General features: G+C 69.0%; 53 protein-coding genes, 6 pseudogenes and 1 riboswitch (1 of these 60 cut by a window edge). Of the genes and pseudogenes, 36 read left to right on the forward strand and 23 right to left on the reverse strand.

What is annotated here, in order from left to right; all coding sequences use genetic code 11:
* Positions 1-190: 190 nt before the first annotated feature.
* The 10 genes from ACZ3IC_RS29590 (at position 191) to ACZ3IC_RS29635 (ending at position 10,146) form a co-directional block, all read left to right on the forward strand.
* Entirely contained in the window at positions 191-799 is a 609-nt protein-coding gene (locus ACZ3IC_RS29590) for a CDP-alcohol phosphatidyltransferase family protein (RefSeq protein WP_467421107.1), read from the forward strand.
* Positions 800-912: 113 nt separating this feature from the next.
* Positions 913-3,408, forward strand: coding sequence for a sugar phosphate nucleotidyltransferase (locus ACZ3IC_RS29595; protein ID WP_467421109.1), 2,496 nt, complete (start codon positions 913-915; stop codon positions 3,406-3,408).
* Between the two features lie 98 nt (positions 3,409-3,506).
* The gene (locus tag ACZ3IC_RS29600) at positions 3,507-4,430 is read left to right on the forward strand and encodes a DUF881 domain-containing protein (RefSeq protein WP_467421110.1); all 924 of its coding nucleotides are present in this window, start codon (positions 3,507-3,509) and stop codon (positions 4,428-4,430) included.
* Entirely contained in the window at positions 4,427-4,759 is a 333-nt protein-coding gene (locus tag ACZ3IC_RS29605; RefSeq protein ID WP_003970459.1) for a small basic family protein, read from the forward strand. Before ACZ3IC_RS29600 ends, ACZ3IC_RS29605 begins: the two co-directional genes overlap by 4 nt.
* 20 nt (positions 4,760-4,779) lie before the next feature.
* Positions 4,780-5,568, forward strand: coding sequence for a DUF881 domain-containing protein (locus tag ACZ3IC_RS29610; RefSeq protein WP_467421113.1), 789 nt, complete (start codon positions 4,780-4,782; stop codon positions 5,566-5,568).
* Between the two features lie 190 nt (positions 5,569-5,758).
* The gene (locus ACZ3IC_RS29615) at positions 5,759-6,547 is read left to right on the forward strand and encodes an FHA domain-containing protein (RefSeq protein ID WP_467421115.1); all 789 of its coding nucleotides are present in this window, start codon (positions 5,759-5,761) and stop codon (positions 6,545-6,547) included.
* 17 nt (positions 6,548-6,564) lie between these two features.
* Positions 6,565-7,308 (forward strand): transcriptional regulator FtsR, encoded by a 744-nt coding sequence (gene ftsR, locus ACZ3IC_RS29620; protein WP_467421117.1) that lies wholly within the window; start codon positions 6,565-6,567, stop codon positions 7,306-7,308.
* A 54-nt stretch (positions 7,309-7,362) separates the two neighbouring features.
* Complete coding sequence (locus ACZ3IC_RS29625) at positions 7,363-7,836, forward strand: bifunctional nuclease family protein (RefSeq protein ID WP_006123076.1); 474 nt, start codon at positions 7,363-7,365, stop codon at positions 7,834-7,836.
* A 168-nt stretch (positions 7,837-8,004) separates the two neighbouring features.
* The gene (locus ACZ3IC_RS29630) at positions 8,005-8,622 is read left to right on the forward strand and encodes a MerR family transcriptional regulator (protein WP_467421118.1); all 618 of its coding nucleotides are present in this window, start codon (positions 8,005-8,007) and stop codon (positions 8,620-8,622) included.
* Positions 8,623-8,679: 57 nt separating this feature from the next.
* Entirely contained in the window at positions 8,680-10,146 is a 1,467-nt protein-coding gene (locus ACZ3IC_RS29635; RefSeq protein ID WP_467421120.1) for a DNA polymerase IV, read from the forward strand.
* Here the strand turns inward: ACZ3IC_RS29635 and ACZ3IC_RS29640 are convergent.
* Positions 10,071-10,439: a PRC-barrel domain-containing protein gene (locus ACZ3IC_RS29640; protein ID WP_467421122.1), complete on the reverse strand. Its 369-nt coding sequence runs from the start codon at positions 10,437-10,439 to the stop codon at positions 10,071-10,073. The two genes, ACZ3IC_RS29635 and ACZ3IC_RS29640, sit on opposite strands and share 76 nt — an antisense overlap.
* Positions 10,440-10,546: 107 nt before the next feature.
* Positions 10,547-10,643, forward strand: a riboswitch (glycine riboswitch).
* A 194-nt stretch (positions 10,644-10,837) separates the two neighbouring features.
* On the opposite strand from ACZ3IC_RS29640, the gene gcvP reads away from it, so the two are divergent.
* Positions 10,838-13,723 (forward strand): aminomethyl-transferring glycine dehydrogenase, encoded by a 2,886-nt coding sequence (gene gcvP / locus ACZ3IC_RS29645; protein ID WP_467421123.1) that lies wholly within the window; start codon positions 10,838-10,840, stop codon positions 13,721-13,723.
* 88 nt (positions 13,724-13,811) lie between these two features.
* On the opposite strand, the gene ACZ3IC_RS29650 is transcribed toward gcvP, so the two are convergent.
* Positions 13,812-14,018 (reverse strand): DUF5999 family protein, encoded by a 207-nt coding sequence (locus ACZ3IC_RS29650; RefSeq protein ID WP_467421125.1) that lies wholly within the window; start codon positions 14,016-14,018, stop codon positions 13,812-13,814.
* A gap of 320 nt (positions 14,019-14,338) precedes the next feature.
* Complete coding sequence (locus ACZ3IC_RS29655; protein WP_467421127.1) at positions 14,339-14,932, reverse strand: hypothetical protein; 594 nt, start codon at positions 14,930-14,932, stop codon at positions 14,339-14,341.
* Positions 14,933-15,411: 479 nt separating this feature from the next.
* On the opposite strand from ACZ3IC_RS29655, the gene ACZ3IC_RS29660 reads away from it, so the two are divergent.
* Complete coding sequence (locus tag ACZ3IC_RS29660; RefSeq protein WP_467421129.1) at positions 15,412-16,917, forward strand: glutamate-cysteine ligase family protein; 1,506 nt, start codon at positions 15,412-15,414, stop codon at positions 16,915-16,917.
* 52 nt (positions 16,918-16,969) lie between these two features.
* On the opposite strand, the gene ACZ3IC_RS29665 is transcribed toward ACZ3IC_RS29660, so the two are convergent.
* Positions 16,970-18,760, reverse strand: coding sequence for a substrate-binding and VWA domain-containing protein (locus ACZ3IC_RS29665; protein ID WP_467421132.1), 1,791 nt, complete (start codon positions 18,758-18,760; stop codon positions 16,970-16,972).
* A 184-nt stretch (positions 18,761-18,944) separates the two neighbouring features.
* On the opposite strand from ACZ3IC_RS29665, the gene ACZ3IC_RS29670 reads away from it, so the two are divergent.
* Positions 18,945-19,724, forward strand: a complete 780-nt coding sequence (locus ACZ3IC_RS29670) for a CPBP family intramembrane glutamic endopeptidase (RefSeq protein WP_467421234.1) — start codon at positions 18,945-18,947, stop codon at positions 19,722-19,724.
* Between the two features lie 169 nt (positions 19,725-19,893).
* On the opposite strand, the gene ACZ3IC_RS29675 is transcribed toward ACZ3IC_RS29670, so the two are convergent.
* On the reverse strand, positions 19,894-20,715 hold the full coding sequence (locus tag ACZ3IC_RS29675) for a PhzF family phenazine biosynthesis protein (RefSeq protein WP_467421134.1): 822 nt from the start codon (positions 20,713-20,715) through the stop codon (positions 19,894-19,896).
* Positions 20,712-21,320 carry a class I SAM-dependent methyltransferase gene (locus ACZ3IC_RS29680; RefSeq protein WP_467421136.1) on the reverse strand — a complete coding sequence of 203 codons (609 nt, stop codon included), beginning with the start codon at positions 21,318-21,320 and terminating at the stop codon, positions 20,712-20,714. Before ACZ3IC_RS29680 ends, ACZ3IC_RS29675 begins: the two co-directional genes overlap by 4 nt.
* Between ACZ3IC_RS29680 and ACZ3IC_RS29685 the strand changes: the two are divergent.
* Positions 21,237-22,296, forward strand: a pseudogene (locus ACZ3IC_RS29685) (RNA polymerase sigma factor); the annotation flags it as partial. The gene ACZ3IC_RS29680 and the pseudogene ACZ3IC_RS29685 sit on opposite strands and share 84 nt — an antisense overlap.
* On the opposite strand, the gene ACZ3IC_RS29690 reads toward ACZ3IC_RS29685, so the two are convergent.
* A complete protein-coding gene (locus tag ACZ3IC_RS29690) occupies positions 22,277-22,666 on the reverse strand; it encodes a recombinase family protein (protein WP_467421236.1) in 390 nt (129 codons plus the stop codon). The pseudogene ACZ3IC_RS29685 and the gene ACZ3IC_RS29690 overlap by 20 nt on opposite strands.
* Positions 22,667-22,714: 48 nt before the next feature.
* Entirely contained in the window at positions 22,715-22,885 is a 171-nt protein-coding gene (locus tag ACZ3IC_RS29695; protein WP_467421238.1) for a zinc finger domain-containing protein, read from the reverse strand.
* A 406-nt stretch (positions 22,886-23,291) separates the two neighbouring features.
* On the opposite strand from ACZ3IC_RS29695, the gene ACZ3IC_RS29700 reads away from it, so the two are divergent.
* Positions 23,292-24,743, forward strand: a complete 1,452-nt coding sequence (locus ACZ3IC_RS29700) for an amidase (protein WP_467421139.1) — start codon at positions 23,292-23,294, stop codon at positions 24,741-24,743.
* 57 nt (positions 24,744-24,800) lie between these two features.
* On the opposite strand, the pseudogene ACZ3IC_RS29705 reads toward ACZ3IC_RS29700, so the two are convergent.
* Positions 24,801-27,527: pseudogene (locus tag ACZ3IC_RS29705) on the reverse strand (Tn3 family transposase); the annotation flags it as partial.
* Here ACZ3IC_RS29705 and ACZ3IC_RS29710 point away from each other — a divergent pair.
* Both ACZ3IC_RS29710 and ACZ3IC_RS29715 read left to right on the forward strand, forming a co-directional pair.
* Positions 27,522-27,677, forward strand: a pseudogene (locus tag ACZ3IC_RS29710) (DUF3291 domain-containing protein); the annotation flags it as partial. The pseudogenes ACZ3IC_RS29705 and ACZ3IC_RS29710 overlap by 6 nt on opposite strands.
* A 254-nt stretch (positions 27,678-27,931) precedes the next feature.
* Positions 27,932-28,540, forward strand: a complete 609-nt coding sequence (locus tag ACZ3IC_RS29715; RefSeq protein WP_467421140.1) for a PadR family transcriptional regulator — start codon at positions 27,932-27,934, stop codon at positions 28,538-28,540.
* Between the two features lie 68 nt (positions 28,541-28,608).
* Here the strand turns inward: ACZ3IC_RS29715 and ACZ3IC_RS29720 are convergent, their stop codons facing one another.
* Together ACZ3IC_RS29720 and ACZ3IC_RS29725 are read right to left on the reverse strand one after the other, a co-directional pair.
* Complete coding sequence (locus tag ACZ3IC_RS29720; protein WP_467421142.1) at positions 28,609-29,037, reverse strand: type II toxin-antitoxin system Rv0910 family toxin; 429 nt, start codon at positions 29,035-29,037, stop codon at positions 28,609-28,611.
* Between the two features lie 102 nt (positions 29,038-29,139).
* On the reverse strand, positions 29,140-29,331 hold the full coding sequence (locus ACZ3IC_RS29725; protein WP_467421144.1) for a hypothetical protein: 192 nt from the start codon (positions 29,329-29,331) through the stop codon (positions 29,140-29,142).
* Positions 29,332-29,582: 251 nt separating this feature from the next.
* Between ACZ3IC_RS29725 and ACZ3IC_RS29730 the strand changes: the two genes are divergently transcribed.
* Together ACZ3IC_RS29730 and ACZ3IC_RS29735 are read left to right on the forward strand one after the other, a co-directional pair.
* On the forward strand, positions 29,583-30,152 hold the full coding sequence (locus tag ACZ3IC_RS29730) for a peptidase (RefSeq protein ID WP_467421146.1): 570 nt from the start codon (positions 29,583-29,585) through the stop codon (positions 30,150-30,152).
* Between the two features lie 261 nt (positions 30,153-30,413).
* A complete protein-coding gene (locus ACZ3IC_RS29735; protein ID WP_467421148.1) occupies positions 30,414-31,466 on the forward strand; it encodes an EamA family transporter in 1,053 nt (350 codons plus the stop codon).
* A gap of 205 nt (positions 31,467-31,671) precedes the next feature.
* Here the strand turns inward: ACZ3IC_RS29735 and ACZ3IC_RS29740 are convergent, their stop codons facing one another.
* Complete coding sequence (locus ACZ3IC_RS29740; protein ID WP_467421151.1) at positions 31,672-32,367, reverse strand: pyridoxamine 5'-phosphate oxidase family protein; 696 nt, start codon at positions 32,365-32,367, stop codon at positions 31,672-31,674.
* Positions 32,368-32,402: 35 nt separating this feature from the next.
* Here ACZ3IC_RS29740 and ACZ3IC_RS29745 point away from each other — a divergent pair, with 35 nt between their 5' ends.
* Entirely contained in the window at positions 32,403-33,734 is a 1,332-nt protein-coding gene (locus ACZ3IC_RS29745) for an aminotransferase class I/II-fold pyridoxal phosphate-dependent enzyme (protein WP_467421152.1), read from the forward strand.
* Here the strand turns inward: ACZ3IC_RS29745 and ACZ3IC_RS29750 are convergent.
* Positions 33,725-34,119, reverse strand: a pseudogene (locus tag ACZ3IC_RS29750) (EamA family transporter); the annotation flags it as partial. The gene ACZ3IC_RS29745 and the pseudogene ACZ3IC_RS29750 overlap by 10 nt on opposite strands.
* Positions 34,120-34,122: 3 nt before the next feature.
* Here ACZ3IC_RS29750 and ACZ3IC_RS29755 point away from each other — a divergent pair.
* Positions 34,123-34,590 (forward strand): annotated as a pseudogene (locus tag ACZ3IC_RS29755) (LysR substrate-binding domain-containing protein); the annotation flags it as partial.
* An 18-nt stretch (positions 34,591-34,608) separates the two neighbouring features.
* Here ACZ3IC_RS29755 and ACZ3IC_RS29760 read toward each other — a convergent pair.
* Complete coding sequence (locus ACZ3IC_RS29760) at positions 34,609-35,085, reverse strand: pyridoxamine 5'-phosphate oxidase family protein (protein ID WP_467421155.1); 477 nt, start codon at positions 35,083-35,085, stop codon at positions 34,609-34,611.
* 112 nt (positions 35,086-35,197) lie between these two features.
* On the opposite strand from ACZ3IC_RS29760, the gene ACZ3IC_RS29765 reads away from it, so the two are divergent.
* Positions 35,198-35,869 carry a cysteine hydrolase family protein gene (locus tag ACZ3IC_RS29765; protein ID WP_467421157.1) on the forward strand — a complete coding sequence of 224 codons (672 nt, stop codon included), beginning with the start codon at positions 35,198-35,200 and terminating at the stop codon, positions 35,867-35,869.
* Here the strand turns inward: ACZ3IC_RS29765 and ACZ3IC_RS29770 are convergent.
* Both ACZ3IC_RS29770 and ACZ3IC_RS29775 read right to left on the reverse strand, forming a co-directional pair.
* Positions 35,866-36,333 (reverse strand): Rieske (2Fe-2S) protein, encoded by a 468-nt coding sequence (locus ACZ3IC_RS29770; RefSeq protein ID WP_467421159.1) that lies wholly within the window; start codon positions 36,331-36,333, stop codon positions 35,866-35,868. The genes ACZ3IC_RS29765 and ACZ3IC_RS29770 overlap by 4 nt on opposite strands.
* A gap of 102 nt (positions 36,334-36,435) precedes the next feature.
* Positions 36,436-38,610 carry a S9 family peptidase gene (locus tag ACZ3IC_RS29775; RefSeq protein WP_467421162.1) on the reverse strand — a complete coding sequence of 725 codons (2,175 nt, stop codon included), beginning with the start codon at positions 38,608-38,610 and terminating at the stop codon, positions 36,436-36,438.
* Positions 38,611-38,727: 117 nt separating this feature from the next.
* Here ACZ3IC_RS29775 and ACZ3IC_RS29780 point away from each other — a divergent pair, with 117 nt between their 5' ends.
* Positions 38,728-39,108 (forward strand): YunG family protein, encoded by a 381-nt coding sequence (locus ACZ3IC_RS29780; RefSeq protein ID WP_467421164.1) that lies wholly within the window; start codon positions 38,728-38,730, stop codon positions 39,106-39,108.
* 81 nt (positions 39,109-39,189) lie between these two features.
* Here ACZ3IC_RS29780 and ACZ3IC_RS29785 read toward each other — a convergent pair whose 3' ends face one another.
* Positions 39,190-39,351: a hypothetical protein gene (locus tag ACZ3IC_RS29785; protein ID WP_467421166.1), complete on the reverse strand. Its 162-nt coding sequence runs from the start codon at positions 39,349-39,351 to the stop codon at positions 39,190-39,192.
* A 226-nt stretch (positions 39,352-39,577) separates the two neighbouring features.
* Between ACZ3IC_RS29785 and ACZ3IC_RS29790 the strand changes: the two genes are divergently transcribed.
* On the forward strand, positions 39,578-40,780 hold the full coding sequence (locus ACZ3IC_RS29790; protein ID WP_467421169.1) for an aminotransferase class V-fold PLP-dependent enzyme: 1,203 nt from the start codon (positions 39,578-39,580) through the stop codon (positions 40,778-40,780).
* Here the strand turns inward: ACZ3IC_RS29790 and ACZ3IC_RS29795 are convergent.
* Entirely contained in the window at positions 40,753-41,076 is a 324-nt protein-coding gene (locus ACZ3IC_RS29795) for a hypothetical protein (protein WP_467421171.1), read from the reverse strand. The genes ACZ3IC_RS29790 and ACZ3IC_RS29795 overlap by 28 nt on opposite strands.
* Before the next feature lie 82 nt (positions 41,077-41,158).
* On the opposite strand from ACZ3IC_RS29795, the gene ACZ3IC_RS29800 reads away from it, so the two are divergent.
* From ACZ3IC_RS29800 to ACZ3IC_RS29810, 3 genes are read left to right on the forward strand one after another with little or no spacing between them, the layout of a single operon-like run.
* Positions 41,159-41,866: a carbohydrate ABC transporter permease gene (locus ACZ3IC_RS29800; RefSeq protein WP_467421172.1), complete on the forward strand. Its 708-nt coding sequence runs from the start codon at positions 41,159-41,161 to the stop codon at positions 41,864-41,866.
* A 5-nt stretch (positions 41,867-41,871) separates the two neighbouring features.
* Positions 41,872-43,788, forward strand: a complete 1,917-nt coding sequence (locus tag ACZ3IC_RS29805; protein ID WP_467421174.1) for a glycoside hydrolase family 36 protein — start codon at positions 41,872-41,874, stop codon at positions 43,786-43,788.
* Between the two features lie 58 nt (positions 43,789-43,846).
* A complete protein-coding gene (locus tag ACZ3IC_RS29810) occupies positions 43,847-44,875 on the forward strand; it encodes a LacI family DNA-binding transcriptional regulator (protein ID WP_467421175.1) in 1,029 nt (342 codons plus the stop codon).
* Positions 44,876-45,183: 308 nt separating this feature from the next.
* On the opposite strand, the gene ACZ3IC_RS29815 is transcribed toward ACZ3IC_RS29810, so the two are convergent.
* The 3 genes from ACZ3IC_RS29815 to ACZ3IC_RS29825 all read right to left on the reverse strand — a co-directional run bounded on the left by ACZ3IC_RS29815 (position 45,184) and on the right by ACZ3IC_RS29825 (position 47,300).
* The gene (locus tag ACZ3IC_RS29815) at positions 45,184-45,597 is read right to left on the reverse strand and encodes a hypothetical protein (protein ID WP_467421176.1); all 414 of its coding nucleotides are present in this window, start codon (positions 45,595-45,597) and stop codon (positions 45,184-45,186) included.
* 46 nt (positions 45,598-45,643) lie between these two features.
* Entirely contained in the window at positions 45,644-46,024 is a 381-nt protein-coding gene (locus ACZ3IC_RS29820; protein WP_467421177.1) for a protease inhibitor I42 family protein, read from the reverse strand.
* Between the two features lie 112 nt (positions 46,025-46,136).
* Entirely contained in the window at positions 46,137-47,300 is a 1,164-nt protein-coding gene (locus tag ACZ3IC_RS29825) for a peptidoglycan-binding protein (protein ID WP_467421178.1), read from the reverse strand.
* A 214-nt stretch (positions 47,301-47,514) separates the two neighbouring features.
* On the opposite strand from ACZ3IC_RS29825, the gene ACZ3IC_RS29830 reads away from it, so the two are divergent.
* The 8 genes from ACZ3IC_RS29830 to ACZ3IC_RS29865 all read left to right on the forward strand — a co-directional run bounded on the left by ACZ3IC_RS29830 (position 47,515) and on the right by ACZ3IC_RS29865 (position 54,186).
* On the forward strand, positions 47,515-48,054 hold the full coding sequence (locus ACZ3IC_RS29830) for a transposase (protein WP_467421179.1): 540 nt from the start codon (positions 47,515-47,517) through the stop codon (positions 48,052-48,054).
* Between the two features lie 18 nt (positions 48,055-48,072).
* The gene (locus ACZ3IC_RS29835) at positions 48,073-48,930 is read left to right on the forward strand and encodes a HipA family kinase (protein WP_467421181.1); all 858 of its coding nucleotides are present in this window, start codon (positions 48,073-48,075) and stop codon (positions 48,928-48,930) included.
* On the forward strand, positions 48,927-49,310 hold the full coding sequence (locus ACZ3IC_RS29840; protein WP_467421183.1) for a DUF3037 domain-containing protein: 384 nt from the start codon (positions 48,927-48,929) through the stop codon (positions 49,308-49,310). Before ACZ3IC_RS29835 ends, ACZ3IC_RS29840 begins: the two co-directional genes overlap by 4 nt.
* A 234-nt stretch (positions 49,311-49,544) precedes the next feature.
* The gene (fabG, locus tag ACZ3IC_RS29845; protein ID WP_467421185.1) at positions 49,545-50,306 is read left to right on the forward strand and encodes a 3-oxoacyl-ACP reductase FabG; all 762 of its coding nucleotides are present in this window, start codon (positions 49,545-49,547) and stop codon (positions 50,304-50,306) included.
* 20 nt (positions 50,307-50,326) lie between these two features.
* The gene (locus ACZ3IC_RS29850; RefSeq protein WP_467421187.1) at positions 50,327-51,082 is read left to right on the forward strand and encodes an SDR family oxidoreductase; all 756 of its coding nucleotides are present in this window, start codon (positions 50,327-50,329) and stop codon (positions 51,080-51,082) included.
* A gap of 118 nt (positions 51,083-51,200) precedes the next feature.
* Positions 51,201-52,793 (forward strand): ABC transporter substrate-binding protein, encoded by a 1,593-nt coding sequence (locus ACZ3IC_RS29855; RefSeq protein ID WP_467421189.1) that lies wholly within the window; start codon positions 51,201-51,203, stop codon positions 52,791-52,793.
* 87 nt (positions 52,794-52,880) lie between these two features.
* On the forward strand, positions 52,881-53,564 hold the full coding sequence (locus tag ACZ3IC_RS29860; RefSeq protein WP_467421192.1) for a uracil-DNA glycosylase: 684 nt from the start codon (positions 52,881-52,883) through the stop codon (positions 53,562-53,564).
* Positions 53,565-53,700: 136 nt separating this feature from the next.
* On the forward strand, positions 53,701-54,186 hold the full coding sequence (locus ACZ3IC_RS29865; protein ID WP_467421194.1) for a hypothetical protein: 486 nt from the start codon (positions 53,701-53,703) through the stop codon (positions 54,184-54,186).
* Between the two features lie 54 nt (positions 54,187-54,240).
* Here ACZ3IC_RS29865 and ACZ3IC_RS29870 read toward each other — a convergent pair whose 3' ends face one another.
* Both ACZ3IC_RS29870 and ACZ3IC_RS29875 read right to left on the reverse strand, forming a co-directional pair.
* The gene (locus ACZ3IC_RS29870; RefSeq protein ID WP_467421195.1) at positions 54,241-54,693 is read right to left on the reverse strand and encodes a hypothetical protein; all 453 of its coding nucleotides are present in this window, start codon (positions 54,691-54,693) and stop codon (positions 54,241-54,243) included.
* Between the two features lie 75 nt (positions 54,694-54,768).
* Positions 54,769-55,101 (reverse strand): annotated as a pseudogene (locus ACZ3IC_RS29875) (TetR/AcrR family transcriptional regulator); the annotation flags it as partial.
* 451 nt (positions 55,102-55,552) lie between these two features.
* Between ACZ3IC_RS29875 and ACZ3IC_RS29880 the strand changes: the two are divergent.
* A protein-coding gene (locus tag ACZ3IC_RS29880) for a Gfo/Idh/MocA family protein (RefSeq protein WP_467421197.1) crosses the window boundary here: on the forward strand, positions 55,553-55,744 show its beginning. 708 nt of this gene lie beyond the right edge of the window; the window shows 192 of its 900 coding nt (coding positions 1-192); its start codon is at positions 55,553-55,555; the stop codon falls past the right edge of the window.

Raw genomic sequence — 55,744 nt, forward strand, 5'->3', positions numbered from 1 at the left:
TACTGCAGGGGGGACCCTGTGGGAGAGTAGGACGCCGCCGAACTCCTTTTACGGGAAAGCCCCGTGCCCTTGTGGCACGGGGCTTTTCTGCGTTCGCGAGGACTTGCGTTACCCCTGTGCACCTGCCCGAAGTGGCTGAGGGTAAGGTCAGGGGGGCATCATTGGCACGTTCTTCACAGGAGGCCCCCGGGTGGAGGTCCAGGAGACTCGGGTTCAAACGGACCGGGTCCTCACCATCCCCAACATCCTCAGCATGGCTCGCCTCGTCGGGGTACCGCTCTTCCTGTGGCTGATTCTTCGCCCCGAGTTCGGCGGGCCCAAGAGCGATGGCTGGGCGCTGCTGGTGCTGATGCTCAGCGGGATCAGCGACTACCTCGACGGTATGCTCGCCCGCCGGTGGAACCAGATCAGCAGCCTCGGTCGGCTCCTGGACCCTGCTGCAGACCGCCTCTACATCCTTTCGACCCTCGTCGGCCTGACCTGGCGGGAGATCCTGCCGCTCTGGCTCACCGCGGCACTTCTGGCCCGCGAGCTGATGCTCCTCGTGATGGTGGGAATCCTTCGCCGTCACGGCTATCCGCCGCCCCAGGTGAACTTTCTGGGGAAGGCTGCCACGTTCAACCTGATGTACGCGTTCCCCTTGTTGCTGCTCAGCGACGGAAGTGGTTGGCTTGCATCGCTGGCCGCTATTTTCGGATGGGCGTTCGCAGGTTGGGGTACAACGCTCTATTGGTGGGCAGGGATCCTCTACGTGGTTCAGGTCCGCCGGCTCGTCAGGGCGGATGTAGTAGCCGATTGAGCTCGTTGATGCGGTGCCGCGCAGTGTGGCCGGCCCGCCGCTGATGACCCACATGGTGCCCTGACGGGCGAAGTCGGCTAGACCGTCGTCTCTTTTAGGAGGACGTTTCCGACATGAAGGCCGTCGTGATGGCTGGTGGCGAAGGCACTCGTCTTCGTCCCATGACCTCAAGCATGCCCAAGCCGCTTCTGCCCGTCGCCAATCGGCCGATCATGGAGCATGTGCTTCGGTTGCTCAAGCGGCACGGGCTCAACGAGACCGTCGTAACGGTCCAGTTTCTCGCCTCGTTGGTCAAGAACTACTTCGGGGACGGCGAAGAGCTCGGGATGGAGCTCAGCTACGCCAACGAGGAGAAACCGCTCGGCACCGCTGGAAGCGTGAAGAATGCCGAGGAAGCGCTGAAGGACGACACTTTCCTCGTCATTTCCGGTGACGCGCTCACCGACTTCGATCTCACCGACCTCATCGCCTTCCACAAGGAAAAAGGCGGGCTGGTGACGGTGTGCCTCACCCGCGTGCCGAATCCTCTGGAATTCGGCATCACCATTGTGGACGAGGCGGGCCAGGTCGAGCGATTCCTGGAGAAGCCCACCTGGGGTCAGGTCTTCTCGGACACCGTCAATACGGGCATCTACGTCATGGAGCCCGAAGTCTTCGACTACGTCGACGCCGACGTCTCGGTGGACTGGTCCGGTGATGTCTTCCCTCAGCTCATGAAGGAGGGCAAGCCCATCTACGGCTATGTCGCCGAGGGTTACTGGGAGGACGTCGGTACCCACGAGAGTTATGTGAAGGCGCAGGCCGACGTCCTTGAGCGCAAGGTCGACGTCGAGATCGACGGCTTCGAGATCTCGCCAGGGGTATGGGTCGCGGAAGGCGCGGAAGTACATCCCGACGCGGTGCTGCGGGGACCCGTCTATATCGGGGACTATGCAAAGGTTGAAGCCGGTGTGGAAATTCGCGAGCACACGGTCATCGGGTCGAACGTCGTCGTCAAGAGCGGCGCCTTCCTGCACAAGGCCGTGGTGCACGACAACGTCTACATCGGCCAGCACAGCAATCTGCGCGGATGCGTGATCGGTAAGAACACCGACGTCATGCGGGCCGCCCGCATCGAGGACGGCGCGGTCATCGGGGACGAGTGTCTGGTCGGTGAGGAATCGATTATTCAGGGCAATGTCCGCGTCTACCCGTTCAAGACCATCGAGGCAGGCGCCTTCGTCAATACCTCGGTAATCTGGGAATCGCGCGGACAGGCCCATCTCTTCGGGGCCCGTGGTGTGTCCGGGATTCTGAACGTCGAGATCACGCCGGAACTTGCGGTCCGGCTCGCCGGAGCGTATGCCACGACTCTCAAGAAGGGCTCGACGGTCACCACCGCACGCGACCACTCCCGCGGCGCCCGTGCACTGAAGCGAGCGGTGATCTCGGCGCTTCAGGCCAGCGCCATCGACGTCCGCGACCTGGAAAACGTACCGCTGCCCGTCGCACGCCAGCAGACCGCACGGGGCAGCGCCGGCGGGATCATGATCCGTACGTCTCCCGGCGTGCCCGACTCGGTCGACATCATGTTCTTCGACGAACGGGGCGCGGATCTCTCCCAGGCACGACAGCGGAAGCTGGACCGGGTCTACGCACGACAGGAATACCGCCGCGCCTTCCCGGGGGAGATCGGAGACCTGCACTTCCCGTCCAGCGTCTTCGACTCGTACACCGGATCGTTGCTGCGGAATGTGGACACCGCGGGAATTGCCGACGCGGGTCTCAAAGTTGTCGTCGACGCCTCCAACGGCAGCGCGGGACTGGTCCTGCCCAGCCTGTTGGGGCGGCTCGGCGTGGACTCATTGACCATCAACCCCGGCCTCGATGAATCACGCCCCACCGAATCCGCCGACACCCGGCGTTCGGGACTGGTGCGGCTGGGCGAGATCGTCTCTTCGGCAGGGGCCGCGTTCGGTGTGCGGTTCGATCCGGTCGGCGAGCGACTCTCCCTGGTTGATGAACGGGGCAGGATCGTGGAGGACGACCGGGCGCTCCTGGTGATGCTCGACCTCGTGGCAGCCGAGCGGCGCAGCGGGCGGGTGGCGCTGCCGGTGACCACGACACGGGTCGCCGAGCAGGTCGCGGCCTACCACGGCACGCAGGTCGAATGGACGACGACATCGCCCGACGACCTGACGCGGGTGGGACGCGAGGAAGGCACCATCTTCGGTGGAGACGGCCGCGGTGGCTTCATCGTTCCCGAATTCAGCAGCGTCTTCGACGGATCTGCTGCCTTCGTGAGACTCCTTGGGCTCGTCGCCAGGACCCAGCTCACCCTCAGCCAGATCGATGCCCGCATTCCGCGCGCCCATGTCCTGCGCCGTGATCTGGCTACACCCTGGGCCGTCAAGGGCTTGGTCATGCGTCGGGTCGTGGAGGCCGCAGGGGACCGCAGCGTCGATACGACGGACGGTGTGCGGGTCGTCGAGGCCGACGGGCGATGGGTGATGGTGCTGCCGGACCCGGCCGAAGCAGTCACCCATTTGTGGGCCGAGGGACCGGACGACGCCTCCGCGCAGGCACTGCTGGACGAATGGGCGGCGGTCGTGGACAGCGCAGGTCACTGAGGGTTCCGCCGGTGTGCCCGGCGGTGTCCGGAGGCGCCCTTGGGCACACCGGTGGGGCCATTCGGCGGTAGCGGCGGCGACGTGCGACGATGTGCGGCATGTCGCAGCAGCCCCCCGATCGGAGTACCGCCTCGCCGCCTGCGCGCCCCGACGCGTCCATGTCGCTGCTGACCAATGTGATGGACCACAGCCTGGACGACGGATACGCCGAAGCGGCGGCGCGTCGCAAGGCCGACGGGAGCGCGGGTATGCCCCGCACGCTCAAGTCGAAACTCGGCCTCGCCGCATGTCTGGTGCTTGCTGCCCTTGTCGTCACGCTCGGGGCCGCGCAGGCACGCGTCTCCGCGCCGGTCCTCGCCAAGGAGCGCGAGGAACTGATCGACCGTATCGACGGGGAGACGGCGGCGGCCGACACCCTTGAGTCGCAGGTCGACAAGCTCCGGGACGATGTGGGCAGGCGGCAGCGCAAGGCGTTGGAGAAGCACGGCGGGGACCAGGGGGAGCTGGTGGCCCTCCTCGCCGGTGCGACGCCGGTGGAGGGCCCCGGTGTGAAACTCGTCGTCGACGATGCAAGGGACTCCGACCAGGGCGGTGGCGGGCCGAGGGAGACCGCCGGATTCGCCGACACGGGGCGGGTGCGAGACCGGGACCTGCAGCGGGTTGTCAACGGCCTGTGGCAGTCCGGTGCAGAAGCCATCGCGATCAACGGGCAGCGTCTGACGGCCCTGTCGGCGATCCGCGCGGCCGGCGACGCCATACTGGTCGACAACAGACCGCTCGTGCCGCCGTACACGGTGCTTGCGGTGGGGGACGGGAAGCCGCTCAGCACCGCATTCCAGGACAGCGCTGACGGCCAGTATCTGCAGGCGCTCAAGGACACCTTCGACATCCGGACGAGTATCTCCGTCCAGGAGCGGGTGAGCCTTCCGGTGGCGCCGAGCCTGATCGTACGAACAGCAGAGCCTCATAAGGCCGCAGACACCGGCAGTGGTGCGGCAGACACAGGGAAGGGCACATCGTGATCGCCGTACTGGGCCTCGTCGTGGGAGTCGTGGTCGGACTGTTGGTCCGGCCCGAGGTGCCGGCGGTGGTCGAGCCCTACCTTCCGATCGCCGTCGTGGCTGCCCTCGACGCGGTCTTCGGGGGTCTGCGGGCCATGCTCGACGGAATCTTTGTCGACAAGGTGTTCGTGGTGTCGTTCCTGTCGAACGTCGTGGTGGCTGCACTGATCGTGTTCCTGGGCGACAAGCTGGGCGTCGGAGCGCAGCTCTCCACCGGTGTGGTGGTCGTGCTCGGCATCCGGATCTTCTCCAATGCCGCGGCCATCCGTCGGCACGTCTTCCGGGCCTGAGGCCGATGAGCAACGAGCTGATGAGCAATGAAGAACTTCCCAGCGACAAGGAGCGCACCGGCGAGCAGTCGGCCGGGGCCGCCAAGGAACTGACTGGGCGTCAGCGGCTGATCGCCGGGTTGTGGCCGCCACGGGTGACGCGGGCCCAACTCGTTGTCGCAATGCTGCTGTTCGGCCTCGGTCTCGGGCTGGCCATTCAGGTTCGCTCGAACAGTGACAACAGCGCACTGCGGGGTGCCCGCCAGGAGGACCTGGTCCGCATTCTCGATGAGCTGGACGACCGCACACAGCGTCTGGAGGACGAGAAGCAGCGCCTCGACGCTCAGCGCACTGAGCTGGAGAACAGCTCCGATCAGGCTGAGGAGGCTCGTAAGCAGACGGTGGAGAAGGAACGGCAACTCGGTATTCTCGCGGGTACCGTGGCGGCACACGGGCCCGGGATCACGCTCACCATCAATGACCCGGGAAACGGGGTGAAGGCGGACATGCTGCTCGACGCGCTCCAGGAGCTGCGTGCGGCGGGCGCCGAGGCGATCGAGGTCAACGGGGTGAGGGTGGTGGCCAATACGTACTTCTCCGGTGACGGCGGCAACGTCAAGGTTGACGACCGTAAGATCACCGCGCCGTATGTGTTCAAGGTGATCGGCAAGCCCCAGGACCTGGAGCCGGCGCTGAATATTCCTGGCGGTGTGGTGCAGACACTGGAGAAGGAGCAGGCCACCGTGCATGTGGCGCAGGCCGACGACATCGTCGTCAACGTCTTGCGACCGGCGAAGCGGCCTGGCTACGCTCGGTCGTCATCCTCGTGAGGCCGCCGCACAGAGGGGTCGAGGGTCACGGGCAGGAGGTTGCGGGGGGTCGCCGCATCGTAATGGTGGTGCGTGGTGGAAACTGTCGAGTGGATACGGACGTTGTGAACATGTCCGGGTCGGCAGGTGTGTTCGTTCAGGGTTCGTCCTGCCCCACGGGCGGGTCTATTTCGGTCAAGGGGAATCGCCCGTGAAGTTGTTTGGGAAGTTGTTCGGCAAGAGCGCTCGCGATGAGGCTGCCCGCCATCGCGCACCGCGCCATGGCCAGGCAGATGAGCAGGGCTCGGAGCGCCCGCTCTTCCGCGATCAGGTGTCTGGTTCGGGCAGTGATAATTCGGGCGCTTCCGGCGCGTCGTCTGTTGACCCTGCCGGTGCCGACCGCATAGGTTTCGGAGAACCGTCAACCTCAAGTACGGGTGGAGGGTTTACTCCGAGGCAGGAGGGTTCATCCATGCCGGTCTGTACGAGGTGCGGGCATCGCAACGCCGAGGCCAGTCGATTCTGCTCCAACTGCGGCGCGCCGCTGAGGGGTGGAGTTCCCGAGCGTGCCTCGGAGACGACCTCGACCATCTCCATCTCCGGTCTCGAGGCGTACGAGGCGGAGGCCACCGGGCAGACGCCCTTGCCGTCCCTCTCGCCGGAGGCACAGGCAGCTGTCGATGCTCTTCCGCTCGGCTCGGCGCTCCTGGTGGTGCGACGTGGTCCGAACTCCGGCAGCCGCTTCCTGCTGGACGGTGAGCTGACCACGGCCGGCCGCCACCCGCAGAGCGACATCTTCCTCGACGACGTGACGGTGTCGCGGCGGCATGTGGAGTTCCGCAGGAGTCCCGACGGCAGCTTCACGGTTGGGGACGTGGGCAGCCTGAACGGCACCTACGTGAACCGTGAGCGCATCGACTCCGTTGCCCTGTCCAACGGCGACGAAGTGCAGATCGGCAAGTACCGGCTGGTCTTCTACGCGAGCCAGCGGGGCATCTGACCCGTCAGGGAAGGTCCATGCTGAGAACACCGACGGGCGGTGCCGGTCACGGCACCGCCCCCGCCGACGACCGCCCGATGAGCATCGGCACGGTGCTCCTGCAATTGCGGGACGAGTTTCCCGAAGTCACGATCTCCAAGATTCGCTTCCTGGAGGCCGAAGGGCTCGTCGAGCCGCAGCGGACCCCCTCCGGCTATCGCAAGTTCCGTGGGGCCGACGTGGAGCGGCTGGCTCAGGTGTTGCGCATGCAGCGGGACCACTATCTCCCGCTGAAGGTCATCCGAGAGCATCTCGACGCCCTCGCCCGTGGCGAACAGTCGGCCCTGCCGTCCGCGGGCGGCCCGCGGGATCTGACCGACGGCGGCTGGGACGCGGAGTCCGGACGGGCCACCGCGGCCCGTATCGGGCGTGCCGAGCTGCTCGCGGCCGCCGAGGTTGCCGAGAACGACCTGGATGAGTGGGAGTCGTACGGCCTGGTCGCTCCCACCGCCGAGGGCGGTTACGACGCCGAGATGGTCACGGTGGCCAAGCTTGTGGCGGATCTGGGTCGATTCGGTCTGGAGCCGCGTCATCTGCGCGCCATGCGGGCGGCCGCGGACCGCGAGGCGGGACTCATCGAGCAGGTTGTCGCCCCGATGCGCAGGCACCGGAATCCGCAGACCAGAGCACATGCGGAGGCCACCGCGAGGGAGCTTGCGGAGCTGTCCGTACGGCTTCATTCGGCCCTTGTGCAAACCGCTCTGAGGGTTCGGCTCCACTGACTCACGTCAGTGCCCGACTACCCAAACCTGCCGAGCACGTCCTAGGGTTGCTGTGTGAACGAGCTCGACGTTGTGGGTGTCCGGGTGGAAATGCCCTCCAACCAACCGATCGTGCTCCTGCGTGAAGTGGGAGGCGACCGGTACCTCCCTATTTGGATCGGTCCTGGTGAGGCGACCGCGATCGCCTTTGCCCAGCAGGGCATGGCTCCGGCCAGGCCGCTGACCCATGATCTCTTCAAGGATGTGCTCGAGGCCGTCGGCCAGGAGCTCACCGAGGTCCGTATCACGGACCTGCGGGAAGGGGTCTTCTACGCGGAGCTGGTCTTTGCCAGCGGGGTCGAGGTGAGTGCGCGGCCGTCCGACGCCATAGCGCTCGCGCTGCGCACCGGAACGCCGATCTACGGCAGTGACGGGGTGCTCGACGACGCCGGTATCGCCATCCCGGACGAGCAGGAGGACGAGGTGGAGAAGTTCCGCGAGTTCCTCGACCAGATCTCACCGGAGGACTTCGGTACCAACAGTCAGTGACCGTTCGACGGGGTCGCCGTCAGCGCATCCGACAAGCCTTTCCCGTTCGCGAGACACGGGAAACCACCCTCAGGGTGATTATCACTCGGCGTGCCGAGTGTGGCGATCGTTGACGCACCCCGAGCGACTGCCTACCTTCGAGATGGCAGGTCAAGGACGGAGGTCGGCGTGAGAAGCAGCGGCGACGGTATGGCAGCGGGTGGGCCGTATTCGCAGCAGGGGAGTACAGCCGGCCACACCATCAGGCAACCGGTTCAGCCGGCGGCGGTGGCGGGGGGCGGCGTGGCATCGGCCAGCGACATCGGCTATCGCGGGCCGACAGCTTGCGCGGCTGCGGGCATCACCTATCGGCAGCTCGACTACTGGGCGCGCACGGGGCTGGTCGAGCCGAGCGTGCGTCCGGCGTACGGTTCGGGCACACAGCGGCTCTACAGCTTCCGGGACGTCGTCCTGCTGAAGATTGTGAAGCGCTTCCTGGACACGGGCGTCGCCCTGCAGAACATCCGTACCACGGTCCAGCATCTGCGGGCACGCGGATTCCAGGATCTTGAGCGGATGACGCTGATGAGTGATGGGGCGACGGTCTACGAGTGCTCCTCGCCCGACGAGGTCGTCGATCTCCTCCAGGGCGGCCAGGGGATCTTCGGTATCGCCGTGGGTGTGGTGTGGCAGGACGTCGACGCCGCGCTGTCACAGCTGCACGGTGAGCGGGTGGACACCGGCGAGACACTGATCGGGAACAACCCCACTGATGAGCTCGCGCGGCGGCGCAACCGCGCCGGCTGACCCGGCCGGGGAATCGGGCGCGGCGATTGTCAGTGCCGTAAGGCAGCATCGGTTGATGTGAGAGCCGCGCCCACCATCCTGCATCTGGACATGGATGCCTTCTACGCCTCTGCCGAGCAGGCGGCGAAGCCCAGTCTGCGCGGCAAGCCGGTCGTGGTGGGCGGGCTCGGGCCGCGTGGAGTCGTCGCCACCGCGTCGTACGAGGCACGGCGCTTCGGGGTGCACTCGGCGATGCCCATGGCGCAGGCGCGGCGGCTGGCTCCCAACGCGGCCTATCTGGTGCCCCGCTTCCTGCTGTACCGGACGGTCAGCGACCAGGTGATGGAGCTGCTCGGGCGGCTTTCCCCGCTGGTGGAGCCGCTCAGCCTGGACGAGGCCTTTGTGGACCTCGAAGCCGGTGGGACGGCAGATGACACGGCTTCCGCGCTGGAGATCGGTGAGCAGCTGCGCACAGCCATCAAGGCGGTCACCGGACTCACCGGCTCGGTCGGGCTGGCCGGTTCCAAGATGCTGGCCAAGATAGCCTCGGAGGAGGCGAAACCGAACGGGCTGCTGCTCATCGAGCCGGGCACGGAACGGGAGCTGCTCGCGCCCATGTCGGTACGGATCCTCCCCGGCGTCGGGCCCGCGACGGCGGACCATCTGCGCCGCGCCGGGATGACGACGGTCAATGACCTGGTCGAGGCAGGTGAGGCGGAGCTCGTACGCCTGCTGGGGAAGGCGCACGGCGGCTCGCTCCACCGCATGGCGTTCGGGTACGACGACCGGCCGGTGGTCGCCGAGAGGGACGCGAAATCGGTGTCGGTCGAGGACACCTTCGACGCGGACCTGCACGACCGGGTGCGGGTCAGGACGGAGGTGGAGCGGCTGGCCGACCGATGCGTCCAGCGGCTGCGGGGCGCGGGGCGGTCCGGGCGGACGGTGGTGCTGAAAGTGCGGCGGTACGACTTCTCCACGCTCACGAGGTCCGAGACGCTGCGTGGGCCCACGGACGACCCCACAGTGGTCCGGGAGGCCGCCGCACGGCTCCTGGAGTCCGTGGACACCACCGGAGGCGTACGGCTCCTGGGCGTGGGCGTCACGGGGCTTGCCGACTATACGCAGGAGGACCTCTTCGCCCAGGCTGCCGGTGAGCAGGCCGCGTCCGGGGAATCGACCGAGGAGGAGGAAGAAGCGAAGGCGGGGGACAACGGGGGCGAGCCGGTGGGCGGTGCGCACGAGGAGCCGCGGGAGACCGCCGAGCAGCTCGCCGCACGGCGCTGGCCCGCCGGACACGACGTACGCCACGACACATACGGCCATGGCTGGGTGCAAGGTAGCGGTATCGGTCGAGTCACGGTGCGGTTCGAGGAACCCGAGTCGGCGCCCGGCCGGGTGCGTACGTTCCGGATCGACGATCCGGAGCTGCAGTCGGCCGATCCGCTGCCGCTGGTGCGGAACCCGGTGGACTACTCGTCCTGGCCGGTCAGGTTGCCGAAGTCCCTGTCCGGGCCGGTCTCCGCGGGCGGGGAGTCCAGACCGTAGTGCCGGTAGAGCTGGAGCTCCTGTTCCGGTGAGAGATGGCGGCCGACACCGAAGTCGGGTGCGTCCTTGATCAGCGCACGGTCGAAGGGGATGCGGAGCGAATCCTCCACGAATTCGCTGGGTTCCAGCGGGACGAAAGCGTCCCGGCTGAAGAGTCCGGTGCGTACTGCCGCCCACTCGGGCACACCGGTCGCGTCGTCGAGGTACACCTCGTCCACGGTTCCGATCTTGGTGCCCTTGCGGTCGAATGCCTTGCGGCCGATCAGGCGGCGCGGATCGATGTCGCTCTGCACGGTCCCTCCCACTGGTCGCGGCTACTCCACTACAAAAGTGCAGATCCGGGGGGTTGGCCACTCGAGAATTCCGCAGGGAACCCCGCTGGTAGTCTGGTCATGGCTGCTGACCCCGTGCGGGAGAGTCCTCCGGAGCGAATCCGAAGGCGCCGAAGGAGCAAATCCTCCCCGGAATCTCTCAGGCCCCCGTACCGCACGGACGAGGTCACTCTGGAAAGCAGGGCGGGTTCCGTGCGGCCGAGTGCCGGCACGGTTCCCTTCCTCACCGACGGTGAAAGCCGGTACGCCGCAGGGCGCGCCGGTGAAGCTCTCAGGTCGAGATGACAGAGGGGGAGGCCGTTCGGGCACCCGCGCCGTGGTGCCCCTCGCAGGTCGTGACAGACCAGGAGGCCTCCACCATGACCCCCCGTCGCACCCCGCTCTCCCAGCTGGAGCAGGGCATTCCCTTCGAGCAGCGCCATATCGGGCCCGATGCCGAGGCGCAGTCGAAGATGCTCGCCCAGGTCGGTTACGGCTCGCTGGACGAGCTGACCGCGGCTGCGGTGCCCGACGTCATCAAGAGCGCGGAGGCACTCCAGCTGCCTGCCGCCCGCACCGAGGCAGAGGTCCTCGCCGAGCTGCGCGCCCTCGCCGACCGCAACCAGGTGCTGGCCCCGATGATCGGGCTCGGCTACTACGGCACCTTCACCCCGCCGGTGATCCTCCGCAACGTCATGGAGAACCCCGCCTGGTACACGGCCTACACGCCGTACCAGCCGGAGATCTCGCAGGGCCGCCTGGAGGCGCTCCTCAACTTCCAGACGATGGTCGCCGAGCTGACCGGGCTGCCCACCTCCGGCGCCTCCCTGCTCGACGAGGGCACCGCGGCCGCCGAGGCCATGGCGCTCTCGCGGCGCGTCGGCAAGGTCAAGAACGGTGTCTTCCTGGTCGACGCCGATGCCTTGCCGCAGACGATCGCCGTCATAGAGACCCGTGCCGAGCCGACCGGCGTCGAGGTCGTCGTCGCCGACCTCTCCGACGGCATCCCGGCAGAGATCGCCGAGCGCGGTGTCTTCGGTGTCCTGGTGCAGTACCCCGGCGCCTCCGGAGCGGTTCGGAACATCCGGCCCGTCATCGAGCAGGCCCACGAGCTCGGTGCGATCGTCACTGTCGCCGCCGACCTGCTGGCCCTGACCCTGCTCACCTCACCGGGCGACCTGGGCGCGGACATCGCGGTCGGCACCACGCAGCGTTTCGGTGTACCGATGGGCTTCGGCGGACCGCACGCCGGCTTCATGGCCGTACGCGAGAAGTTCGCCCGCAGCCTGCCCGGCCGCCTCGTCGGCGTCTCCGTCGACGCGGACGGCAACAAGGCCTACCGGCTGGCCCTGCAGACCCGTGAGCAGCACATCCGCCGCGAGAAGGCCACCAGCAACATCTGTACCGCTCAGGTACTGCTCGCCGTCATGGCCGGGATGTACGCCGTCTACCACGGCCCGGACGGGCTGCGGACGATCGCCCAGCGCACCCACCGCTACGCGACGATCCTGGCCGAGGGCCTGCGCGCCTTTGGCGTCGACATCGTGACCGGCGCCTACTTCGACACCCTCACCGTGCGTGTCCCGGGGAAGGCAGCCGATGTCGTGGCCGGCGCCCGCGAGCGCGGCGTCAACCTGCGGCAGGTCGACGCCGACCTGGTCTCCTTCGCCTGCGACGAGACCACCACGCGTACGCAGATCACCGCTGTCTGGGCCGCTTTCGGCGCCGACGGGGACATCGAGGCACTGGACGCCGCAGCTGCCGACGCGCTTCCCGAGGGGCTCCTGCGCACCGACGAGATCCTCAGCCACCCGGTCTTCCACCAGCACCGTTCCGAGACCGCGATGCTGCGCTACCTGCGCAAGCTCGCCGACCGGGACTACGCCCTGGACCGCGGCATGATTCCGCTCGGCTCCTGCACCATGAAGTTGAACGCGACCACCGAGATGGAGTCGATCACCTGGCCCGAGTTCGGCGCACTGCACCCCTTCGCGCCGGCCGAGCAGGCACAGGGCTTCCTCACCCTCATCCGTGAGCTGGAGGAGCGCCTCGCCGAGGTCACCGGGTACGACGCGGTCTCGATCCAGCCGAACGCCGGATCGCAGGGCGAGTTCGCCGGCCTCCTGGCCGTACGGGCGTACCACCGGGCCAACGGCGACGACCGGCGGACCATCTGCCTCATCCCGTCCTCCGCTCACGGCACCAACGCCGCCAGCGCCGTGATGGCCGGCATGAAGGTCGTCGTGGTGAAGACCGCTGACGACGGCGAGGTCGATATCGAGGACCTCCGCGCCAAGATCGAGAAGTACCGCGACGAGCTCGCCGTGCTCATGATCACGTACCCGTCGACGCACGGTGTGTTCGAGGAGCACGTCGCCGACATCTGCGCCGAGGTGCACGACGCCGGCGGTCAGGTGTACGTCGACGGCGCCAACCTCAACGCTTTGGTCGGTCTCGCCAAGCCGGGCCGGTTCGGCGGCGACGTCTCGCACCTGAACCTGCACAAGACCTTCTGCATCCCGCACGGCGGCGGCGGCCCCGGCGTCGGTCCGGTCGGAGTGCGCGCGCACCTCGCACCGTACCTGCCGAACCACCCGCTGCAGCCCGCAGCGGGCCCCGAGACGGGTGTCGGACCGATCTCGGCTGCTCCGTGGGGCTCGGCCGGCATTCTCCCCATCTCCTGGGCATACGTACGCCTGATGGGTGGGGAGGGCCTGAAGCGCGCGACGCAGGTCGCCGTACTCTCCGCCAACTACATCGCCAAGCGCCTCGAACCGCACTACCCGATCCTGTACAACGGCCCGGCCGGGCTGGTCGCGCACGAGTGCATCGTGGATCTGCGGCCGATCTCCAAGGCCACCGGCGTCAGCGTCGACGACATCGCCAAGCGTCTGATCGACTACGGCTTCCACTCGCCGACCATGTCGTTCCCGGTCGCCGGGACGCTGATGATCGAGCCGACCGAGAGCGAGAACCTCGCGGAGCTCGACCGCTTCTGCGACACGATGATCGCCATTCGTGGCGAGGTCGAGAAGGTGGGCTCCGGCGAGTGGAGCGCGGACGACAACCCGCTGAGCAACGCTCCGCACACCGCGGCGATGCTGGGCGGGGAGTGGAAGCACGGCTACAGCCGTGAGGTGGCGGTCTTCCCGGCCGGAGTCTCGGCCGCCGACAAGTACTGGCCGCCGGTGCGCCGGATCGACGGTGCCTTCGGTGACCGTAACCTTGTCTGCTCCTGCCCGCCGCTGGACGCGTACGACAACTGAGGCATGAGCGGTAGGGCGTGACGCGGACATGTGTCGGGGCCGGTGCGGAGAATTCTCCGGGCCGGCCCCGGTTCATACCCGGCCGGGGTCAGGCGGCGTTCATCACCCGGCCGGTCCCCAGGGGCCGGTGCGGGGCGATGATCTGCCCGTCCGGAAGCAGCTCACCGGTGTCCTCGAAGAGCAGGACGCCGTTGCACAGCAGGCTCCAGCCCTGTTCCGGGTGGTGTGCCGTCAGGCGGGCGGCTTCCCGGTCGGCTGAGTCGGCGGTCGGACATGGTGGCTGGTGCTGGCACATGGATGGGTTCTTTCGCTGCGTTGTAGTGAATGTCCTGCGGCTCGATGAGGTGTTCATGGCCGCCCCCCGTATCGATCGGTCCGGTCCCAGTGTTGCCCTACGGGCGTCAATCCGCAGGGATTTCGCAGCAGCACTTCTCCTTACCCCGATGACGCGTCACCCGCCCGGACGGTTCACCGCAACTGCACTGTCACTTCGGGTGGTTCGGGGTGGTCCAACCGGGCTAGTCCGGATGGGCGGGATGCGCGCCCCACAGCACTGTGCCCCGGCACCGGAGATGGTGGCGGGGCACAGCGCTGTGGGATGGGGTGCGGCCGTGGTCAGGCCGGTGATCCGAGCAGGGGGCCGGGGCCCGGGGTGATGCGCAGCGTCATCACGCGAAGCAGATCGGCGACCCGGTGCGGGCGATGCGCCGCGATTCCCGGAGGTGCGGGAGCCAGCGGTACCAGGAGATCGGCAGGGGCGAGTGTCCCGCCGGAGGCGTCGACCTCGGTGTCGCCGTGCAGCCACAGCGCCAGCATGTAGAGCTCCGGGATGGACAGCAGCCGTGGCTGGTAGTGCGGTGTCACCGTCTCGGCCTGGCGCAGGGCGAGTTCGGTCGAGGCGATGTACGGGCCCTCGAAGAAGTGTGAGAAGGCCCAGCCGTCCGGAGTGAGCATGGTGTCCGCCGCGGCGACGGCCTGCTCCGAGCTGCGGATCACGAACCGCCACGCGGCAAGCCGGGTGGCGGGTGCCAGCCCGCTCGGACCGATCCGGTCCAGTACATGGACAGGGAGCGGGAGTTCGGGGCTCAGTGGTCCCTGAGCGGATCGGAGGGCGGGCGTGCGGGCCTCGCGGACTGCGGTGGGTGAACCGAGTGCCGCGAGAACACTGCGCAGAGCGGGCGCGGGAGCCGGGGGAACATGCAGCGGCATAGTGGGTCGCCTCTCACTTCGGAGACACGGTGATGCGTGGGCGGGTGCAGACGGCGCTGTCGGCGTGCGGGGCCAGAGGGGGCCGGTGACCGGGCCGGTGCGTCAACTCTCTGCCTCGTCCGCAAAGTTTATACGACACGTGTTCACGCAGTGATTCCACTAGCCGTCACAGCTATTGCCGACAAGGTGGTATCAAGACTTTATTATGCGGAGATTCTGCTGATTCGTCGTCAGCGGCGCAGTCACCGCCAGGGATTTTTCCCTGGGTGCGGTCGGCCGAAACGCGTCGGCGTTTTCACTACGCACCGGACGGGGGAAACTGCGTACTGCATCATGCCGATGGAATGTGCCCCGGACGAACCTCAGATTACTGCGTGCGGCGTTCACGAGGGCGTTATGGATCACCGGGCCTGGGCATTATCGATCGTGACGCGAGCGGCCTGGGCCGCGGGCCGCCCACTCGAGGGAGGGATGCTTCGATGGGGGAAAAGGTCGTGGCGGGCGCCTTTGACCTGTCCGATCGGCAGAGGTGCCGGAGGAAGCTCCACCAGTGCCTGGAGGGGCTGGAGAGGCTCCTGGCAGAGCGGAGGTTCGACCGCCCCCGCAACCTCATGGGCATGGAGATCGAGCTGAATCTGGCAGGCTCCGACGGCATGCCGAAGATGATGAATGGGGAGGTGCTCCCGCGCATCGCGAGCCGTGATTTCCAGACCGAACTCGGGATGTTCAATTTGGAGGTGAACATAGTCCCGCACCATCTGGACGGACGCGTTTTTGATCAGCTGGCCGAAGAGCTCAGGACCGGCCTCGGATATGCCCATCGGAAGGCGAGCGAGGTCGATGCCGGGATCATGATGATCGGAATTCTGCCCACCCTGGGCCGCAGAGACCTCGTTGCGGCGAACCTCTCGGAGGCGGACCGCTACACACTGTTGAACGATCAGATGGTGGCCGCGCGGGGCGAGGATTTCTTCCTCGACATCCAAGGCGTGGAGCGATTGGTCTCCACCTCCTCCTCGATCACCCCGGAGGCCGCCTGCACATCCGTTCAGCTGCATCTGCAGGTGACACCGGCGCGCTTCGCGGCCGTATGGAACGCGGCCCAGGCCGTCGCCGGGGTCCAGATCGCGCTCGGTGCCAACTCCCCCTTCCTGTTCGGCAGGGAGCTGTGGCGGGAATCGCGGCCGCCGCTCTTCCAGCAGGCCACGGACACCAGACCGCCCGAACTCCAGAACCAGGGGGTGCGGCCCCGGACCTGGTTCGGCGAGCGGTGGGTCGATTCGGCGTATGAGCTCTTCGAGGAGAATCTGCGCTATTTCCCCCCACTGCTGCCGATCTGTGACGAGGAGGACCCGCTGCGGGTGCTCGACGAGGGCGGGGTGCCGCAACTTCAGGAGCTCGTGCTCCACAACGGTACGATCTACCGCTGGAACCGGCCCGTGTACGGGCTGGCCGACGGCGTACCCCATCTGCGGGTGGAGAACCGGGTTCTGCCCGCCGGCCCCACTGTCACCGATGTGATCGCCAATGCCGCGCTCTACTACGGGCTCGTGCGGGCGCTTGCCGAGGAATCCCGTCCGGTGTGGACCAGGCTTCCATTCGCCGCAGCGGCCGAGAACTTTGACACCGCCTGCCGCCACGGCATCGACGCGGAACTGATCTGGCCCCGTCCAGGGCGTTCGGGTGGGCTGACCCGGGTGCCGGCCGTCAAGCTCGTACGGGACGAACTGCTGCCGCTGGCCGCTGCGGGGCTCGATGCCTGGAACATCGAGCCCACGGACCGCGACCGCTACCTCGGGGTCATCGAGGAGCGTTGCAGAAGGCGGGTGAACGGGGCGTCCTGGCAGGCGGACACCTACCACCGGGCACGGGAGGCCGGGTTCGAACGGCATGCGGCACTGGCCGTGACCACCCGCCGGTACGCCGAACTGATGCACAGCGGCGAACCTGTGCACAGCTGGCCGACGGGTGTCCCCGCGCCGTGACCCCGTCGCGGCGTCAGCAGGCGCCAGCCGCCGTTCCCGACTGCGCGGAGCGCTACTGAGAGGCGTGGCTGCCCTGCCCGGCCGTCATGACAGCCTGCAGAATCACGGCCTCGATGTCGGCCGGGTCGGTGAGCTGGTACCCCCCGCCGCCGGTCACCTTCGCTATCTCGTTCACCTCATCGCGGTCGGCTTCGGGGCCGACCGCGATGGCGAGGAGCGGCACCGGGCGTTCCGGGTCGGCGATCCGCTTCAGTTCCGCGATCAGCGCGCTGCGGGAGATGGAGAAGTTGTCCTGGTTCGACCCGTCGGTGAGGATCAACACAGCGTTGAACTTGCCCTTCACATACGTCGCCTGGGCTTCCTTGTACGCGGCCAGAGTGGTGTCGTACAGACCGGTGGCGCCGCCCGGCACCGGTTGCAGGGCGGAGAAGGCCGCGGTGAGCCTCTCGCGGTGGGTGCCGCCACCCTTCGCCGGGTCGCCGAGCCGGCGGGTCGGCACCAGCCTGCGGTAGTCCTTGTCGCCGTCGAGCGTGGTGGCGAACTCCCAGAGTCCGATCTCGTCGTTCGGGGTGAACTGGTCGAGGGCCTGGATCAGGGACGCCTTGGTGACGTCCATCCGGGACTGGTTGCGCCCCGGCACGATCGTGGCCATCGAACCCGAGGCATCGACGACCGTCGTCAGCCGCGCGCTCTGCACGGTGATTGTCCACAAGCCGAGGGTCTCCTGGAGCGCCTCGGCGGACGGTGCCGCGGCGGCCGCGGTGGCGTACGGCTGAGGCTTCCTGCCGCCCGCCGACGCGGCCACCGACTCCCCGGCCGCTCCGTCGACGTTCCTGAACCCGTGCTTCCTCAGGGTGGCTTGCGCACCCGGCTCGTTCAGCAGCGTCATGAAGCGCAGCGCCGCCCGGCCCTCGGAAGTGCTCATCCTGGTCTCGTCGACCAGCGTGTACGGATAGTTGAGCAGCGGGGTGCCGTCCCTGGGGTAGAAGAGGTCGAGCCTTCCGCCGCCGGTCGACTCCGTGTTGTGGGCGAACGCTGCCTGCTCGGAGACGAGCACCGCCTGGTTGCGCTCCGGATCGCCCTGTTCGGCACCCGAATCGCTCTGCGCCAGTGTTTCCAGTACCTGGGTGTCGCCGTCCGACACGCGCTGGGCGAGCAGTTTGGCCGTCGCCGCGACCCTGGTGTCGCTGTCGCCACCCTGCTTGTCGGAGGACGCGCCGATGCTGGAGAGCGCGAGGAGGCCGGTGGCACTGCGTGCCGGATCGGCGGCGCCGAGGCGCACCTTGCCAACGTCCATGGCCGCGGCCGTCAACTCGGTCCAGGAGTACTTCTTTTTCGGCCAGCCGAGCTTCCTGGCCGCCGACGGCACCATGGCCAGGGTGACTGGGGAGGAGGCGACGGAATCGCCCGGTGTGATGGGGACGCCGTCACCGGAGCCCTTGGCCCGGTCGAGCCAGAGGTCGGAGTCGGGCAGCCAGATCTGGTAGTCCGGGCTGCCGGTGCCGGCGGAGAGAGCACGGGCGACCTTGTAGGAGTCACGGGCGACCACCCGTACGTACAGACAGCGGCCGTCGGACCTCAGATCGTCCTCGCGCGCCTTGTCGGCGACGGCGCGCACGGCGGGGGCGATGTCGGGTGAGGCCACCATGGAAAGACGTAGGGCGGACTCCTCGCAGGAGGACTTCGAGAACGACAGCAGGCCGCCCTGCGCCGCGACTGCCGTGCCCGCCGCCACCGCGAGGACGAGCGTGGTCGCGATCGCGACGGTGCGCCGACGGGTGGGCGGAGGGCTGTCCCCGCTTTTATCGGCCGCGTAGTCGTCGGGCAAGCTGTTACGTCCCATGTCGGTGGTGCCCCTCCTTGAGGATGAACAAGGAAAAGGGGGACCACACCATCGCCAATGGTGATTGTCCCCCGGCCTGTCGCGCATGATCTTCGTACCTGCATTCGAGACCCTAGCGGGGCGGGGAGCGGGATGGGGCGTGAACGCACAACTCGAGGCAGGTGTACAGGTGGAGGCGGGGCGCGTGACTGATTCTTTTCCGCAAGAGGCTGTGTCGCGGCGGATATTGCGGTCCGAAACGTTGCTGGTGCTGGCTCTCTCATTGGGAGCCAGCGGTGTGTCTTCCCTGATCAGCTTTATCGGATCACTGACGAAACCAGGGGGTTTGAAGGAACAGGCCGCGACGCTCAACGGTTCGTACGCTCCGGGGCGTCCATGGCTGGATCTCGCCTGGCAGCTCTTCGGTATCGCGACGGCTCTGGTTCCCGTCGCCCTCGTCGCGCATCTGTTGATCAGGGAGGGTGCCGGCCTGCGTGTCATCGGCTTCGACTGGACCAGGCCCTGGCCGGACCTGGGACGCGGCACGATGGTGGCGGCGGGCATCGGAAGCGCCGGGCTCGCCTTCTATCTGGTGGCGCGGGCAGCCGGTTTCAATCTGACAGTGGTCCCGGAATCACTGCCCGATGTGTGGTGGAAATTTCCGGTCCTGATCCTGTCCGCAGTTCAGAATTCTGTGGTGGAGGAAGTGATCGTCGTCGGGTACCTGCTGCGCAGACTCGGGCAGTTGGGGTGGACACCGATGGCCGCCCTGGTGGCGAGTTCGGTACTGCGCGGTTCGTACCACCTGTATCAGGGGATCGGCGGCTTCATCGGCAACATGGTGATGGGCGTGGTCTTCGTGCTGCTGTACCGGCGCTGGGGGCGGGTCGGGCCGCTGGTTGCGGCGCATGCGCTGCTCGACATAGGGGCGTTCGTCGGATACGCCCTGCTGGCGGGGAAGGTGGGGTGGCTGCCTACGCCGTGAGTGGGGTGGGCGGCCGTCGGTGGGTGGTTGGCGTCGCCGGGGACGTATGGAAGTGGTCCTTGGATGGTTTCCGGCACTGGAGGCGTACAGAGTGGTCCGCGGACGGTGCTCCGCGCAGAGGTCGCGCACGGGAGCGGTCCGTGCGCCCTCTGCGCGGTCGCCGGACGGATCAGAGCGCCGTGAGCAGTTCACCGTCGATGACCGTCACGGCGTTGCCGGTCAGCAGGGTGCGGTCGCCGCGCAGCGAGGTGCGGACCAGACCGGAACGGGCGGAGACCTGTAGCCCGGTCAGCTCGGCACGGCCGAAGCGGGCCGACCAGAAGGGGGCCAAAGCGGTGTGGGCGCTGCCGGTCACCGGGTCCTCGTCGATTCCGACGCGTGGGAAGAAACCGCGGGAGACGAAGTCGTAGCCGCTGGCGGGGTCCTCGGCGGCGGCCGTGGCGATGATGCCCCGCCGGGAGAGGCGGGCCAGTGCGGTGAGGTCCGGGGTCAGTCCTCGTACGGTCGCCTCGTCGGCCACTTCGACGACCAGGTCGCCGATGTGCGGGCCGGTGTTGTGGACGGAGAGCGGCTCCGCGCCCAGGGCGACGGCCAGCCCGGCAGAAGCGGTCTCCGGCGTCAGCGGGGCTGTGGGGAAATCGAGCGTGACCGTGCCGTCCGGGTGTGCGGTCGCGGTGAGGATTCCACACCGCGCCGCGAAACGCATCGTGCCGCCGGCGGCCTGGGTGGTGTGCAGGATGTGCGCGGTCGCGAGAGTGGCATGCCCGCACATGTCGACCTCGGTGGTCGGGGTGAACCAGCGCAGCGCCCAGTCCGCCTCGCCGCCCGGCGGCAACGGGTGGGCGAAGGCGGTCTCGGAGAGGTTCAGTTCCATGGCGATCCGCTGGAGCTGTGCGTCATCGGGAAAGGCGTCGGAGTCCAGCAGCAGGACTCCCGCCGGGTTGCCGGTGAAGGGGCGGTCGGTGAACGTATCGACGATTCGGATCCTCATGACGTGACCGTACGTGCGGTGGGAAGCGGCAGGCCAAGGCCCATTCCGTGTCGCTGGACCGAAAAGCCCGGCCGGCGCCTGCATCGGACGTAGATGCTCGTTGTCTCCCACGTAGCCGGCCGCATCAGATGGCCGCCGGGCGCGAGCATGCGATGGAATTCGGCGAACACGATCGGCAACAACTCCGGCGGCGTGTGGTGGGCGGAGTAATAGGCCAGGATGCCGTCGGGCTCGTTGTCCCGGATTGCCGGCGCGGTCATCGACCCCACTGTGAGGTTCAGGCTCGGACAGGCCCGCCGGGCCGGCTCGATCATCCTCGGGGACAGGCCGATGCCGAATGCGGACACTCCCAGGTCTGCCAGATGCGCCGTGACTCGGCCGGGCCGGCATCCCAGGTCCGTGGACCGGCCCGCGGTCGGTCGCCTGTACGGCTTAGTGGTCGGCTCCGGAAGTCCTTCGGGGGTTGACGTAGCGGCAGGGCCTGTGTGAGGTGCCGGTTGTCCACTCGGTGCGGGGCATGCCCAGGCCAGTGCGTCCCGTGGGGGCCGAGGGCCGTATACGGATCTTCCGTAGCTGCACGGGAGTGTCCAGTGCGAAGCGAGCATGCCCGGCGGCGTCGCGAGGGCCGGATCGCCCTGGCCACCCTCAGGCGGAGCTGCTCAGCCATGCCGCGGATGCCGCATCAGGCACGGATCGGGATGACTCCCTCGCGCTGCTGTTCCTCTGCTGCCACCCGGCGCTGTCCGAGCCCAGCCGGATCGCGCTGACGCTGCGCGCGGTCGGCGGGCTGACGACCGCCCAGATCGCGACGGCTTTCCTGGTCCCCGAGGCGACCATGGCCCAGCGCATCAGCCGGGCCAAGCAGACCATCAAGGCCTCCGGTATGCAGCTCCGCATGCCGGAGTTGATCTTCAACGAGGGGTACACCACCACGGACGGCGCCGACCTGACCGCGCCGGCACTGTCGGCCGAGGCACTCCGGCTCACCCGGCTGCTGCACCGCCTGCTGCCCGACGACGGCGAAGCGGCCGGGCTGCTGGCGCTGATGCTGCTCACCGAAGCGCGCCGCCCCGCCCGCACCGGGCCCGGCGGCGACCTGGTGCCGCTGGCCGAGCAGGACCGCGGCCAGTGGGATCGTCGGCTCATCGCCGAGGGAGTCGACCTGATCAGCCGGACCCTGCCCCAGGGTCGGGTCGGCCCGTATCAGCTGCAGGCCGCGATTGCCGCTGTCCATGACGAGGCCGAGCATGTCGACTCTACGGACTGGCCGCAGATCCTGGCGCTGTACGGACTTTTGGAACAGGTCACGCCGACCCGGTGGTCACCCTCAACCGCGCGGTCGCCGTCGCCATGGTGCACGGCCCCGCCGCCGGGTTGGAGCTGCTTGCCGCCCTGGAGTCCGACCGGCGGATGGCACGCCATCACCGGCTCCTCGCCACCCGCGCCCACTTCCTCGAGCTGTTAGGCGAGCACCACGCCGCGGCGGACGCCTACTTCGACGCCGCCCGACGCACCACCAGCGCACCGGAACGACGCCATCTCACCGCCCGTGCCATGCGCCTCACCTCCGCACAGAGCTGATCGCGCCCGTAGATCTTCGGCCACGGTCGCCGGGGTCGTACAGGCCGGTGATGGGGCCGCTCAGGAACTCCAGGGCGATGCCGGCCTTGCGCAGGTCCTCGACGGTGACGAGAAGGTCGGTGCCGCGGCCGAGACGGCGGAACTCGTGGACGGTCAGGATGACCTGGACTTCTGGGTGCAGCCGTTTGAAGCGGCGGGCCATCGCGACGGCCTTCTCGTACTCGGGCCAGACCTTGACGCGGGTGGAGACCTTCTCGTGGAACACCTCGAAGCAGACAGGCTCCAGCGCGTCGAGCTGGGACTGGAGTTCTTGAGTAGCGGTACTGCAGCGGGCGTAGCCGATGCGGACCGCAGTGATCCCCGCCGCCAGCGGCGCGGGCTCGGTGGGCTCGGCCCCGTCGGGTTCGGGGCCGAGCGCTCAGCGCTTGCCGGGGCCTCGGTCGGACGGGGTGAGGACGGGGAGTTCCTCGGCGACCCGGGGCACGAGCTGGAGGCGGCGGGGGTGGTACTTCACCGCTGTCTTCCCGGCACCGGTGCGGCACGCTGACCCGGCCGGGACGTCACAGGTCGGGCAGAGGTGGCGCTCGATGGCGACGGGGGCGTCGAACTACTCGTCAGTCATGCCTCGAAAGCTACCGGTGTGAGGAGGTTTCAAGAAAGCATTCCAAGAACCCAATTGAGAACCAGGAGGCCGGACGAACCGGACACGGTCCGGGGGTGCGGTGGCGGCTTCTCATTTGGTCGTTTATGAGAATCATGGTGCGCGGCAATCGTTGGTCGGGGCGGGTGCCCGTGTCATATCGCCATCGATCGGGGCGCTGAGGCGCCTCCGGCGTGACCATCTCCGTAGGTGCGCCAGGCCGCCGCGCGTCGCCATGGCCAGCGGTCGGGCGAATTTTCAGTGGCCAGAGAGCAACATGATGAGTTGAGACATCTATCCCGTTGTGCGAATCGGCATTCTATGACCTCTAGCAGAGGTCAGTACGGTCGGATTCATGGAGTGGAACTTTCAGACTGCAGAAGAACTCGCGGCCGCCTTGCGTGCCGGTGAAGTGACATCGGTGGAGCTGACCGACGAGGCAATCGCTCGTATCGAGCGGGACGACAAGGTGATCAACGCGATCTGCGTGCCGGACTTCGACCGTGCGCGGGCCGCCGCGCGCCGTGCCGACCAGGCGCGCGCCCGCGGCGAGGACCGGCCGCTGCTGGGTATTCCGGTGACGGTCAAAGAGTCCTACAACATCGCCGGGCTGCCCACGACCTGGGGCATGCCGCCGCAGGCGAACTTTATGCCGACCGAGGACGCGGTCCAGGTGTCGCGGCTCAAGGCCGCGGGCGCGGTGGTGCTCGGTAAGACCAATGTGCCGGTGGGGCTGCAAGATATCCAGAGCTTCAACGAGATCTACGGCACCACCAACAACCCGTGGGATCACGGTCGCACGTCGGGTGGGTCCTCGGGCGGATCAGCGGCGGCCCTGGCTTCCGGGTTCGGCGCGCTGTCCATCGGCTCCGACCTCGCCGGCTCGTTGCGTACCCCCGCGCATTTCTGCGGCATCTACGCGCACAAGCCGACACTCGGACTGGCGGCAACCCGCGGCATGGTCGCGCCGCCGGCACCGCCATTGCCGGTCGACCTCGACCTTGCCGTCGTCGGTCCGATGGCGCGCACCGCCCGCGACCTCACGCTCCTGCTCGATGTCATGGCCGGACCGGACCCGCTGACGCACGGTGTGGCGTACGACGTGACGCTGCCGCCCGCGCGCCACGAGCGGCTCGGCGACTTCCGGGTCTTGGTGCTCGAGGAGCATCCGCTCATTCCGACCGGGTCCGCCGTGCGGGCGGGCGTGAACCGGGTGGTCGACTCGCTTGCCGACGGCGGCGCCCGCGTCGAACGGCACACTCCGCTGCTGCCCGATCTGACCGAAGCCGCCATGCTTTACAGGCAGTCGCTGTTTTCGGGCTCTGTCGCACGTTTTCCCGTCGACTCCTACGAGCAGCTGCGGAACCGCGCCGCCGGACTGAGCGCAGACGACCAGAGTCTGGATGCGGCGCTGCTGCGCGGGATGGTGTTGAGCCACCGCGACTGGATCGAGGCGAACAGCCGTCGCGAGCTCCACCGTCACGGCTGGCGGCAGCTCTTCGCCGAGTTCGACGCCGTGGTGTGTCCAATCACGCCGACTCCCGCGTTCCCGCACGACCACAACCCCAATCCGCTGGAACGCCGGATCGACATCGACGGCGTCGAGTACCCGTACTTCGACCAGCTCGTCTGGGCCGGTCTGGCCACCATGCCCGGCCTGCCCGCCACCGCCATACCAGCGGGCCGGTCCCCCGAGGGCCTGCCGGTGGGAGTGCAGCTCATCGGCCCGATGTTCGAGGACCGCACCCCGCTGCGGCTGGCCGAACTGCTCGAGCACAAGATCGGCGGCTTCCAGCCGCCGAAGTAGGGCGTACTACCGGGTGTCCGTCGAGGATGAGGTGCGGATGACAAACGAGGGCCGGGGCCTGCCGTGGCAGATGTCGCGGGCGAGCTTGTGCCGGGACTCCTGGACGGTGAGCTGCCTGTGCATCTGGCGGCGGTAGGTGTCGTCCATGGGGTCGACGACGGCGAGCAGGTGCAGGGTCTTGGCGATGCGTCCGTACTCGGCGAACGCCTGACCCAGCGGGGTGGGGTGGCCCTCACGGCCGAACATCCGCAGCAGGTCATACGCCCGGACCTGGTTGGTGACCAGGGAGCCGGCCACCCGCAGCATGTCCGGCCACGCGGTGAGCACCTTCTTCACGTTCACCCTGTTGCGGGCGATGGCCTCCAGCGGCCCGTAGTTGCCCAGGGCTTCGCCGCCGGGCATCTGGGCCTTCCAGAACCGCTGGTCTTCGAGGTCCTTGAAACGCGGGGAGAAGCCGTAACCGAGCATCTTGAAGATGCCGAACACCATGTCCGAATAGGAGGCGTTGTCCGTGGCGACCATCTCCGGCTTCACCCCGCCGTCCAGGTTCAGCAGCGCGTCCAGAATGAACAGCGAGTCGCGCGGGGTACCGGGCACCACCATCTGCCCGATCCCGATCACCTGGTCATTGATGGCGTTGAGCCAGGTGATGCCCTTCTTCTTTGCGAAGTACTTCGGCGAGGGCGCGGCGTTGATGGTACGGACGGGGACGACGAAGCGCAGGCCTTCGACGGAGGCAAGCAGTCCGTTGCCCCAGAACTTGACGATCGGCACCTTCGCCTGGGCCTCGATCAGCGCCGCGTTGGCCGCGGCGATGGTGTCCGCGCGCAGGTAGTACTGGTCGACGTGGACCAGGCGGGAGCGGGTGAGCGCCTCGATCCCCGGGTTGACCTGGGCCTGCCAGACAGGCTTCGCGGTATGTCCGGGGTCATCCCGATGTTGCAGCTCTCGCTCACGAGCAGGGCCACCACTGAGGTCGCCAGGTCCTTCATGCGGGTCTTGCCGTCGCCCAGGTGCACGAAGGCGTCCAGGAAGCCGGTCCAGGCGTGCACCTCGAACAGCAGGTCCGGCAGGTCGATCTTCGGGAGCATCTTCTCGACCCGCTTGCGCAGCCAGGCAAGCGACTTCGGCTCACCGAGCGCGTGGAGCTTCTCGACGTTCAGCTTCGCCCGCCCGTTGGGCTGCACCTCAATGCTGATCTTCGCGTCTGTGCCGGCCTCCTCCAGGCGCTCGGCCATCTGCATCCACGCGGCGTCCAGCACGGCGACCAGGCCCTTCAGGTGCTGCTCGGCGTCCGCGTCCAGGCTCAGGCCCGCCAGGACGTTGTCGCGTACGGCCTCCCACTCCTTGCCGTCCAGCAGCCGGGCGCGCGGGTTGGACCAGCGGTGCGAGGGGGAGGCGAAGATGTCCCGGCGCTTCAGGGCGCGGAAGAGCTGCTCCAGCACGCACACCACGTACGCGTCGCGGTCCACCGCCCCCTCCGGCAGCTCGGCGTTGGCGAACACCGCCTTGCGCCACACCGGCGGCACCAGCTTGTCGTCGATCTCGCGCGGCAGCAGCGGCTTCTCCGACACCCGGCGCCTCGCCAGGGCGGGCAGCCGCTTCACCCCCGCCAGCACCCGCTTGCCGCCAGCCGCGGCCCCCAGCGCCGAGGTTCCGCCAAGCAGGGCCAGGAACGGCTTGACGGCGTTGTAGCGCAGCGCCAGCGCGTTACGCAAGGCGATCTCCGCCGAGTCGTCATCCTCCGGGACCAGGCTCACCACCGTGGCCGCCGCACTGGACAGCACGCCCGCGGCGCGATCTCCTCCAGGGCGCCCGCCACAGCGCGGCACGATCCGGATCGCAGCCGGTCTCCTCCAGCACCTCCAGCTCCTCGATGACCACCTTCGAGAGCCTGGCCGTGATCCTGGCCGCCTTCTCCAGCTGCGGCAGCGTGGACAGGCGTTCCTTGTCCGTGGCCCGCTTCGTCGTGCTGATCAGCCTGGTCGCCATCAGGATCTCGAACAGGTCCAGCGCGTCGTCGATCGCCTTGGCCTCCAGGTGCCGCATCACCGCGGTGAGCATCGCCGTGTGCTTCGGCTCCGAGGCCCGCTCCAGCTTCGCCGCCTTCGTGCCCAACCCGTACCGGGCCAGCGCCGACAGCCGGTTCGGCGGGACCTTGTTCAGCTTCACCCGCCCCAGCCGGTACGCGGCGATCTCATCCACCCGCTGGAGCGCGTTCTTCATCGCGGTGCCCGTGGTCCGCGTCGGCGGCTGGCGCAGCTGCTCCAGGTACGAGTACCGCTTTCCCTCCGGCGTCTTCAGCAGCGCCACCAGGTCCCCTGCCAGGGACGGGTCAGCCCGCCAAGCGGCCTTCGCGACCGTGGTGTGCAGCCGCTTCTCCGCGGTTCCGCGGACCTCCGCCACCTCCCGCGCCAGCACCGAGACACCCGGCAGCAGCACCCGGTTCCGGCGCAGCCAACCCACCGCGTGGTCGAACAGGGCCTTCGGCCCCTCCGCGTGCGCCGTCCATGCCCGCCCGTGCAGGAACGCCCTAAACTTCCGCCCCATCTCATGGTCCTCGTACGGGTGGTAGCCGTACGCGTCGCGGATCTCCCACGCGTGGTCGTACACCGTCTGCCGCCGCTCCGTGTACCGCTTCACACACGACGGGTCCTCGATACCCAACTGCTCGGCCAGGTGCTCGACCACAGGCCACGGCACATCCAGCGGGTCCTCGCCCAGGAACGTCCCCACGTACCGCACTGTGCACATCTGGAGAGCGAAGCCAAGCTGGTGATGCTTCCCACCTGGCAGGACGGGGTTTCCAGGCTGGAGCACCTCCACGACCACGGTTCCGCACCGCACGCCTTCACCTTCCACCATTCGTTCGCCCCGGACGGAACTCCGACCAGGATCAAAGGCATCGAGCCGCAGAGCGACCAGGTTCGCTGACAAGGAAGCCTGAACGACTGGGTTCGCTGTCAAACGCCTCGATTGAATGACGGCGAACAGTCACCCTCCACTGACACAGACCAGCATGTAGTCATCCCTGACTGACACGGAAGTTAGTCGATCACCCTTCGCTGGCAGTCGATCAACGTTCCCTGGCACGGGTCAACAGCGGCCGGCCAAGGTGTTTGTCCAGCGAGCTGTTCCGATATATCGTTGATGCATCGCGACAGATCAACGATGCGAGGAGCGTAGCGATGCGTTCACATGGACACGGCCATGAGCACGGGCACGGACATGGGCACTGCGGGCCCGGTCATCAAGGTCGGGGCGACTTCGAGGGGCGGCGGGCGGCCTTCGGGCAGTTCGGTCCGCCGTTCGGCGGCGGCCCGTTCGGCGGCCGCGGCCGGGGTGGTGGCCGGGGGAGGGCGCGCCGCGGTGACGTGCGTGCGTCGATCCTGGCGCTGCTGAAGGACCGGCCGATGCATGGGTACGAGATGATTCAGGAGATCGGCGAGCGCAGCGGCGGGGCCTGGCGGCCCAGTCCGGGCTCGGTCTACCCGACCCTCCAACTGCTTGAGGACGAGGGCCTGATCGTCAGCGCGAGCGAGGGCGGCAAGAAGCTGTTCACGCTCACCGACGTCGGCCGCGCCGAGGCGGAGTCGGGTCCCGACGCCCCCTGGGAGGAAGCCGGGCGCGGAGTCGACTGGGAGAGCGTCAATGAGATCCGGCAGGCCGGCTTCGGTCTGATGGAGGCGTTCGGCCAGGTCTGGAAGACCGGCTCGGCCGACCAGCGTCAGAAGGCGCTCACCGTCATCAATGGCGCCCGTAAGAAGCTCTATCTGATCCTTGCCGACGAGCGCTGAGCTCGTGGGCAGGGTGCCAAGGGCCTCGCGGCCGAGCCGCGGGGCCCTTCCCGTCGGTCCGGTGGCCGTCAGGAGACGAGCCCGCCCAGTCTGCGCAGCGACTCGACGAGCGCGGCGGTCGCCGAGTCCTTCAGCTTGCCCGCCATCAGGGAGACCGCGGCGCCGGTGAACTCCCCGTCGATCCGTACCGTGGTCGCATCCCCGTCGGGGGTCAGCGAGTAGCGCATGCCCAGGTTGACGCCCATCGGTCCCTTGCCCTTGGTGACCAGCAGGCGCGCGGTCTCCAGCTCCGCCACCGTCCAGGTCACCTCGGCGGGGAAACCCATGAGCTTCATGTTCTCCTCGTAGGTGGCCGCGAGTTCGAGTGTTGCCGGGCCGCCCTTGGGGAAGCTGGTGTGGGTGGCGTTCCACCGGCCGTACGCGGTGAAGTCCGTCAGCTGGGCCCAGACTTTCTCGGCTGGTGCCTCGATGCGCGCTTCTGCACTGACTTCGGCCATGCGGCCACCCCTTCTCGGTGGGTTACGGTGTCGCGGAACGTAGCCGCAGTGGCGTGAACATTCAATACTGATGAACCGTCAGATGGCTGTTTCCTTCTATGCCTACCTGCGCGCAATGCCTGCCCGCCAGATCAGTGCGGCGTCGAACGGGTTGCAGGTGCGCGGGTGCGGGCCGTCGTCGTGGCAGTGGAACGCGGCCCAGGAGAGGTCGGCGCGCAGTGTGTCCGCCGGTGCGTGGACCCGGTATACGTACTCCCGCCCGTCGAGCGCTGGTAAGGCAACCGAGCAGGACACGTCCGCGGACTTCCTTCCGGCTGTCGTATGGGTGGTGTGGCCTGGTGTGGGACATACGGGGTGGCGGTTCCCGGTTGCTCGGGGAGCGCGACGCAAGGCGGCGCGCGCCGCTATTCCGGATCGGATCCCGCAATGGCGAGATCTCATCCGTAGGGAGGAGAAATCGCTCTGGTGCACCCAACTTGCGTGGGATGCCTAAATGGGCCCCTCCGGGGATGCTCCGGCGCTGGGGGACTGATGGGGTAAGAGGTGTGCAAAACAGGACACCACGGATCCCTCGGCAGCCCGCACCGAACCGTGCTGAGTTCGAGGCCAGACTCACTGTGGAGCTGGCCGCCGTGGTGACGGGTGCCCGTAGGCGCGCACTGCGCGACGGCGACCGGCAGATCGACACGGCGCATCTGCTGCACTCCCTCGTCGAGTCGGACCCTGAGGTGCGGGCGGCCTTCGAGGGGGGACCGCAACTGGCCAAGGTGCTCGGCTATCTCGTCCAGCGCAGCATCGGATACGGACTCCGCTGGCAGGGTTCGGTGGAGGACTCCGGCGCTGTCCCGGTCGTCAGCGACCCGGATTCCGCTGTGTGGGACACGGGGGCGGAGGGTTGGTCGCCCTCGGCCGCTTCGGCGATGGCCGAAGCCCGCGCGCGGGCGGATCTGCGCGGCGACGTGCGGGCCGGAGGGCTCGATCTGCTCGCGGCGCTGGCCTCGGACCATGAGTGCCGGGCTGTCGAGGTGCTGGAGCGGGCCGGTGTCGACGCGGAGCGGCTTGCGGCCCGGATCGTCGGGATGACCGGCCCCGGGGGGCGAGGTGCCGGGGGCTGACGGCCTGACGTGCCGGAGCCGATTCAGCACGGCGGTTCGGTCAGGCCTCGAAGGTCGGGCGGAGCAGGGTGCCGGTGCGGTCGGCGGGGGCGTCGCGAAGGGTGTCGAGGCCCGGGCGCCGGTGGTCGATGGTGACGCCCGCCAGGGTGGTGATGGCGGTGCGGCGCGCGCCCCTGGGGCGTCGGCCTCCGGCAGTGCCCCGCCGTGCATGTCAGGGGTCACCGGGGTGACGCTCCTGACCGAAGCTGACATGATGTGCCGATGTATGCGTCTCAGGGGAGAAGCGCCAGCCTGGGACTCGCCCTCGTCTCGGCGTTCGCATTCGGTGGTTCAGGGGTGGCGGCCAAGCCACTGATCGAGGCAGGACTTGATCCGCTCCATGTGGTGTGGCTACGGGTGGCGGGCGCCGCCCTGGTCATGCTGCCCGTCGCCTGGCGCCACCGGGACCTCGTGCGCAGTCGGCCGGTCCTGCTGCTGGGGTTCGGACTGCTCGCCGTTGCGGGTGTGCAGGCCTTCTACTTCGCCGCGATCTCCCGTATCCCCGTCGGTGTCGCACTCCTCGTCGAGTATCTGGCGCCCGCGCTCGTCCTCGGCTGGGTCAGCTTCGTCCAGCGGCGACCGGTTTCCCGGAGGGCCGCGGTCGGTGTGATCCTTGCCGTCGGGGGACTCGCTTGCGTGGTCGAGGTCTGGTCGGGGCTGAGCTTCGACGTGGTCGGGCTGCTGCTCGCGCTCGGTGCCGCCGGCTGTCAGGTCGGCTACTTCGTCCTGTCGGACCAGGGGAGCGCGGACAGGGCGGAAGGCGTCGAGCCGCCGCATCCGGTCGGTGTCATCGCGTACGGGATGCTGATCGGCACAGTCGTCCTCACCGTGGTCGCACGGCCCTGGAACATGGACTGGTCGGTCCTGGGCGGCAGCGTGGGCATGGACGGTACGGAGGTACCCGCCTGGCTGCTGCTCGTCTGGGTCGTGTTGATGGCGACTGTGGTCGCCTATGTCACCGGGGTGATCTCGGTGCGGCTGCTCTCCCCTGCGGTGGCGGGCGTCGTCGCCTGTCTTGAGGCGGTCATCGCCACCGTGCTCGCCTGGGTGATGCTCGGCGAGCACCTGTCGGCGCCGCAGCTCATCGGCGGCTCCATGGTGCTGATCGGTGCCTTCATTGCCCAGTCGACAATGCCGCGGACTCCCTCCGGTCCCGTCGCATCGGGATCGGGTGAGGGGCCTGTCGAAGGGGCGGGCGAGAGGCGTGTCGCGGGACCGGGCACAGTCCGCGTCGCTGCCGAGGGGGAGTTGTCCGCGGGCCGGGCTGCCGAGTGATCGTGCGGGGCATCGGACCGTCCAGGCCGGACCAGGTGACCGGGGGCGAGAGAGAACCCGCCCGCCCGCAACGGACCGCGCCCCCGGAGACGTGCCGCCGAACGGGACGAGAAAGCGGCAACCCAGCGCATCCAAAACCGTTCGGGATGCGGCCAGAACACATCAGTGGGTCCAGGACTCACTCATGCACGCTGGTTAGGAACGGTCAGAGCGCGGCCATGTAGTCCGGTACCCCGATGGCGGGATCGAGGTCGTGCGAGGGGAGCGGCGCCGCATAGCCGTGAGCGAGCGGGATGACGCCCGCCCAGTGGGGCAGCTCGAGGTCGCGGGGGTCGTCGTTGGGGCCGCCGGTGCGGATCTTGGCGGAGACCTCCTGGAGGTCCAGGCGGATGACCGCTGTCGCGGCCAGCTCCTTCTCGTCGGCGGGCCGCGCGTCAGCGGACCGGCCCGGCACCACGTGGTCGACGATCGCGTCGAGAGCGGTCCGTCGCTCCTGCGGGTCGGTGACTGTGCGCGCGATGCCGTGGACCACCACGGAGCGGTAGTTGATCGAATGGTGGAAGGCGGAACGGGCGAGCACCAGCCCGTCGACATGCGTCACCGTCAGGCAGACGGGCAGGCCGGGATCGGTCCGGCCGGCCTCCCGCAGCGGCCGGGAACCGGTCGAGCCGTGTACGTAGAGCCGCTCGCCGACCCGGCCGAAGAGCGTCGGCAGGACGACCGGTGAGCCGTCACGGACGAAGCCGAGATGGCAGACGTACGCCTCATCGAGTATCGAGTGGACCAGATCCCGGTCGTACGCCGCGCGATCGCGGGAACGGGTCGGGACGGTGCGCTCGGTCGGCTGGTATCCGGCCGCGGCGTCCGGGCCCGTGGTCTGCGGCGATACGGTGTCCGACATTGCCTACTCCATTGCACTAGTGCATAATCTTGTTTGTGCTAGGAGAGTATCGGATCATCGGGCGGCGTGCAGCGGAAATTGCCGCCAGTGTGGAGCGCGGGGTCGGTTCGGGGGAGCTTGCGCCGGGACAAGTACTGCCGCCCATGCGGGAGCTGGCGGACCTGCTGGGGGTGAATCCCAATACGGTGGCGGCTGCCTACCGCACGCTCCGCGAGCGCGGGGTGATCGAAACGGCCGGGCGCCGGGGCAGCAGGGTGCGGTCGCGGCCCGCGAGTACGGCGCGCGGTTCGCTCCGGGTCGAGGCGCCGCCCGGGGTGCGGGATCTGGGGGAGGGGAACCCCGATCCGGCGCTGCTGCCCGCGTTGGGCGAGGCGTTCGAGGCCGCCGCGGGTGAGTATGCGCAGCGGCCCGGAATGTACGGCCAGGCGCCGGTGGACGCGGAGTTCGCCGCACTCGCCCGCGCGGCGCTGGATGCCGACGGAGTGCCGGCCGGATCCGTGGTCGCGACCTCCGGATCGCTGGATGCGATCGAGCGCGTACTGGTCGCGCATCTCAAGCCCGGTGACGCGGTGGCCATCGAGGACCCGGGGTGGGGCAGCTTGCTGGATCTCGTACCGGCGCTGGGGCTGCGTCCAGTGCCTGTCGCGCTCGACGACGAGGGACCGCTGCCCGATGCCGTCGAGCACGCGCTGAACGCCGGTGCCCGCGCGCTCGTGGTCACCGACCGCGCGCAGAATCCGACCGGGGCCGCGATCAGCGCCGGGCGTGCCTTCGAGCTGAGGGGCGTTCTTGCCGGACACCGCGGCGTCCTCCTGATCGAGGACGACCACGGGCATGCCATCGTCGATCTGCCGCTTTACCCGCTGGCGGGCGCCACGGACCGGTGGGCGTTCGTGCGGTCCGTGGCCAAGGCGTACGGTCCGGATCTGCGGGTCGCCGTGCTGACCGGTGACCCGGTCACGGTCGACCGGGTGTCGGGCCGGCAGCGGCTGGGTCCCGGCTGGGTCAGCAGACTGCTGCAACGGGCCGTGGTGCACCTATGGTCTTCGGGCGCCGTCGATTCGTGCGCGGTGGCAGGGGCGTACGCAGAGCGGCGGGACGCACTCGTGAAGGCGCTGGAGGAGCGGGGCGTGGAGGCGCACGGACGCAGTGGCATGAATGTGTGGGTACCGGTCAGTGACGAGACCGGTGCGGTGGCACGGCTGCTGCACGCGGGCTGGGCGGTGGCGCCCGGGGCGCGGTTCCGGATGACCGCGCCCCAGGGGGTCCGGCTCACCGTCTCGCCGTTGACGGGGGCCGATATCGGGCCGCTGGCAGATGCGGTGGCGGCAGCGGCGGGACCGGCGAAACCGCTGAACTACGGCTGAGTCTCGGTCCTGGCCTTGCCGCTGCGCGCCCTGCTCTGGGTGAGGGCGGCGCCTGCCAGGACCACGAGCGCGCCGACCGGAGTGTTCCAGCTCAGCTGCTCACCGAGCACGACGACTCCGGCCGCGGTGGCGATCAACGGAATGAAGTAGGTGACCATCTGCGCGGTCGTCGGTCCGACCTCCTCCACCAGGCCGTACTGCATCAGCACCGCGAGGCCCGTGCCGAGCGCCCCCAGGGCGACCACGGCAAGGGTCGGGAGCAGCGAGAATCCATCAGGGGCGAGGTGAACAGCGGGGTCACCAGGGCGATCTGCACCGTGCCGAGAAAGAGCTGGCTGCCGGTCAGGGCGAGCGTGGAGGAACTGCCGCCCGCCAGCGTCCTGCGGGCTGGAGCAACAAGCGGCTCTCGGCGCCCGGCGGCCTGACCAAGGCCGAACTCCTGGACGACGTACCGGACGTCGCGATGCCGGCCGGTCATCGGCTCGCCGACCAGGCGGAGGTGGACCTGGAGGAGTTCGCCGACGAAGACTGGGTGTCCTGGCCCGAGGGTGAGTTCTGCTACGACTGGCTGATGTTTACCCTGCGCTCGAAGGGTATCGAACCGCGCATTGCGTATCTGGCGGGCGAGCATCACACCCAACTCGCCCTGATCGCAGCAGGGATGGGGGTCTGTGTTACACCTCGGCTGGGCCGAGGACCGGTGCCCGACGGGGTGCGGCTCGTGCCCGTACGGCAGAAGATGCGGCGGCACGTCCATGCCGTGTGGCGTACTTACGCGGACCGGCGCCCGTCGATCAGGGCGGCGGTGGCGGCGCTGCGGATGGCCGGACGGGAGCTGGACGCGCCGTCGGCGTAGGACGGGCAGAGAGTGTCCTCAGGGCGCGGACGGTCCTGCGAGCTTCCGGAAGTCCCAGGACGTGATGGCCTGAGGGGTGAGCCGAAGCCAGGCGTGCCGGCCGTCGTGCGGCATGGTGTCCATCCCGAAGTACTTCGCCGCGAACAGTCGTTCCGGCAGGTCGAGTTCGGGGCAGGGCTCACCGGTACGTGGCGCCTCGCCCACAGGGGCGGCCTCGCCGGACAGCTCGATGCCGCGCAGATCCGCGTACTCCACCCCGTCGTCCACGACCACCGCGATCCTCGGGTCGTTGCGCAGCTGGGACCAGCGCAGGCTGCGGGTGATCGAGTACAGCCAGAGCGAGGTGCCGTCCCAGGTGAACCAGAGGGCGCCGATGTGCGGGCGGCCGTCCGCGGACACGGTGGCGACCCGGCAGGTGCGCTGCTCGGCGAGATAGGTGTCGCGTTCCGCGTCCGTCATCATGATCCGACGACCCCGTCGCTGAATGGCGGCCATGGGATGCCCCCTCCCGATAGCTGATGCTGTGTCAGAAAGCATGGGGTCTCTTCCCTCGTCATGCAATGGCGGTTAACCTCGCGCGCCCGATCCGCCGCCGAAGGGGGCAGCCGTGCCGTCGAAGGAACAGCTTGCCGAGCAGCTCGATCCCACCACCACCGTGCTTTTGACGGTCGAATGTCAGCAGGGTGTCGTGGGCCTCGACAGCGCGCTGCCCGAACTGGCGGAGGAGGCCAGGTCCTCCGGATCCCTCCACCGCGTCGCCCGGCTGGTCGCAGCCGCCCACGGGGCCGGGGTCCAGGTCCTGCACGCGGTGGCCGAACGCCGCCCCGACGGGCGGGGCGCCAACAACAACGCCCGCCTCTTCCGGGCCGCCGGACGGTTGCCCGTACAACAGCACTCTGGCACCACGGCGGTACGCATCGCCGCGCCCATCGAGGTGGTGGACGAGGACCTCGTCGTGCGCAGGCTGCACGGCCTCTCGCCCATTGCCGGTACGGACGTGGACGCACTGCTCCGCAACCTCGGCTGCCGGACGCTCGTCGTCACCGGGGTATCGGCCAATGTCGCCATCCCCAACGCCGTATTCGACGCGGTGAATCTCGGTTATACGGCGGTGGTGCCGTCCGACGCCATCGCGGGGGTGCCGGCCGACTACACCCCCGCGATGATCCGCAACACACTCGCCCTCGTCGCCACCATTACGACCACCGATGACGTGCTCGGCTGCTGGCGGAGCCGAGGGCGGTTCAGGGCCCGTACGGCGGAACAGGGTCGGCCCTAGGACACGAGTGTGATCGAGTCGCCCTTGACTTTGATCGGCATGGCGGGCAGCGGCTGAGTGGCCGGACCCACTGTCGCACTTCCTGTCGCCACATCGAATTTGCTGTCGTGGCACGGGCAGTTGATGGCGCCGTCCGACACGCTCGACACCGCGCATCCCTGGTGGGTGCACTTCGACGAGAACGCCTTGAACTCGCCGGCCTTGGGCTGCGTCACCACGATGCCCTGGTCGGCGAAGACCTTCCCGCCGCCCACCGGGATGTCGGCGGTCTTCGCCAGAGCGGCCCCGCCGCCGTCCATTCTGTCATCGGCCATTCCGCCATCGGCCGGTTTGACCGCATCCGAACCGCCCGATTCCTTCTGGTTGCCGCACGCGGTGAGTACGGCAGCCACCGAGGCAGCCCCGACCGCTGCGACAACGGTCCGACGCCCGGGACGGACCTCGTGGTCCTGCGATGCGCTCATACCGGCTTTCCCTTCTGCTGTGTTCATGACTTCGATGTTCATGATTTCGGTGTTCTCGAGTTCCGTATCCGACTGGGTATACGTGACGCGGGAGGCCCGTGTTCAACACCCCAGCGACTTCTTGAGGAAGTCCCGCTCCAGCAGCAACAGATTGCTCGCCGTCTCCTCCTGGGTGACCAGGTGGCCGGACCCGGACAACGGCAATACCGTGTGCGACCGGCCCGCGGCCAGGAGCGCGGCGGAGAACCGCAGCATGTGGGCGACGGCCACATTGTCATCGGCAAGTCCGTGCACCAGCATGAGCGGGCGCGTCAGCCCGGATGCCTCCGAGAGCAGTGAACTGCGCTCGTAGTTCTCCGGAAGTACCTCCGGGTGGCCGAGGAACCGTTCCTCCCAATGGGTGTCGTAGAGCCGTCGGTCGGCCGGCGCAGCACCGGCGACCGCCGCGTGGAAGACCTCCGGGTGACGCAGAACGGCGGCAGCCGCCAGATACCCGCTGAACGACCAGCCGCGCATGGCGACCCGCGCAAGGTCCAGATCGGGATACCGCGCGGCAGCCGAGTGCAGTGCGTCGATCTGGTCATCGAGAACGGCCGTCAGCCGGTCTCCGTACACCGATTTCTCCCAGGCCTCCCCACGCCCCGGAGTGCCGCGACCATCTGTGACCAGCACCGCGAAACCTTGCTCGGCGAACCACTGGGCGACCGCGACCCACCAGGTACGCACCTTCAGGACGACCTGCATGCCATGGCCCGCGTACGGGTTGAGCAGTACGGGCAGCGGGGTGTCGCCCGGCCGGTGCCACGACGGCAGGTACAGTCTGCCGCGCAGCTCACGCTTCCCGAGGCTCAGCACAGCGGGGCGTGGGGTGACCAGCGGAGTCTCGGCGAGGACCGCGATCCGTCCCACCGGTGCCCCGTCGCGCAGCACGGTCACCGTATGACCGTCCGGGGTCCTGCTGTCCAGCACCACGGTGGGGCCGCCGACCGACGCCGTGTGCACACCGGGTGCCGCGCTGACGCGTACGAGACCGTCCAGACCGTCCCCGAGGGTGCCCGCCGCACAGGACCAGACGTGAATCTCGGTCGGTTCCTCGCTCGCGGTGAAGAACACCCTGTCACCGGCGGTGCCGACCACCTCACGGACCTCAAGTCCCGGTGGTGTCGGACTGTCGTCGATACTCAGCCCCTGGGTGTCGCCGCCCGGCTGCGCGGGAACGACGAGCGCCCCGGACGAAAGCCGCAACGGCGTACCCGGCCTCAGGGCAACCCACGCACGGTCATGGGCGCGGCTCAGGGTTCGTGCCTCTCCCGTGGCGGGATCCACAGCGAGGACGTGCACCGAACGCTGATCACGCGTCTGTACGGAGGCCAGCGGGCCGTGTCCGTCCCACGCCGCCGACACCACGTACTCGAACGACCGGTCCGTCCACACCCCCTCGGGGTGCTCCTCATCGGCTGCCGCGGGCAGCCGGACCGCGACCCGTTCCCCGGACACCCGCACGAGGTGCAACGACACTTCCGCGTTCGCCGTGCCCGCCGCCGGATATGCGATCTCGCGCGGCGGTCGCTCCGGGTGGGCCGGATCGCCGATGTACCGGCGCTGCACCATCGAGGTGTCCACCCGCGCCACCAGAAGCGCATCGTTCTGCGGCGACCACCAGTGGCCGCGCGAGCGTCCGATCGACTCGGCCGATACATGATCGGACAGGCCGTAGGTCACCTGCTCGCCGTCCGGGGCGGCCAGCGCACGGTCGTCCCTCCCCTCCGCCGTCACGATCCGCAGCGCGCCCCCGGACACGTACGCGATCAGATTGCCGTCCGGCGAAGGCCGGGGATCGACCACCGGCCCGGCGGTGACGATTCGGCGCGGAGCGCCCCCGTCCGTTCGTACCACCCAGAGTTCGCCGCCCAGCGCGAAGGCGACGAGCCGCACCTGTGCATCGGTGGCGTAGGACACGACGCCCGACGAGGTCTCCCCGGCTCGTTCGCGGCGGACCAGCTCCTCCGATGGCACCGCACCGGACGGCTCGTCGCCGTGGACCGTCCGGAGCGGATCGGCGAGCATCCGCTCCTCGCCGTTCTCGTACAGCCAGAGCCGGCTCACCTGATCCGTACCGGACGTGCTCCGTACGAAGAGCACCCGGGCGCCGTCCGGTGAGATGGTGAACTGTCGAGGCACTCCGAGCGAGAAACGGCGTGTGCGGGCGAACTGCTGGGGAAATCGTCGGGTGTTGTTCAGGGCGTCATCAGCCGTGGAGTCGCATGGGGGAGTCATGGAGACACCATGACAGGCGGAATCCGGATCGCCCGTCCCCTGTCCAGGTTCGGGTGAGGCTGCGGGGGAGCCGTGCAAGGCGCGTGATTGTCAGAGGTGTCTGCGAGGCTGAGCGGCATGACACTGAGGAATTTCGACGACCTTGAGCAGGCCATTCGCGGTGGTTGGGGCGCGGACACCACGACGCCGAATCACCGCCCGAACTGGACCCTGGACAATCCGGCACGCGACCAGTGCGGTGTCACCGCACTGGTGGTGCACGATCTGCTGGGCGGTGAGTTGATCCGCGGCGAGGTTCATGTCAACGGCGAACGAGTGGACTACCACTGGTGGAACCGCCTGGGCATGGGGATCGAAGTCGACCTGACACGCGAGCAGTTCGGCCCCGACGAGATGGTCGTCGGCGGAGTTGTGATCGAACGTCCTGCGGAGATCATGCGGCTCCGTGAGGAATATGAGCTTCTCCGCAGCCGAGTCCTGTCGGCGCTGCGCTCGTAGCCGTTGCGTCTTCGGGTTGCCCCGTGCGGTGATGAAGCGCGGTCAGCGGGCAGCCGCGTCGTTTGCGCGGAAGACCCGCTGTCACTTGCGCAACCGGGCCAGGAGAAGCGTTCGGTCGAGCTGTTTTTCCTCGTCCTCGTCGCTGCTGAACACCTCGTCCACCAACAGCTCGCGCAATTGCTCCTGTACGCCGTCGCCGTGCCCCTGCTGGGGGTCGCCCCCGGGCTGACGATCCGGCGTCATCGAAGTGAAGTCCCGCAGGACGGCAGAGCTTGGCTCTCATCGAAGCGGAGCCCGGGCCGACGAACCGCCTGCTGCCCGTTCGCCGCCCGCCCGCCCACGCGGGGGCCGGCCAGCCGACTCTCCGGAAAGCAGTTGCGCCGAATCTCTTGCCGGGTCGGCCTGATCTCCATAATGTGAACCTTCAAATCACAGGAAGTGCATAAAGCAGGCTCTGTTAGGGCGAATTTTGAACGATCAAATTGAATACCGGGGACCCGAAGCCGCCACCCCAGCAGCCCCCGTTCCGGCCCTCGCCCGCGGTCCGATGGTGGGCTACCTCGACTACGCCAGGGTCGGCCCGCTCTCCCACCCGGCCGCCGCCGCGCTCGCCGCCGCCACCGCGCTCGCCACCCGCGTCGACCCCGCCGACCTCGACCGGCTGTTCGCTCTCAGCGACGCCGCCCGGACCTCGGCGGCCCGGCTGCTCGACGCCCGTCCGCACGAGATCGCCCTCGCCCCGTCCACCAGCAACGGCCTGTTCACCGTGGCTGCCGCACTCGACGGCCCCGGTACCGTCCTGGTACCCCGCGGTGAGTTCCCCGCCAACCTCTACCCCTGGCTCCGCTTCGCCGGCCGCGGCGGCCCGGCCGTCCGCCTCGTCGACCCGGCCGGGCAGCGGCACATCACCCCCGACCTCCTGCGCCGCCACCTCACTCCCGACGTCACCGCCCTCACCGTCAGCGCCGTCGACTCGCTCACCGGCCACCTGGCACCGCTCGCCGCCCTCAAGGAGGTCCTCGGGCCCGGCCGGCTCCTGATCGTCGACGCCATCCAGGGCCTGGGCGCCGTACCACTCGAAGCGGACGCCGCCGACATCCTCGTCAGCGGCGGCCAGAAGTGGCTACGGGCCGGCTGGGGAGCCGCGCTGCTGCTGATCCGCGACCGGTGCGCCGAGCGCCTGGCTCCCGGGCTCGGCGGCTGGGCCGGCGTCGCGGAGCCCTTCGCGCCTCGGCATCCGGCGCCGCCGCTGCCCGGGGCCGCCGCCCACCTCGCCACCAACCCGGACTTCCCGGCCGCCGCGGCCATCGGCGCGGCCATCGACGACCTGTTCGACCAAGGCGGCCCGGCCGCCGTCGGCGCCCGTATCCGCACCGCCCTCGCCGACCTGCTCGACCGCGCACGGCGGGCCGGCGCCGACGTCCTGCTGGACGGACTCGGCCCCCACGAGCGCGCCGGTATCGGCACCTTCCGCCTGCCCGGCCACGACCCCGCCACCGTCCACCGCACCCTCGAAGCGGCCGGCCTGATCACCACCCGGCGCGACGAGTGGATCCGGCTGTCTCCCCACACCTCCACCCCGGCCGCCGCAGCGGACCTGCTTGCCGAGGCACTGCACACCCTCACCCACCGTTCGACCCACCCTCAGGAGTCGACATGTCCCACCAACTGAGCCGCCGCCAGCTGCTCCAGCTCGTCACCGCCTCCGCCGCCGGACTCGGCCTGGCCGCCTGCGGCAGCAACGGATCGGGCAGCGACGCCGTCGGCGGCGACGGCGACAGCGGTCAGATCACCGTCTGGAGCTGGACCACCGCGGCCGAGGCCCTGCGCGGTGTCGTCCCCTCCTTCGAGCGGGACAACCCCGGCATCAAGGTCGACATCCAGGACGTCGGCAACCCGGCCATCTGGGACAAGATCACCGTCGGCCTCGCCTCGGGCGGCAAGGGCCTCGCGCGGCCCACTGCTCACCCTGCTGCTTGCGGGCGCCTTCGGGCTCTGCGTCGGCCCGTTCTACTGGCTCGCCATCGCCGCCACCCAGGACGACAAGGACGTGTTCTCCTGGCCACCGAAGCTGCTGCCCGGCGGCCACCTCATGGACAACCTCCGCGGGCTCCAGGAGTCCATCGGGCTCACCCGCGTCCTGCTCAACACCGTGCTGGTGGCGGGCGTCCAGACGGTCGGCGCGGTCGCCGTCTCGGTCCTGGCCGGCTACGCCTTCGCCAAGTTCGACTTCCGCGGGCGCAACCTGTTCTTCGTCCTGCTGCTCAGCACCCTGGTCATCCCCGACACAGTGATGCTGATCCCGATCTCCCAGATGATGATGGAACTGGGCCTGATCGACTCCTACCAGTCCGTCATCCTGCCCGGTCTGGTCACCCCGTTCGGCATCTTCTTGATGCGGCAGGCACTGCGATCCATGCCCGACGAACTCCTGGACGCGGCCCGCGTCGACGGCGCCGGCGAACTGCGGGTGCTGTGGCGGATCGTCATACCGGTCAACCGGCCGGTCATCGCGGCGCTCGCGCTGTTCGTCTTCCTCGGTAGCTGGAACCAGTTCGTCTGGCCGCTGATCGCCCTGCGCAGCCCCGAGATGTACACGCTTCCCGTGGCCACCGCCACCCTGCAGGGGCTGTCGACCACCAACTATGCGCAGGTCCTGCTCGCCGCCGCCATCGCTGCCATCCCTGTGATGGCTCTCTTCCTCGTCCTGCAGCGCCAGTTCATCTCGGGCCTGCTGGCCGGGGCCACCAAGGAGTGACCACCGTGACCACCGAACCACGCCCCGTCGGCGAGCGCACCGAGAGCCCGCAGGCGCTCACCGGGCCGGACACCGCCCCGCAGGACGCCACCCCGCAGCAGCCCGCCCCGGCCTGGCGCCCGAACACGTCGGCCGGGGCCACCCCCGACACCGTCGGCCACCGGCAGCTCGCCACCGGCCTGCTCCACTCCACCGGCGCCCCGCTCACCGTCCACCTCACCGGGCTCGGCTGCGACCGGCTGGAGACCGCCGTCACACCGGTCGGCGACGGCGTGGCCCTGATCGAGGTCACGGCGGCGGCCGCGGCCACCGTCCGCGCCGAATGGCGGGTCCCCTGCGTCGGGGCCACCGCCTACTGGACCCCGGACACCAACGCCTCCCGCTGGCTGCCGCCGTCCTGGATCGCCCCCCGGACCGTCTCGCTCGCCCTGGGCGCCCCCGTCGCCAGCCTGGTCGCCACCGACGACCGCGCCCTGTGCACCGCCGCCGCCGGGGAGACCTCCGCACCTGTGCGCGTCGGCGCCGGAGTGGTGGAGGAGAGCGGCGAGTTCGCCTTCACCGTCGAACAGGACCTCACCCCGGACAGGCCGCCGCTGCGGCTGCGGATCGACCTCAGCGGCCGCCACTTCGCCGCCACGCTGCAGGCCGTCACCGCCTGGTGGGCCGAGGGCCTGCACCACCCCGGCATCGCCCCCGCCGCCCGGATGCCCGCCTACTCCACCTGGTACAGCCTCCACCAGAACGTCGACACCGCCGCCGTCGAACGCCAGGCCGTCCTCGCCGCGGCAGTCGGCTGCGAGAGCATCATCGTCGACGACGGCTGGCAGACCACCGACCGCGCCCGCGGCTACGGTCACTGCGGCGACTGGGAGCTCAACCCGGTGGCCTTCCCCGACCCCGCGGCCCACGTCGCCGAGGTCCACCGGCTCGGCCTCGCCTACCTCCTGTGGTACGCACTGCCGTTCATCGGCCGACGCAACTACGCCTGGGACCGCTTCGAGGGCATGATCCTGCGCGAGGAGCCCCACCTGGACGCCGCCGTGCTCGATCCCCGCCACCCCGAGGTCCGCGCCTACCTGGTCGAGAAGGTCTCCCGCGCCGTCGAGCAGTGGGACATGGACGGTCTGAAGCTCGACTTCATCGACCGCTTCGCCGTCACCGACCCCCCGCCCGCCCCGGCCGGTGCCGACCGCACCGCCGTCCACGAGGGTGTGCTCCAGCTGCTCGCCGACCTCGACGCCCGCCTGCGCCGCACCCGGCCGGACGTGATCGTCGAGCACCGCCAGCCGTACGTCAGCCCCGGGCTGTGGCCGTACGCCACCATGGTCCGCGCCACCGACTGCCCGCTCAGCCCCGCCGAGAACCGCCAGCGCACCGTCGACTGCCGGCTCACCGCGGGCCCGCTCGCCGTCCACGCCGACATGATCATGTGGAACTCCGCCGAGACGCCCGAGGCCGTAGCCGTCCACCTCGTCAACGCCCTGTTCTCGGTGCCGCAGATCTCCGTCGACCTGGCCGCCCAGAGCCCCGACCAGCTCGCCACCCTGCGCTTCTGGCTCGGTGTCTTCCGCCGGTACGCCGACGTCCTCCAACTCGGCGCCCTGGAACCCGTGCGACCGGACCTCGGCTACCCCCTGGTCCGCGCCCGCGACCACCACACCACCGTGGTCGCACGCTACGCGCCGCTGCCCGTCGCCCTCCCGGACCGGCACACCGCGGACGGTCCGCAGACCCTGCTCGTCGCCAATGCGGACGGCGACCCCGTGGTGCTCCTGACCGCCACCCGAACGGAACGGGCCCTCGCCCGCGTCCAGGACTGCCGTGGTGAGATCCTGTCAGAGATCGTGCTCGACCTCGTCGCCGGGGTGAACCCGGTGACCGTGCCGACCGGTGGCCTGCTCACCCTGACCCGCGAGCACTGACAACCGGGGGCCGGGGGCGGCCACCTGCCGCCCCCAGCCCGCCGACCACAGAGGAACGATGACCGCTCGACAGGTGACCATCGAGGACGTCGCACGCGCGGCCGGAGTCTCCCGCCAGACCGTCTCGAACGCCCTCAACGCACCCCACCGGCTGCGCGCCACCACCCTCGCCCGGGTCACCGCCGCCATCGACGAACTCGGTTACCAGCCCGACCAGTCCGCCCGCAGTCTGCGCACCGGCACTCGTAAGGTCATCGGCTATCCTGCCCCCGCTGACAACCCTGCCGACCCCAACCCCCTGATGGGCGGCTTCCTCCAGGCGCTGGTGACCGCCGCCGACGCCGTCGGCCACCGCATCCTGCTGTTCCGCTCCAGCCCTCAGCAGGGCGTCGCAGCAGTCGCCAAGTCCTTCAACGGCCTGATCGCGGCCCGCCAGGTCGACGGATTCGTCCTCTCCGACGTCGTCCACGACGACCCCCGCGTCGACGTGCTCACGGAGGCCGGCTTCCCGTTCGCAGCGTTCGGCCGCACGGCCCCCGGCCGCCCGCAGAACTGGGTGGACATCGACTCCACCGCCGCCACCGCCACCCTGGTCGGACTCCTGCTCGACCAGGGCCACCGCCGGATCTGCTACCTCAACTCCGCCGCGTCCCTGCCCTGGCTCGCCGACCGCAGGGCCGGCTTCCTGCAGGCCGCGGCCGCCGCCCCCGACGGCGCCTTCGAGGTCGGCGTCCCCGACGACGACCCGGCCGCGCTCTCCCACGCCGTCCAGCGCCTGCTCACCGGCCCCGACCGCCCGACCGCCCTGGTCTGCGCAAGCGACTGGCTCGCCCTGACCGCCTACCAGGCCGTCCGCGCCGCAGACCTCACCGTCGGCGGCGACGTCGCCGTCACCGGCTTCAACGACATCCCGCTCTGCACGCTGCTCCAGCCCGCCCTCACCAGCGTGCGCCTGCCCCTGGCCGCCCTCGCCCACGTCCTCGTCGACCGGCTGATCACCGCCGTCGAGGACCCCGCCGCCGTCCCGGCGAGCGGGCTGCTGCTTCCCGCGGAGCCGGTCGTGCGAGGCAGCACGCCGGGGAGGTAGTGGTGGCCGCCGGGCGGCGCGCCCCGGCCGGCCCGTGCCTCGGCGGTTCGGCCGAGGCGCTCGTTGCGCACCGTCGGGAGCAGGTGCGCTGCGCTCACCGGCGATCAGCGCTTCGAGCATGGCGCGCCCCGAGACGCCGAAGATGTCGTGCGCCGGACACACAGGAAGCATCGAGGCCCTCGCCGTCGCCCGCCTGCACGGTCGGCTGGTGCTCCTCACCAGTGGCAGCGACAACGCCATCGCCGCCTGGGACCTGATGACATGGTGCTTGATCGGCACCCACCCGACGGCTCGTGACGCAGCTCGGATCACGTACTCCGGTCCCGCGCCCGGGTCAGCTGCTTCAGTTCGACAATGGTCGCGACGGCGCGCAGCCAGGTGGCCGCGGTGTCGTCGGCGGCGATTCCGCCCATGAGTTCGGTGCCGGCTCGCAGCCACTCCCGTACCACGACGGCCGCCTCTCGGCGGGGCAGGGGCTCGGGCAGCTCCGCGGCGTGGGCGAGCCCGCCGGCGCGCACGGTGTCGGCGAGGAAGGCGACCGAGCGCGGCTCGGTGTCGAGGCGGTCGAGGATGACAGCTGCGGCCGCGGCGCCGTCGCCGAACAGGGCGGTGCGCCGGGTGCCGGGCTCGGCGGTGAGGCCGTAACGCAGCAGGACGGTGATGTCGAGCCGGGCCAGCTCGTCGTCCGTGCGGTCCGGCGGGTACGGGGCGTCGTCGTTCATGGCGGGACCTCTGGTGTCTTGTCTCGTCTGACTGGTCCGCTGCGGCTCAGTTGACGGTGACGGTGTAGGTGATGCGCTCGGGAGCCTTGGAGTTGGAGCCCGCCCCCGTGCTCGGGGTGGCGGAGGGTCCGGTGGTCTCGGGGGGCAGCGTGGAGTTGTTGCCCTGGCACGTGGTGAAGGTGCAGTGCAGCAGAGTGAACCGGGTGGTCCCCTTGCCCATGGCCTCGAAAATGAAGGTGAGCCGGCCGCCGGCACCGGCCACCGGCTCGTCGCCGGAGTCCGACGCGTAGTCCTGGCCGCGGCTGACGAGCACCGAGCTGTCGGGCTCGGGGTCGACCAGGTACCAGTACTCGCTGGTGGAGGCGTTCTGGTCGACGGTGAGCGTGAAGCGCTCGCCCGGCTCGGCCGTGATGCTGGTGTCTTTCACCGGGTGGCTCGTCGGGCGGCTCGTGGAGCCACCGGCCGGTTCGTCGGTGCCCGAGCCGCAGCCCGTGGCGAGAGCGAGGAGCGCGGCCGCCGCGATCGCGGCACCGCCCCTGCTACCGCGGAAGATAGACGCTGTACGCGTTGGGGAGATCACTGTTGGAAGCCTTGCCCATGTGGCCGTTGATGAAGTCGTCCTCGCTGACCCAGGTGGTCGAGCCCCAGGGGTTGTACACCTGAAGCATGTCACCCTCCTGGGCGATGATGGTCATCGCGTGGGCGCTCTTCTCGCCCTTGACGTCGACCGGCACCGGATGCCCCTGCGCCACCGACTTCTCGACTTCGGTGAGGACCGCCCTGCGGTCGGCGGCGTTGTCCAGGTCCTGGCGCTCGTAGTCACTGCCGGTGGCACTGCCGACGGCGGCGTCGTTGATCCGTTCCTGCCCCTCGGACCCCATGCCGCCCCAGTTCTCGCCGCCGTCACCTTCGGTGTGCAGTCGGTGCTGTTCGGCCACCAGTCGTTGCTTGAAGGCGTCGGGGTCGTCCTGCTGCCCGTCGGGGCCGCCGGTGAGGTCGAGCGCGTACAAGGGGTCAACCATGGCGCGGGACGTGACGGTGGACGAGGCCACGCAGGTGCCCTCGGAGCCGTCGCGGCCCTGGATCCACCGCTGACCGTCGAACGTGACGTAGTCCTTGTTGTTGTTCGAGCCGTCCGGCGCCAGGCCTTCGTCGTTCATGCTGTCCGCGGCGGTGACCACCGGAGTGAGATGCCGGCGCAGCCAGTCGGGGTCCTTGCCGTGGATTTTGTCCTGGAACGCGCCGATCTCGGCGACGCTGTGGCCGGCGGCCAGGGCCTTCATCAGGTAGGCCCGCTCCTGTGGGGTGTCCGACTTCGCCAGCATCCGCTCCATGGCCGTCTCGTCGTCGAGGCTCAGCAGGTCCATCCGCGTCGACGCGCGCGCCAGGTCGCCGGCGGTGAGGATCTCGTTCAGCTCGGTGTCGGCGCCCGCGACGCCGGTGTCGGCGAGCATCAGCTTGTCGACGGCGGTGAGTTCGCTGGTCTCCATCTTCCCGGCCCGTGCCTCGGCGGCCCACTTGTTCAGGTCCCGGGCCGCGACGCGGGTGGCCTCCTGTGCCTCGGAGACGGCGTCGTGCATCAGGTCGACCGCGTAGGAGCCGAAGTGGGCGGCGTTCGCGCGGTCCCACTCCTCCTCGTCGTTCTCGTGCAGGTCGTCGAAGAAACCGTCCTTGCCGCCGAGCATCTTCTTCTGCTCCAGCAACTGTCCACGCCCCGCTCGTCGTTGCGCTGCGCGGCGCCGATCGCGTCGGCCAGCGTCAGCAGCACCGACGCGCATCCCTGGAACGCCTCGCTCATCTGGGTCACGGCAGCGCGCAGGATGCGCAGGCCGGTGCAGCCCGCTTTGAGCTGTACTGAAATGTGTGGAGTCCCTGATGCCAGGGTTACCGTCCTGGCGGAGGAGAACCACCAGCACCATGGCAGCACCCCGTACATACTCCGACGAGCTTCGCGAGCGTGCGATCCGTGAGGTCCGCGCCACCGGCCGCCCCATCGCCCACGTGGCAAAGGACCTGGGCATTCACAAGGAGGCCCTGCGCGGCTGGGTCCGCGAGGCCGAGGCCGACCGCGGCGAGCGCGACGACCGGCTGACCACCGCCGAGCAGGACGAGCTCAGGCAACCTGGCAAAGAAGTGGCGGAGTTGAGGCGGGCGAACGAGATCCTCAAAGCCGCCTCGGTGTTTTTCCCAGGAGATCGACCGGCCCCGGACGGGGCCGAGCAAGTGATCGACCACCTGCGTGACAAAGGTCTCGGGGTCGATCCCGTCTCCCGGATGCTGGAGCTGCCGCCGTCGACGTACTTCGCCCGCAAGAAGCGGCCGAAGTCGGCCCGCCGACTCCGCGACTCGGAAAACGGGTCGCCGGCCAAAACTCCCCAGATTCTCCCCAGGGCTGATCGGGGTGATTCCCCAGGCTGTACGGCCCTGACCTCGGTCCGTGGATCTCCAGGGATCTGAGCCGTATAGCCTGGGAAAATGCTCACCGAAGTCACAGCGACCCGCTACGTCACGCCCCTGCGGGAGGGGGGATCGCTGCCCGGAATCGTCGAAGCCGACGACCTCGGCACCTACGTCATGAAATTCACCGGCGCCGGACAGGGCCGTAAGACACTGGTTGCGGAGGTCATCTGCGGACAGCTCGGCCGCAGGCTCGGGCTTCGCGTCCCCGACCTCGTACAGATCCAGCTCGACCCGGTCATCGGGCTTGCCGAGCCCGACGAGGAAGTGCAGGAGCTCCTGAAGGCCAGCGGCGGGCTCAACCTCGGGATGGACTTCCTGCCGGGCTCGATCGGCTTCGACTCGCTCGCCTACCAGGTGGACTCCCGGGAAGCAGGACGCGTCGTCTGGTTCGATGCGCTGATCAACAACGTCGACCGGTCCTGGCGCAATCCGAACATGCTGATCTGGCACGGCGACCTGTGGCTCATCGATCACGGTGCCACCATGATCTGGCACCACAACTGGCCCGGCGCCCAGGCCTCCGCCGCCAAGCCGTACAACGCCTCGGACCACGCGCTCGCCCCGTTCGCCCCCGATATCGCGGCTGCGGCCGCCGAGCTGGTCCCGCTGGTCACCGAGGAGCTGCTCACCGAGGTCGCGGCCGACGTCCCCGACGAGTGGCTGGTGGACGAGCCCGGCTTCGACTCCACGGACGAGCTGCGCCGCGCCTATGTGGAGGCGCTGCTGCCGCGCGCCGCGAGCATTCATGAGCGGATCACGATGGAGGGCCCCACCGAGCCCAAGCCGTCCCAGGCCCCCGGCTGGCTCACCGAACACCTCACCCCGTGGCCGCACCCCGCCAAGAAGAAGAACGACAAGGAGGGCCAGCGGTGAGCAAGCGCGATGTTTTCGAGTACGCGCTGCTGCGCGTGGTGCCGCGCGTGCAGCGCGGCGAGTTCTTCAACGCGGGCGTGGTCGTCTACTGCCGCGCGCGGGGTTTCGTCGCCGCCCGTACCCATCTCGACGAGACGAAGCTGAAGGCCCTGGACCCGACCGCCGACGTGGTCGGTGTACGGGCCGCCCTGCATGCCGTCGAGGGCGTGTGCCGCGGCGGTACGGACGCGGGTCAGGCGGCCCGCGACGACGCAGGTCGGCGCTTCCGCTGGCTGATCGCGCCCCGCTCCACCGTCGTCCAGCCGAGCCCCGTGCACAGCGGCCTCACGGCCGATCCGGAAGCCGAGGTCGAACGACTGCTCGATCTGCTGGTGCGCTGATCAGCCGCCCGCGGCGCCGACCGCAGCCACCGCGGTGGCTGCGGCGCCGGGTGTGACATATGCCCCTGCGGCCGTGGGCCGTTGACACCGAGTGTCAGGGCTTCTAGCGTCTCGTCTGCTGAAGGTACTAAGCGGTTGCTCAGTTATCGGGAAGGCTCCGCGCACGCGAAGGTTCCGTGCCGGGGATGCCCCGACGTCCGCTGAGCCGCGATCCAAGGGCGAGGAGAACCAAGCATGTCCACCACCGAGCAGCGCGTCGCCATCGTGACCGGAGCGGCGCGTGGCATTGGCGCCGCCACCGCGGTACGCCTGGCGGCCGAGGGCCGCGCCGTCGCCGTACTCGACCTCGACGAGGCGGCCTGCAAGGACACCGTCGAGAAGATCACCGCCGCCGGGGGCACCGCGCTCGCCGTCGGCTGCGATGTGTCGGACAGCGCCCAGGTGGAAGCCGCCGTCGCGCGGGTCGCCACCGAGCTCGGCGCCCCGACGATCCTTGTCAACAACGCGGGCGTGCTCCGCGACAACCTGCTCTTCAAGATGAGCGAGTCCGACTGGGACACCGTGATGAACGTGCACCTCAAGGGCGCGTTCCTGATGGCCAAGGCCGTCCAGAAGTACATGGTGGACGCCGAGTTCGGCCGTATCGTCTCGCTCTCCTCCTCCTCGGCGCTCGGCAATCGTGGCCAGGCCAACTACTCCGCCGTGAAGGCCGGTCTGCAGGGCTTCACCAAGACCCTCGCCAAGGAGCTCGGCAAGTTCGGCATCACCGCCAACGCCGTCGCCCCCGGCTTCATCGTCACCGAGATGACCGCGCAGACCGCCGCGCGGGTCGGCATGGGCTTCGAGGAGTTCCAGGCTGCCGCCGCCACCCAGATCCCGGTGCAGCGCGTCGGCCGCCCCGAGGACATCGCCAACGCCATCGCCTTCTTCACGGGCGACGAGGCCGGCTTCGTCTCCGGCCAGGTCATGTACGTCGCCGGCGGACCGCTCAACTGACCTGAAGGGTTATGGGCATCATGACTGTGCAGGACAGCGGGAAGGTCGCGCTCATCACGGGCGCGAGCCGCGGCATCGGCTACGGCATCGCCGAGGCGCTCGTGGCTCGCGGCGACCGGGTGTGCATCACCGGACGCGGCGAGGACGCGCTCAAGGAGGCCGTCGAACGGCTGGGCTCCGACCGGGTCATCGGCGTGGCGGGCAAGGCGCACGACGAGGCGCACCGGGCCGCGGCCGTCGAGCGCACCATGGAGGCGTTCGGTCGTGTCGACTTCCTGATCAACAACGCGGGTACGAATCCGGTCTTCGGCCCGATCGCGGAGCTCGACCTCAATGTCGCCCGCAAGGTCTTCGAAACCAATGTGGTCTCGGCGCTCGGCTTCGCCCAGTACACCTGGAAGGTGTGGCAGAAGGAGAACGGTGGGGCGATCGTCAACATTGCCTCGGTCGCCGGTATCTCCGCCTCGCCCTTCATCGGCGCGTACGGCATGAGCAAGGCCGCCATGGTCAATCTGACCCTCCAGCTCGCGCACGAGTTCGCGCCGATCGTCCGGGTCAACGCGATCGCCCCCGCGGTCGTGAAGACGAAGTTCGCCCAGGCGCTGTACGAGGGCCGTGAGGCGGAGGCTGCCGCAGCCTACCCGCTCGGCCGGTTGGGCGTCCCCGAGGACATCGGCGGCGCCGCCGCGTTCCTCACGTCGAGCCAGTCCGACTGGATCACGGGGCAGACCCTGGTGGTCGACGGCGGGATCTTCCTGAACGCGGGCGTGCGCTGAGAACAGCCTGAGCGGATTTAGCCCTGATTGACTCAAGTGCCCTGTCGGGCCTGCGGATTGACCCGACGGGGCACTGCGGTATGGTCTGCCGATCCATGGCTGATCGAGGAGCGTTCACGTGTTCTACCGGGCCAGTCTGCAGGCCGCTGCAGTCCTTGCTTCCCTCTCTCTGCTGGCAGGCTGCGGACTTTTCTCCGACAGCGGCTCGAAAGCGGAACAGGAGATAGTCGTCGGTACGACCAGCGAGCTCTCCACCCTCGATCCGGCGGCGGCGTGGGACAACTCCTGGGAAATGATGCGGAATGTCTTCCAGACTCTGGTGAGCTTTCCCACCGGCAGCACGAGCCCCGAGCCCGATGCTGCGGAATCGTGCGAGTTCACCGACACCACCAGCACGGCCTACCGGTGCAAACTCCGCGAGGGTCTGAAATTCTCCAATGGGGACAAGCTCGACGCCGAGGCCGTGAAGTACTCCATCGACCGGATCACGGCCATCAACGTCAAGGGTGGCCCCGTTGGCATGCTCGGCTCGCTCGACCGGATCGAGACCAAGGGGGACGACATCGTCGTCTTCCATCTCACCAAGCCGGACGCCACCTTCCCGTTCATCCTCGCCACGCCCGCGATGTCGCTGGTGGCGCCCAGCGACTATGCGAGGCACAAGATCCGCAGCGACGGAAGGGTCACCGGATCCGGCCCCTACCTCCTCGATTCGTACAAGCCGGGAAATCGGGCCGAACTGGTGAAGAACCCGGACTACAAGGGTTTCGCCAACCGTAAGAACGACGCTGTGACCATCCGGTACTTCAAGGATTCCGCCCCCGTGGTCGCGGCACTGAAGAAGAACGAGATCGACGCGATCTACCGCGGCCTCACCGCCGAGGAGGTCGTCAACCTGGAAGACAACCTGGAAGACAACAAGGACGAGAACCGCGATCTGCAGCTGGTCGAGACGGTCGGCGCGGACATCCGCTTCCTGGTCTTCAACCCGGAGGACACGGCCGCCGGGAACGTGGCCGTACGGCGGGCCATCGCCCAGCTCGTCGACCGTGACGCGCTGGTGGCCAAGGTCTACCAGGGCACGGCCGAGCCGCTGTACTCCATGGTTCCCAAGGGCATCGCCGGACACACCACCAGCTTCTTCGACGCCTACGGCGACCCGGACGAGGGCAAGGCGAAGCAGATCCTCGTCAAGGCGGGAATCACCGAGCCCGTCGAGATGACCTTCTGGTTCACGACCGACAGGTACGGCTCCTCCACCGCCCCCGAGTTCGACGAGCTGAAGCGTCAGCTGGAAGCCTCCGGGCTGTTCAGGATCACTCTGAAGAGCAAGCCCTGGAAGGAGTTCCAGGAAGGCTTCACCAAGGGCGAGTACCCCGTCTTCGGTCGCGGCTGGTTCCCAGACTTCCCGGACCCCGACAACTTCATCGCCCCCTTCGTGGGCAAGGAAAGCGTCACCGGGATGCCGTACATGAAGAGCGAGATCACCGAGCAGCTGCTGCCGCAGACCCGCAAGGAGAGCGACCGGGGCGCGGTCAGCGAGCAGTTCGAACGCGCCCAGCAGATCCTCGTCGACGACGTGCGGATGCTGCCGCTGTGGCAGGGCAAGCTGTACGTCGCCGCGGGCGAGGACATCGGAGGCGGCGAACGCGCTCTGGACCCGCAGACGGTCATGCAGATGTGGGAGCTGTACCGCAAGGCCAGCTGGTAGGCCCCGGCAGGGCTCGCGAGGTCTGTTGTCAGTGGCCCCCGGTAGGTTCTCGGGTGAAGAAATGATTACCTACCGGAGGTTGTTGACGTGACCGACACCGACCTGCTGCCCGAGTCCTGGCGCGGCGTTCTCGCCGAAGAGCTGCAGAAGCCTTACTTCAAGGAGCTCACCGAGTTCGTCGAGGAGGAGCGGGCCAAGGGGCCGGTCTATCCGCCGCGCGACCAGGTGTTCGCCGCCCTGGCCGCCACGCCCTACGACAAGGTGAAGGTCCTCGTCCTCGGTCAGGACCCCTACCACGGCGAGGGGCAGGGGCACGGGCTGTGCTTCTCCGTGCGGCCGGGGGTGAAGACGCCGCCCTCCCTGCGGAACATCTACAAGGAGATGAAGGAGGAGCTCGGCCTGCCCGTCCCGGACAACGGGTATCTGATGCCGTGGGCCGAGCAGGGCGTGCTCCTGCTCAACGCCGTGCTGACGGTGCGGGCGGGCGAGGCCAACTCGCACAAGGGCAAGGGCTGGGAGAAGTTCACCGACGCGGTGATCCGCGCGGTCGCCTCGCGGCCCGATCCGGCCGTCTTCGTGCTCTGGGGCAACTACGCCCAGAAGAAGCTTCCGCTGATCGACGAGGAGCGCCATGCGGTGGTGAAGGGGGCGCACCCGTCACCGCTCTCGGCCAAGAAGTTCTTCGGCTCCCGTCCGTTCACGCAGATCAACGATGCCGTGGCGGCGCAGGGACACGAGGCCATCGACTGGCGCATCCCCGACCTGGGCTGACGCCGCAGTTCTGGGCCGGGCCGGCGGCGGGCCCGGAGGACCGGCGCGGGACGCCCGCTGGAGCCTCAGCGGGATTGACCGCGGCTGCGGCTAGCGTCGAACGGAAACGGGTGGACGAGTGCGCAGGGAGGCCGCAGTGACGGAGCAGCGGGAGGCATCGAAGGATGCCGTCATGACCAGGATCGGCCAGGCCATCATGCTGCTGCACGGCGGCGACCGGGAGGAGGCCCGCCATCGCTTCGGCGTGCTCTGGTCGGAGATCGGCGAGGACGGGGACGCCCTGCACCGGTGCACTCTCGCCCACTACATGGCCGACACCCAGGACGACCCCGGTGATGAGCTGGCCTGGGACCTGCGGGCATTGACCGCGGCCGGCAGCCTGACCGACGAGCGCGCGGCGCAGCACTCCGATGCGCCGGCGGTGCGGGCGTTCTATCCCTCGCTCCATCTGAACCTCGCGGCGGACTATATGAAGCTCCAGCGTCCCGAGGCGGCCCGGATCCATCTGGACCGGGCGCGTGCCGCCTCCGGTGTGCTCGCGGACGACGGGGCCGACGACGGATACGGGGGAGGTGTCCGCGCGGCGATCGCGCGGCTGGAGCTGAGGTTGCGGGAGCTGTGAGGGGTGGCCCGTCCGCGGTGGACGGGCCACCCGCTCGACTCTCCCGTACCGGGGTCAGTGGCCGTAGGCGTTCTCGCAGATCCGTGACTGCGGGCTGCCTGCGGGCCAGTGCCCGTATCCCCGTCCCAGTGCGCAGACGTCCGTCCCGGTGACGGGGGCCGGCGGGGCCGGGACGGGCGCGGTCATGGCGGGCGGGGCCTGACGCGGCCGAGGCCGTGCAGCGCCGGGGTGCTTCCCTTCCTGCGGTGCGCGGTGCGCCGCGCGGCGGGTGTCCGGCGCTTTGCCGGTCGCCGGGGTGGACGCGGGGGCGGACGGCTCGGGGGCCGGTACGGCGCCCAGACTGTCGTGGACCGGTGGCCGCACGATCTGTGGCGCCAGGTCCTGGGCGGGCCTGCTGGTCCCGGGCCGGGGCGGAACATCCGGCTGCGGCGCCACGGACACACAGCCGGACAGTGTCGTGACCGCCACGCCGACAAGGAGCTTCACGGTGATTCTGGTTCGTTGCACCTGATCAACTCTGCTGTGCGGACCCGGCTTCGAGTGAGCCGGGGAGCGGGGAATGGCCCGCACGAGTGACGCCGGTCAGCGCAACGTTCCCTGAGGCCCGAGCATCCCGCGCAGCAGTTCGGCGCAGCCGGTACGGAGTTCCTTCTGGGCCGGTGCGGAGCGGTGGTACGACCCTGCGGCGCACGAGAACATCGGCCCCCTCGCACCGGGCCACCAGGGACAGGATGTGCCGCTCGGGCTCGGGCGACCCGGTCGCCGTCATCAGTGCCATCAGCGGCTCGCGGAACCGCCGGCCCGTCGCGCGAAGAACTTCCGCAGCTCCGGGCATCGGGTGGCCTCCAACGCGAACCCGTAGCGGCAGATGAGCAGTTCGCGATGGCGAGTGAGATACCGGTACCGAGCGGCCGCCGGACCTCTCGTACTCGTACGAACAGCGCCGCCGCGACCGAGCGCCCCTTCGCCCCGCACGAGACCTGGAGGCGCGGTGCCCTCTGGGGGAAACCCAGTCGCTCAAAAACGGCCGGGTCCAGGCCAACGGGGGCTGCCGTCGCCCCCGCCGGGGCCCATGACACCGACGACGAGAAGTGCCGAGCCGATGCGCCGGTTCGGCTGACCGGCGCCCCGGCCGTGGCGGCTGCGCGACGCACTGATGCGGACCGTCTCGCGGTTCGACCCCACGCGCGTCCCGCGCACCTTCGACAGCATCGCGGACCGGTGGGCGCCGCAGCACACGTATGCTGCCCGGGCGAAGGACGCGCCGAGGTCACCGCGGCAGACATCGGCTCTATGAGCTCGACGGGGCATCCACACCCGGTGGACACCGCGCCGGTCGGCGCTGAACAGTGAGAGGGAGACCCTTGTGAAGGTCGGCTGCATCGGGCTCGGCGACATCGCGCAGAAGGCGTATCTGCCGGTTCTGACGACCCTTCCCGGGGTCGAACTTCACCTCCAGACCCGCACCCCCGCCACCCTGACCACGGTCGCCGAGACCCACCGGATCCCGCCCGGGCAGTGCCACACCGACCTCGAATCGCTGCTCGCCCAGGGCCTG

Source organism: Streptomyces sp. NPDC002958, from assembly GCF_055563255.1.

Excerpts from the sequence above, each read along its gene's own strand:
- ACZ3IC_RS29675 (WP_467421134.1), bottom strand. The coding sequence starts at position 20,715 with ATGAGGATCCGAATCGTCGATACGTTCACCGACCGCCCCTTCACCGGC.
- ACZ3IC_RS29810 (WP_467421175.1), top strand. The coding sequence starts at position 43,847 with ATGACCGCTCGACAGGTGACCATCGAGGACGTCGCACGCGCGGCCGGA.
- ACZ3IC_RS29665 (WP_467421132.1), bottom strand. The coding sequence starts at position 18,760 with ATGGGACGTAACAGCTTGCCCGACGACTACGCGGCCGATAAAAGCGGG.
- ACZ3IC_RS29775 (WP_467421162.1), bottom strand. The coding sequence starts at position 38,610 with ATGACTCCCCCATGCGACTCCACGGCTGATGACGCCCTGAACAACACC.
- ACZ3IC_RS29655 (WP_467421127.1), bottom strand. The coding sequence starts at position 14,932 with ATGCCGCTGCATGTTCCCCCGGCTCCCGCGCCCGCTCTGCGCAGTGTT.
- ACZ3IC_RS29770 (WP_467421159.1), bottom strand. The coding sequence starts at position 36,333 with ATGAGCGCATCGCAGGACCACGAGGTCCGTCCCGGGCGTCGGACCGTT.
- gcvP (WP_467421123.1), top strand. The coding sequence starts at position 10,838 with ATGACCCCCCGTCGCACCCCGCTCTCCCAGCTGGAGCAGGGCATTCCC.
- ACZ3IC_RS29715 (WP_467421140.1), top strand. The coding sequence starts at position 27,932 with ATGCGTTCACATGGACACGGCCATGAGCACGGGCACGGACATGGGCAC.
- fabG (WP_467421185.1), top strand. The coding sequence starts at position 49,545 with ATGTCCACCACCGAGCAGCGCGTCGCCATCGTGACCGGAGCGGCGCGT.
- ACZ3IC_RS29785 (WP_467421166.1), bottom strand. The coding sequence starts at position 39,351 with ATGACGCCGGATCGTCAGCCCGGGGGCGACCCCCAGCAGGGGCACGGC.
- ACZ3IC_RS29835 (WP_467421181.1), top strand. The coding sequence starts at position 48,073 with ATGCTCACCGAAGTCACAGCGACCCGCTACGTCACGCCCCTGCGGGAG.
- ACZ3IC_RS29780 (WP_467421164.1), top strand. The coding sequence starts at position 38,728 with ATGACACTGAGGAATTTCGACGACCTTGAGCAGGCCATTCGCGGTGGT.
- ACZ3IC_RS29760 (WP_467421155.1), bottom strand. The coding sequence starts at position 35,085 with ATGGCCGCCATTCAGCGACGGGGTCGTCGGATCATGATGACGGACGCG.
- ACZ3IC_RS29600 (WP_467421110.1), top strand. The coding sequence starts at position 3,507 with ATGTCGCAGCAGCCCCCCGATCGGAGTACCGCCTCGCCGCCTGCGCGC.
- ACZ3IC_RS29720 (WP_467421142.1), bottom strand. The coding sequence starts at position 29,037 with ATGGCCGAAGTCAGTGCAGAAGCGCGCATCGAGGCACCAGCCGAGAAA.
- ACZ3IC_RS29740 (WP_467421151.1), bottom strand. The coding sequence starts at position 32,367 with ATGTCGGACACCGTATCGCCGCAGACCACGGGCCCGGACGCCGCGGCC.
- ACZ3IC_RS29830 (WP_467421179.1), top strand. The coding sequence starts at position 47,515 with ATGGCAGCACCCCGTACATACTCCGACGAGCTTCGCGAGCGTGCGATC.
- ACZ3IC_RS29595 (WP_467421109.1), top strand. The coding sequence starts at position 913 with ATGAAGGCCGTCGTGATGGCTGGTGGCGAAGGCACTCGTCTTCGTCCC.
- ACZ3IC_RS29610 (WP_467421113.1), top strand. The coding sequence starts at position 4,780 with ATGAGCAATGAAGAACTTCCCAGCGACAAGGAGCGCACCGGCGAGCAG.
- ACZ3IC_RS29650 (WP_467421125.1), bottom strand. The coding sequence starts at position 14,018 with ATGTGCCAGCACCAGCCACCATGTCCGACCGCCGACTCAGCCGACCGG.
- ACZ3IC_RS29735 (WP_467421148.1), top strand. The coding sequence starts at position 30,414 with ATGTATGCGTCTCAGGGGAGAAGCGCCAGCCTGGGACTCGCCCTCGTC.
- ftsR (WP_467421117.1), top strand. The coding sequence starts at position 6,565 with ATGCTGAGAACACCGACGGGCGGTGCCGGTCACGGCACCGCCCCCGCC.
- ACZ3IC_RS29680 (WP_467421136.1), bottom strand. The coding sequence starts at position 21,320 with ATGCTCGCTTCGCACTGGACACTCCCGTGCAGCTACGGAAGATCCGTA.
- ACZ3IC_RS29850 (WP_467421187.1), top strand. The coding sequence starts at position 50,327 with ATGACTGTGCAGGACAGCGGGAAGGTCGCGCTCATCACGGGCGCGAGC.
- ACZ3IC_RS29700 (WP_467421139.1), top strand. The coding sequence starts at position 23,292 with ATGGAGTGGAACTTTCAGACTGCAGAAGAACTCGCGGCCGCCTTGCGT.
- ACZ3IC_RS29815 (WP_467421176.1), bottom strand. The coding sequence starts at position 45,597 with ATGAACGACGACGCCCCGTACCCGCCGGACCGCACGGACGACGAGCTG.
- ACZ3IC_RS29660 (WP_467421129.1), top strand. The coding sequence starts at position 15,412 with ATGGGGGAAAAGGTCGTGGCGGGCGCCTTTGACCTGTCCGATCGGCAG.